The sequence below is a fragment of the Streptomyces sp. NPDC054047 genome (assembly GCF_055585065.1).
Window position 1 is genome coordinate 1,066,502 of the sequence record NZ_JBVJKV010000001.1, and the last position, 57,085, is coordinate 1,123,586.

General features: G+C 71.2%; 47 protein-coding genes and 1 tRNA gene (1 of these 48 only partly in view). 19 read left to right on the plus strand and 29 right to left on the minus strand.

Annotated elements, in window-relative coordinates; translation table 11 throughout:
• On the minus strand, positions 1–160 hold the beginning of the coding sequence (locus ACZ6ZP_RS04835) for a flavin-dependent oxidoreductase (RefSeq protein ID WP_351164505.1). The gene continues 1,088 nt to the left of window position 1, outside the view; only the first 160 of its 1,248 coding nucleotides appear in the window; its start codon is at positions 158–160; its stop codon lies off the left edge, out of view.
• A gap of 227 nt (positions 161–387) precedes the next feature.
• Between ACZ6ZP_RS04835 and pepN the strand changes: the two genes are divergently transcribed.
• Entirely contained in the window at positions 388–2,955 is a 2,568-nt protein-coding gene (pepN, locus tag ACZ6ZP_RS04840) for an aminopeptidase N (RefSeq protein ID WP_351164506.1), read from the plus strand.
• 447 nt (positions 2,956–3,402) lie between these two features.
• Here pepN and ACZ6ZP_RS04845 read toward each other — a convergent pair whose 3' ends face one another.
• From ACZ6ZP_RS04845 to ACZ6ZP_RS04855, 3 genes are all read right to left on the minus strand, one after another.
• Positions 3,403–4,335: a LysR family transcriptional regulator gene (locus ACZ6ZP_RS04845; protein ID WP_469405537.1), complete on the minus strand. Its 933-nt coding sequence runs from the start codon at positions 4,333–4,335 to the stop codon at positions 3,403–3,405.
• A 75-nt stretch (positions 4,336–4,410) separates the two neighbouring features.
• Positions 4,411–5,385: a DMT family transporter gene (locus ACZ6ZP_RS04850; protein ID WP_469405538.1), complete on the minus strand. Its 975-nt coding sequence runs from the start codon at positions 5,383–5,385 to the stop codon at positions 4,411–4,413.
• 182 nt (positions 5,386–5,567) lie between these two features.
• On the minus strand, positions 5,568–7,055 hold the full coding sequence (locus tag ACZ6ZP_RS04855; protein WP_469405540.1) for an FAD-dependent monooxygenase: 1,488 nt from the start codon (positions 7,053–7,055) through the stop codon (positions 5,568–5,570).
• Between the two features lie 99 nt (positions 7,056–7,154).
• Between ACZ6ZP_RS04855 and ACZ6ZP_RS04860 the strand changes: the two genes are divergently transcribed.
• The gene (locus ACZ6ZP_RS04860) at positions 7,155–7,778 is read left to right on the plus strand and encodes a TetR/AcrR family transcriptional regulator (RefSeq protein ID WP_351164509.1); all 624 of its coding nucleotides are present in this window, start codon (positions 7,155–7,157) and stop codon (positions 7,776–7,778) included.
• Positions 7,779–7,884: 106 nt separating this feature from the next.
• Here the strand turns inward: ACZ6ZP_RS04860 and ACZ6ZP_RS04865 are convergent, their stop codons facing one another.
• Genes ACZ6ZP_RS04865 through ACZ6ZP_RS04875 form a run of 3 tightly spaced genes read right to left on the minus strand, consistent with a single transcriptional unit; the run spans position 7,885 to position 10,601 of the window.
• A complete protein-coding gene (locus tag ACZ6ZP_RS04865) occupies positions 7,885–8,124 on the minus strand; it encodes a hypothetical protein (RefSeq protein ID WP_351164510.1) in 240 nt (79 codons plus the stop codon).
• Positions 8,125–8,144: 20 nt separating this feature from the next.
• The gene (gene malQ / locus ACZ6ZP_RS04870) at positions 8,145–10,364 is read right to left on the minus strand and encodes a 4-alpha-glucanotransferase (RefSeq protein WP_469405542.1); all 2,220 of its coding nucleotides are present in this window, start codon (positions 10,362–10,364) and stop codon (positions 8,145–8,147) included.
• A complete protein-coding gene (locus ACZ6ZP_RS04875; RefSeq protein ID WP_351164512.1) occupies positions 10,365–10,601 on the minus strand; it encodes a hypothetical protein in 237 nt (78 codons plus the stop codon). It abuts the gene before it with no gap.
• A gap of 350 nt (positions 10,602–10,951) precedes the next feature.
• Here ACZ6ZP_RS04875 and ACZ6ZP_RS04880 point away from each other — a divergent pair, with 350 nt between their 5' ends.
• Positions 10,952–13,918: a beta-N-acetylglucosaminidase domain-containing protein gene (locus ACZ6ZP_RS04880; protein WP_469405802.1), complete on the plus strand. Its 2,967-nt coding sequence runs from the start codon at positions 10,952–10,954 to the stop codon at positions 13,916–13,918.
• A gap of 46 nt (positions 13,919–13,964) precedes the next feature.
• Here ACZ6ZP_RS04880 and ACZ6ZP_RS04885 read toward each other — a convergent pair whose 3' ends face one another.
• Positions 13,965–14,501, minus strand: coding sequence for an HNH endonuclease (locus ACZ6ZP_RS04885; protein WP_190080400.1), 537 nt, complete (start codon positions 14,499–14,501; stop codon positions 13,965–13,967).
• Between the two features lie 266 nt (positions 14,502–14,767).
• Between ACZ6ZP_RS04885 and ACZ6ZP_RS04890 the strand changes: the two genes are divergently transcribed.
• The 14 genes from ACZ6ZP_RS04890 (at position 14,768) to ACZ6ZP_RS04955 (ending at position 33,708) form a co-directional block, all read left to right on the plus strand.
• Positions 14,768–15,850, plus strand: a complete 1,083-nt coding sequence (locus tag ACZ6ZP_RS04890) for a mechanosensitive ion channel family protein (RefSeq protein ID WP_351164515.1) — start codon at positions 14,768–14,770, stop codon at positions 15,848–15,850.
• A gap of 169 nt (positions 15,851–16,019) precedes the next feature.
• Positions 16,020–17,183 (plus strand): ROK family transcriptional regulator, encoded by a 1,164-nt coding sequence (locus ACZ6ZP_RS04895; RefSeq protein ID WP_351164517.1) that lies wholly within the window; start codon positions 16,020–16,022, stop codon positions 17,181–17,183.
• A gap of 75 nt (positions 17,184–17,258) precedes the next feature.
• Entirely contained in the window at positions 17,259–18,599 is a 1,341-nt protein-coding gene (locus ACZ6ZP_RS04900; protein ID WP_399977325.1) for an ABC transporter substrate-binding protein, read from the plus strand.
• A 15-nt stretch (positions 18,600–18,614) separates the two neighbouring features.
• Positions 18,615–19,550, plus strand: coding sequence for a carbohydrate ABC transporter permease (locus tag ACZ6ZP_RS04905; RefSeq protein ID WP_351164520.1), 936 nt, complete (start codon positions 18,615–18,617; stop codon positions 19,548–19,550).
• 7 nt (positions 19,551–19,557) lie between these two features.
• Positions 19,558–20,466, plus strand: a complete 909-nt coding sequence (locus ACZ6ZP_RS04910) for a carbohydrate ABC transporter permease (RefSeq protein WP_351164521.1) — start codon at positions 19,558–19,560, stop codon at positions 20,464–20,466.
• A 7-nt stretch (positions 20,467–20,473) separates the two neighbouring features.
• The gene (locus tag ACZ6ZP_RS04915) at positions 20,474–21,739 is read left to right on the plus strand and encodes a 6-phospho-beta-glucosidase (RefSeq protein WP_351164523.1); all 1,266 of its coding nucleotides are present in this window, start codon (positions 20,474–20,476) and stop codon (positions 21,737–21,739) included.
• Positions 21,730–22,731, plus strand: coding sequence for an N-acetylglucosamine kinase (locus tag ACZ6ZP_RS04920; RefSeq protein WP_351164524.1), 1,002 nt, complete (start codon positions 21,730–21,732; stop codon positions 22,729–22,731). Before ACZ6ZP_RS04915 ends, ACZ6ZP_RS04920 begins: the two co-directional genes overlap by 10 nt.
• A gap of 269 nt (positions 22,732–23,000) precedes the next feature.
• On the plus strand, positions 23,001–24,467 hold the full coding sequence (locus ACZ6ZP_RS04925; RefSeq protein WP_383826988.1) for a hypothetical protein: 1,467 nt from the start codon (positions 23,001–23,003) through the stop codon (positions 24,465–24,467).
• 17 nt (positions 24,468–24,484) lie between these two features.
• Positions 24,485–25,501 carry a glutamate ABC transporter substrate-binding protein gene (locus tag ACZ6ZP_RS04930; RefSeq protein WP_351164527.1) on the plus strand — a complete coding sequence of 339 codons (1,017 nt, stop codon included), beginning with the start codon at positions 24,485–24,487 and terminating at the stop codon, positions 25,499–25,501.
• A 39-nt stretch (positions 25,502–25,540) separates the two neighbouring features.
• The gene (locus ACZ6ZP_RS04935) at positions 25,541–26,860 is read left to right on the plus strand and encodes a coiled-coil domain-containing protein (RefSeq protein WP_351164528.1); all 1,320 of its coding nucleotides are present in this window, start codon (positions 25,541–25,543) and stop codon (positions 26,858–26,860) included.
• Entirely contained in the window at positions 26,857–29,466 is a 2,610-nt protein-coding gene (locus ACZ6ZP_RS04940) for a serine/threonine-protein kinase (RefSeq protein ID WP_383826942.1), read from the plus strand. Before ACZ6ZP_RS04935 ends, ACZ6ZP_RS04940 begins: the two co-directional genes overlap by 4 nt.
• A gap of 2 nt (positions 29,467–29,468) precedes the next feature.
• The gene (locus ACZ6ZP_RS04945; RefSeq protein WP_351164530.1) at positions 29,469–30,845 is read left to right on the plus strand and encodes a PP2C family protein-serine/threonine phosphatase; all 1,377 of its coding nucleotides are present in this window, start codon (positions 29,469–29,471) and stop codon (positions 30,843–30,845) included.
• A 93-nt stretch (positions 30,846–30,938) separates the two neighbouring features.
• Entirely contained in the window at positions 30,939–32,282 is a 1,344-nt protein-coding gene (locus ACZ6ZP_RS04950; RefSeq protein ID WP_361470157.1) for a VWA domain-containing protein, read from the plus strand.
• 103 nt (positions 32,283–32,385) lie between these two features.
• Positions 32,386–33,708 (plus strand): FHA domain-containing protein, encoded by a 1,323-nt coding sequence (locus ACZ6ZP_RS04955; RefSeq protein WP_468613549.1) that lies wholly within the window; start codon positions 32,386–32,388, stop codon positions 33,706–33,708.
• 33 nt (positions 33,709–33,741) lie between these two features.
• On the opposite strand, the gene ACZ6ZP_RS04960 is transcribed toward ACZ6ZP_RS04955, so the two are convergent.
• Complete coding sequence (locus ACZ6ZP_RS04960; RefSeq protein ID WP_469405548.1) at positions 33,742–34,716, minus strand: methyltransferase domain-containing protein; 975 nt, start codon at positions 34,714–34,716, stop codon at positions 33,742–33,744.
• A gap of 147 nt (positions 34,717–34,863) precedes the next feature.
• Between ACZ6ZP_RS04960 and ACZ6ZP_RS04965 the strand changes: the two genes are divergently transcribed.
• A complete protein-coding gene (locus tag ACZ6ZP_RS04965) occupies positions 34,864–35,277 on the plus strand; it encodes a globin (protein WP_351164534.1) in 414 nt (137 codons plus the stop codon).
• Positions 35,278–35,399: 122 nt separating this feature from the next.
• Here the strand turns inward: ACZ6ZP_RS04965 and ACZ6ZP_RS04970 are convergent, their stop codons facing one another.
• From ACZ6ZP_RS04970 to ACZ6ZP_RS05000, 7 genes are all read right to left on the minus strand, one after another.
• A complete protein-coding gene (locus tag ACZ6ZP_RS04970; protein ID WP_383826933.1) occupies positions 35,400–36,086 on the minus strand; it encodes a DUF8185 domain-containing protein in 687 nt (228 codons plus the stop codon).
• Complete coding sequence (locus ACZ6ZP_RS04975) at positions 36,083–36,529, minus strand: acyl-CoA thioesterase (protein WP_351164536.1); 447 nt, start codon at positions 36,527–36,529, stop codon at positions 36,083–36,085. Before ACZ6ZP_RS04975 ends, ACZ6ZP_RS04970 begins: the two co-directional genes overlap by 4 nt.
• Positions 36,530–36,536: 7 nt before the next feature.
• A complete protein-coding gene (gene ettA / locus ACZ6ZP_RS04980) occupies positions 36,537–38,201 on the minus strand; it encodes an energy-dependent translational throttle protein EttA (RefSeq protein WP_351164537.1) in 1,665 nt (554 codons plus the stop codon).
• Between the two features lie 355 nt (positions 38,202–38,556).
• On the minus strand, positions 38,557–40,011 hold the full coding sequence (locus ACZ6ZP_RS04985; protein WP_469405804.1) for a Cys-Gln thioester bond-forming surface protein: 1,455 nt from the start codon (positions 40,009–40,011) through the stop codon (positions 38,557–38,559).
• A 342-nt stretch (positions 40,012–40,353) separates the two neighbouring features.
• The gene (locus tag ACZ6ZP_RS04990; protein ID WP_351164562.1) at positions 40,354–40,773 is read right to left on the minus strand and encodes a single-stranded DNA-binding protein; all 420 of its coding nucleotides are present in this window, start codon (positions 40,771–40,773) and stop codon (positions 40,354–40,356) included.
• 179 nt (positions 40,774–40,952) lie between these two features.
• Entirely contained in the window at positions 40,953–42,950 is a 1,998-nt protein-coding gene (locus tag ACZ6ZP_RS04995; protein ID WP_469405549.1) for a YfjP family GTPase, read from the minus strand.
• A complete protein-coding gene (locus ACZ6ZP_RS05000; protein WP_383826925.1) occupies positions 42,947–44,653 on the minus strand; it encodes a GTPase domain-containing protein in 1,707 nt (568 codons plus the stop codon). Before ACZ6ZP_RS05000 ends, ACZ6ZP_RS04995 begins: the two co-directional genes overlap by 4 nt.
• A gap of 268 nt (positions 44,654–44,921) precedes the next feature.
• On the opposite strand from ACZ6ZP_RS05000, the gene ACZ6ZP_RS05005 reads away from it, so the two are divergent.
• Positions 44,922–44,997, plus strand: a tRNA-Arg gene (locus ACZ6ZP_RS05005).
• Between the two features lie 207 nt (positions 44,998–45,204).
• Here the strand turns inward: ACZ6ZP_RS05005 and ACZ6ZP_RS05010 are convergent.
• The 13 genes from ACZ6ZP_RS05010 to ACZ6ZP_RS05070 form a co-directional block, all read right to left on the minus strand.
• Positions 45,205–46,584, minus strand: a complete 1,380-nt coding sequence (locus ACZ6ZP_RS05010) for a tyrosine-type recombinase/integrase (RefSeq protein WP_469405550.1) — start codon at positions 46,582–46,584, stop codon at positions 45,205–45,207.
• Positions 46,584–46,784 carry a helix-turn-helix transcriptional regulator gene (locus ACZ6ZP_RS05015; RefSeq protein WP_469405551.1) on the minus strand — a complete coding sequence of 67 codons (201 nt, stop codon included), beginning with the start codon at positions 46,782–46,784 and terminating at the stop codon, positions 46,584–46,586. Before ACZ6ZP_RS05015 ends, ACZ6ZP_RS05010 begins: the two co-directional genes overlap by 1 nt.
• 505 nt (positions 46,785–47,289) lie before the next feature.
• Positions 47,290–48,765 carry an ATP-binding protein gene (locus ACZ6ZP_RS05020; protein WP_469405553.1) on the minus strand — a complete coding sequence of 492 codons (1,476 nt, stop codon included), beginning with the start codon at positions 48,763–48,765 and terminating at the stop codon, positions 47,290–47,292.
• A 2-nt stretch (positions 48,766–48,767) separates the two neighbouring features.
• The gene (locus tag ACZ6ZP_RS05025) at positions 48,768–49,604 is read right to left on the minus strand and encodes a bifunctional DNA primase/polymerase (protein ID WP_469405555.1); all 837 of its coding nucleotides are present in this window, start codon (positions 49,602–49,604) and stop codon (positions 48,768–48,770) included.
• Positions 49,601–50,326: a DNA methylase gene (locus tag ACZ6ZP_RS05030; RefSeq protein ID WP_469405557.1), complete on the minus strand. Its 726-nt coding sequence runs from the start codon at positions 50,324–50,326 to the stop codon at positions 49,601–49,603. The genes ACZ6ZP_RS05025 and ACZ6ZP_RS05030 overlap by 4 nt, the downstream gene beginning before the upstream one ends.
• 579 nt (positions 50,327–50,905) lie before the next feature.
• Positions 50,906–51,370, minus strand: coding sequence for a hypothetical protein (locus ACZ6ZP_RS05035; protein ID WP_469405559.1), 465 nt, complete (start codon positions 51,368–51,370; stop codon positions 50,906–50,908).
• A 170-nt stretch (positions 51,371–51,540) separates the two neighbouring features.
• The gene (traB, locus tag ACZ6ZP_RS05040) at positions 51,541–53,550 is read right to left on the minus strand and encodes a plasmid transfer protein TraB (protein ID WP_469405560.1); all 2,010 of its coding nucleotides are present in this window, start codon (positions 53,548–53,550) and stop codon (positions 51,541–51,543) included.
• Between the two features lie 13 nt (positions 53,551–53,563).
• Positions 53,564–54,106, minus strand: coding sequence for a plasmid transfer protein TraA (gene traA / locus ACZ6ZP_RS05045; RefSeq protein WP_469405561.1), 543 nt, complete (start codon positions 54,104–54,106; stop codon positions 53,564–53,566).
• 18 nt (positions 54,107–54,124) lie between these two features.
• On the minus strand, positions 54,125–54,634 hold the full coding sequence (locus ACZ6ZP_RS05050) for a hypothetical protein (RefSeq protein ID WP_469405562.1): 510 nt from the start codon (positions 54,632–54,634) through the stop codon (positions 54,125–54,127).
• Positions 54,635–54,681: 47 nt separating this feature from the next.
• Positions 54,682–55,020, minus strand: a complete 339-nt coding sequence (locus tag ACZ6ZP_RS05055) for an RRQRL motif-containing zinc-binding protein (protein ID WP_469405563.1) — start codon at positions 55,018–55,020, stop codon at positions 54,682–54,684.
• On the minus strand, positions 55,020–56,027 hold the full coding sequence (locus ACZ6ZP_RS05060) for a DUF2637 domain-containing protein (RefSeq protein WP_469405564.1): 1,008 nt from the start codon (positions 56,025–56,027) through the stop codon (positions 55,020–55,022). Before ACZ6ZP_RS05060 ends, ACZ6ZP_RS05055 begins: the two co-directional genes overlap by 1 nt.
• Positions 56,024–56,554 (minus strand): hypothetical protein, encoded by a 531-nt coding sequence (locus ACZ6ZP_RS05065; protein ID WP_469405565.1) that lies wholly within the window; start codon positions 56,552–56,554, stop codon positions 56,024–56,026. The genes ACZ6ZP_RS05060 and ACZ6ZP_RS05065 overlap by 4 nt, the downstream gene beginning before the upstream one ends.
• Positions 56,551–56,817 (minus strand): DUF6284 family protein, encoded by a 267-nt coding sequence (locus tag ACZ6ZP_RS05070; protein ID WP_469405567.1) that lies wholly within the window; start codon positions 56,815–56,817, stop codon positions 56,551–56,553. The genes ACZ6ZP_RS05065 and ACZ6ZP_RS05070 overlap by 4 nt, the downstream gene beginning before the upstream one ends.
• Positions 56,818–57,085: the final 268 nt, after the last annotated feature.

Consider the following 57,085-nt stretch of genomic DNA (forward strand, 5'->3'; position numbering starts at 1 on the left):
TCAACTCCCGTACCGCGTGCGGCAGAAGGTTGATGCCGACCCCGACGGGCCGCAGCGCGTCCACCGCGTCGATGACCCGCACCCCGATGCCCGCCGCGTGCAGGCTGAGCGCGGCGGTCAGGCCGCCGATGCCCGCTCCCGCGACGAGTACGTCGATCATGCGGCGCACCTCGCGCCACGTAATCGCGGTAATCGCGGTAGTCGCCGTGACCGTCTGAGTCCCATGGACGCTCCCCCCGGGGCGTGTGTCGACGCGCGGATGCTAGCGGCACGGCAGCCCGCGAACAATGCCGCATGACGGTCCTCGGACAATGCCCGGCCCCGTCCGCTGACCCACGTGGAAGGATGGCTGGAAACGCCACAAGTCGTACCTGAGGAGATGAACGCGTGCCCGGCACCAATCTGACCCGCGAAGAGGCGCAGCAGCGGGCGAAGCTGCTCACCGTTGACTCGTACGAGATCGACCTCGACCTCTCCGGCGCGCAAGCGGGCGGCACCTACCGGTCGGTGACCACGGTGCGCTTCGACTCCGCCGAGGCGGGCGCCGAGACGTTCATCGACCTGGTCGCCCCCGCGGTCCACGAGGCCGTCCTGAACGGCCGCTCGCTGGACGTGGCCGCCGTCTTCCGTGACTCGCGCATCGCGCTGAAGCACCTGGAGGCGGGGCCGAACGAGCTGAAGGTCGTCGCCGACTGCGACTACACCAACACGGGCGAGGGCCTGCACCGGTTCGTCGACCCGGTCGACGAGCAGGCCTATCTCTACACGCAGTTCGAGGTCCCGGACGCGCGCCGTGTCTTCGCCTCGTTCGAGCAGCCCGATCTCAAGGCGACGTTCCAGTTCACCGTGAAGGCGCCGTCCGGCTGGACGGTCGTCTCGAATTCGCCGACGCCCGAGCCCAGCGGTGATGTCTGGGTCTTCGAGCCGACGCCGCGGATGTCGACGTACATCACGGCGCTCATCGTCGGTCCGTATCACTCGGTCCACAGCTCGTACGAGGGTCCTGGCGGCCAGTCGGTTCCGCTCGGCATCTACTGCCGTCCCTCGCTCGCCGAGTTCCTCGACTCGGACGCGATCTTCGAGGTGACGCGGCAGGGCTTCGACTGGTTCCAGGAGAAGTTCGACTACGCGTACCCCTTCGCCAAGTACGACCAGCTCTTCGTGCCGGAGTTCAACGCGGGCGCGATGGAGAACGCGGGAGCGGTGACCATCCGCGACCAGTACGTGTTCCGTTCGAAGGTGACGGACGCGGCGTACGAGACGCGCGCGGAGACCATCCTCCACGAGCTGGCCCACATGTGGTTCGGCGACCTGGTGACGATGGAGTGGTGGAACGACCTCTGGCTGAACGAGTCGTTCGCGACGTACACGTCCATCGCCTGCCAGGCGTACGCGGAGAACTCGCGCTGGCCGCACTCGTGGACGACGTTCGCCAACTCCATGAAGACGTGGGCGTACCGCCAGGACCAGCTGCCGTCGACGCACCCGATCATGGCGGACATCCGTGACCTCGACGACGTCCTGGTCAACTTCGACGGCATCACGTACGCCAAGGGCGCGAGCGTCCTGAAGCAACTGGTGGCGTACGTCGGCATGGACGAGTTCTTCCGGGGCGTGCAGGCGTACTTCAAGGCGCACGCGTTCGGGAACACGCGCCTGTCCGATCTGCTCGGCGCGCTCGAGGAGACCAGCGGGCGCGACCTGAAGACGTGGTCGAAGAAGTGGCTGGAGACGGCGGGCATCAACATCCTGCGTCCGGTGGTGGACGTGGACACGACGGGCAAGATCACGTCGTTCGCGGTGAAACAGGAGGCCCCGGCGCTGCCCGCCGGCGCGAAGGGCGAACCGACACTGCGCCCGCACCGGATCGCGATCGGCCTGTACGACCTCGACGAGGAGAGCGGCAAGCTGCTGCGCACGGACCGCGTGGAGCTGGACGTGGACGGCGAACTGACGGCGGTGGACGCGCTGGTGGGCCGTGAGCGCCCGGACGTGATCCTCCTGAACGACGACGACCTCTCGTACGCGAAGGTGCGCATGGACGCGGAGTCCCTCGCCTTCGTGACGGAGCACATCGGTGACTTCGAGGCGTCGCTGCCGCGTGCGCTGTCGTGGGCGTCGGCGTGGGACATGACGCGGGACGCGGAGCTGCCCACGCGCGACTACCTCTCGCTCGTCCTCTCCGGCATCGCCAAGGAGTCGGACATCGGGGTCGTGCAGTCCCTGCACCGCCAGGTGAAGCTGGCGCTCGACCTGTACGCGGCGCCGGCCGGGCGTGCCGAGGCGCTGGCCCGCTGGACCGAGGCCACGCTCTCGCACCTCCGCTCGGCGGAGCCGGGCAGCGACCACCAGCTGGCGTGGGCGCGGGCGTTCGCGGCGACGGCACGCACGGAGGAGCAGCTGACGCTCCTGGAGGACCTCGTCTCGGGCAAGCAGTCGATCGAGGGCCTCGCGGTGGACACGGAGCTGCGCTGGGCCCTCGTGCACCGGCTCGCGTCGACGGGCCGGCTCGACGAGGCCGGGATCACGGCGGAGCTGGACCGCGACAAGACGGCCGCGGGCGAGCGGCACGCCGCCGCGGCGCGGGCGGCGCGGCCCACGCCGGAGGCGAAGGCGGAGGCATGGGCCTCGGTCGTGGAGTCCGACAAGCTCCCGAACGCGATCCAGGAGTCCGTGATCGGCGGCTTCGTCCAGACGGACCAGCGCGAACTCCTCGCTCCGTACGCGGAGAAGTTCTTCGCGGCGGTCAAGGGAGCGTGGGACTCGCGCTCGCACGAGATGGCGCAGCAGATCGCGGTGGGCCTCTACCCCTCGCTCCAGGTGTCCCGGTCCACGCTGGACGCGACGGACGCGTGGCTGGCATCCGCCGACCCTTCGGCCGCCCTCCGCCGCCTGATCACGGAGTCCCGAGCAGGCATCGAACGAGCCCTGCGGGCGCAGGCGGCGGACGTGTAGTCCGGGCTGCGCGTTGCGCCGGCGGCGGGCTGCGGCACATGTGGTCTGCCGCAGCCCCCGCAGCCGCGGGACGGCTGCCCCTTTCCCTTCCCGCGCTCCGCGCGGACCTTTCCCACCCACCCACCCGAGCACCCCGCAGCAACGGGGCCCGCGCGAAAAGGGCAATCGGGCGGGCGGGAGAGATCCGCGCGCAGCGCGGGAAGACCGGTGGCGGCCCGCAGACAAACACCCGGCCACCATGCGACCGCCGGGCAATCGGGCGGGCGGGCGGGAGAGACCCGCGCGCAGCGCGGCAAGGCCGGACACGACCCGCAGACGAAGACCCGGCCACCATGCGGCTGTGGGGCGCGGGGGAGACATCCGCGCGCAGCGCGGGAAGGCCGGCGGCTCGCAGGCGAAGACCCGGCCACCGAAGCCGCGGCGCGCCCCCGGCGCAGAGGGGAGCCCCTATTCCGCCCCCGCCCCCGCCCCCGCCCCCCGCGAGGGAACCGCCGCCCGAAGCGCCGACAAGACCCTGCTGACCCCCGCACCCCCGGCGGCCCCCCGCCGCACCGCCGCCACCACATGGCGGCGGGGCCGGTCGGCGGAGAGTTCTCGCATCACCACGCCGTCACGGCGGACCGCCGCCATCCGCGGGACCAGGGCCACCCCCATCCCCGCCTCCACCATCGCCAGGATCGCCGTCCAGCCGGAGGCGGAATGCGCCTGCTCCGGCGTGAAGCCGGCCCCCTCGCACGCCGCCCGCGTGATCTCCGACCAGGGACCGCTGCCCCCGAAGATCCACGGCTCCCCGGCCAGGTCGGAGAGGCGGAGCCCCTCGGCCTCCGCCAGCGCGTGATCCCCCGGGAGCGCCACGTCCAGCGGGTCCGCAAGCAGTGACTCCCGCGTGAAGCGCGTGTCCGCGTCCGCAGCCGCGGGCGCCGTCACCGCCAGCGAAAGGGCCACGTCCACCTCCCCCGCGGCCAGCAACTCGTACGCCTCCGCCGCCTCCACCTCACGCACCCGCACCGAGATCCCCGGCGCCGCCGCCCGCAGCTCCCGCACCGCGGGGACGACGAGCGCGGGCACCGCGGTGGAGAAGGCCCCGACGCGTACCTCCCCCGCCTCGCCCTGCGCGTACGCAGCCAACTCCGCGTCGGCCAGCTCCAGTTGGGCGAAGACCGCCTCCGCGTGCCGGAGCACGAGATGCGCCGCGTCCGTCAGGCGCACCCGGCGGCCGTGCGCCTCAAGGAGCGGCACCCCCAGCTGCTTCGCGAGGTTGGACAGCTGCTGTGACACCGCCGACGGCGTCATCTGCAGCGTCCGCGCCGTCGCCGTGACCGTGCCCCGCTCGCTCAACGTACGCAGGATCTGCAGCTTCTTGATGTCCCACTCGCTCATGGAGTCAACGTACCGACTGGTCAGGAGAGGTTTTCCCACCGGCCGCACCAGACCCACGGGCCGCACCGGACGCCCCTACTTCTTCGCACGCGCCGCGCCCAGCACGACCCCGCCCAGGATCAGCCCCATGCACATCACCTGGAGCCACCCCATCGCCTCGCCGAGCACCGCGAAGGAGAGCAGGGCGACGCACACCGGCTGGAGGTAGTAGATGACCCCGGCGCGGGCGGCGCCGATGATCGAGATCGCCTTGTTCCAGGCGAAGAAGGCGATCGCGGACGAGACGACACCGACGTACAGGAGCGGGGAGACCGTCCCGACGGTCGGCGTGAAGCCGCCCTGCAGCACGAAGCTGGCCACGAACACCGGAAGCAGCATCAGCGCGCCGAGCGTGAACGTCGCGAAGAGGAACGGCAGTCCGCCGATCTCGGCGGGCTTGCGCTTGAGCAGGGCGCTGTACGAGCCGAAGGAGACGGCCCCCGCGATCACCCACAGGTCGCCCACCGCGAAGTCCATGGAGAGCGATCCCCCGGAGACGAGGACCAGGACGCCCGCGCAGGCGATCAGCATGCCCGTCACCCGGCGCGCCCCGAGCCTCGCGCCGCCGAGGCGTTCGTACACCGCCATCAGGACCGGCGACGCCGCCATGATCATGCCCATGTTGCCCGCGGTGGTGGTCACGCCCGCCTGGTTCACCAGGGTGTTGTAGACGGTGACGCCGAGGAGGGAGGCCAGGAGCAGGAAGCCGATGTGCTTGCGGAGCAGGGCCCGCTGCCGCCACGTCTGGCGCGCCGCGAACGGCGCCACCGCCACGATCGCGATGATCCACCGCCAGAACGCGTGCTGAATGGGCGGCACGCTGTCGGCCAGCGCACGCGAGGTGACGAAGCTGCCCGACCAGACGACGGTGGCGAGCGCCGCCAGGGCGAGGCCGAGGCCGATGGGGCCCGCGGCCCGCTGCCTCTTGCTCGCCGCCGCCGTCGGCACCGCCGTCGGCACCGACGGCACCGCCGCGGTGTGGATGGGGGTCGTCCGGTCCAGGACAGTCACTGATATCCCTTTTCTCTCTCCCGATCGGCCCGGGAAAACACGAGCCCCGCCGAGGTGGGCACCACCGGCGGGGATCTCTTGGCTGATCTCTTGGTTGGTTGCGGGACTACCGTCGCACCCCCACACCCATCAGGTCCATCGAATCTTTTCGAGGATTCTTTGAAGTTCTTCTGAACGATTACTTATCGAACGATCCTCGCGAGGGCCGCCCGGACCTCCCCCGCGTCCGCCTCGTCGGCCGCCCACGCCACGTATCCGTCGGGGCGGACGAGGACGGTCGTACGCCGGCCACTCGCCCAGCGCGTCACGACCGCACGCCCCGCGTCGTACTCCGCGCCCACCGGAGCGATCAGCACGAACTTGCCCGCGCGCAGAGCCTCGTAGAGCCGCCCCTCCTTGAGCGCGACGTCCGGGGCGCGGTGCCCGGTCAGGCGGTGGGCCCCCTTCGGGGCGGGATAGGTGTAGCCGATGCCGGTGATCTGGCCGATCGCCTTGTCGCGGATCGGGGTCACGGCGCCGATGAAGGACGCGAGCACGGCGCGGGCCGCGATCGACCACGGGCGCTTGGCCATCGCCAGCCGCACGATCCCGCCGCTGCTGCGCAGGACCGCCTTGCCGATGGGGTGCCGCTCGGACTGGTAGGTGTCCAACAGGCCTTCAGGGGCCCGGCCCTCGACCGCCGCCACCAGCTTCCAGCTCAGGTTCACGGCGTCCTGCAGGCCGGTGTTCATGCCCTGGGCGCCCGCCGGGGTGTGCACGTGCGCGGCGTCCCCGGCGAGGAAGACCCGGCCGACCCGGTAGGCGGGCGCCTGCCGCTCGTCGCTGTGGAAGCGGGACATCCAGCGGGCGTCGTGCATGCCGTAGTCACGGCCGAGCGCGAGGCGGGTGATCTCCTTGACCTCTTCGAGGTCGAGGGGCTCGCTGTCGGGGACGTTGTGGGCGCGGTTCCAGCCGATGACGCGGTAATAGCCGTCGGCGAAGGGCGCGATGAAGGCGAAGGCGTCACCGGCGGCGTTCACGGTGAGGACCGAGGCGGGCTTCTCGGCGAGCTTCACGTCGGCGAGGACGAGCGATCGGATGACGGACTTCCCGGGGAAGGGCAGGCCGATCGCCTTGCGGACCGGGCTGTGCAGTCCGTCGGCGCCGACCGCGTACGCGGCCCGCAGTGTGCTAGACCCGCCGCCGGGACCCCGGACTTCGAGGCTCACGCCGTCCGCGTCCTGGGTGAGCCCGGCGACCTCGCTCTCGTACCGGAAGTCGACGCCGGCCGCGATCGCCCGCCGTTCGAGGACCCGCTCCACCTCGTACTGCGGCAGGACCAGGAGGTGGTTGTAGCGCGAGGGCAGCTTGTCCAGGCCCACCTCCAGGCGGCCGAAGAGGCGCAGGCGGTCCAGCGCCTTGCCCTTGACCTCCAGTTCGTCGGCGAGGCCGCGCGCGTCGAACTGTTCGAGGGTGCGGGCGTGCAGCACCAGGGCGCGCGAGAGGTTGCTGATCCCGTGCGGCCGCTTCTCCAGCAGGGTGACCCGGATGCCCGCGGCCGCCAGGTCCCCGGCGAGCAGCAGTCCGGTGGGGCCGGAGCCGACGACGATCACTGCGGGGCCCTCGGCGCCGGTCGGGTCCTGGGTAGCACCCTGAGTCGTGCCCTTAGTCGTGCCCTGGGTTCCGTTCATGGCGGCCTCCTAGTGCCAACAACTGTTGGTCAACGCTTGTTGGCTAACGTAGGGCCGCCGTCATGGACTGTCAACACATGTTGGCCTACGCTTGTTGGCATGACTGAAAGCGCACCCGATCCAGCGAACGAACCGGCGAACGAACCGGCGAACGAACCTGCCGCCGCGCCACCCCGCCGCTCCGACGCGACCCGCGGCGCGATCCTCGCCGCCGCCCGCGAGCGGTTCGCCGCCGACGGCTACGAGCGCGCCACCATCCGCGCCATCGCCAAGGACGCGCGGATCGATCCGTCGATGGTGATGCGCTATTACGGCAACAAGGAGGGCCTGTTCGCCGCGGCCGTCTCCATCGATCTGCGGCTGCCCGATCTCACCGCGGTGGCGCGCGAGGACATCGGGCGCGCCCTGGTGACGCACTTCCTCGACGTCTGGGAGAACGACGGGGTGCTGACCGCGATGCTGCGCGTCGGCATCACGAACACGGCGGGCGCCGAGCGCATGCAGGGGATCTTCAGGGACCAGCTGCTGCCGGTCGCGCGCCGCGTCTGCCCCGATCCCGCCGACGCCCCCGCGCGGGCCGGGCTCTGCGCCTCACAGATCCTCGGCATGGCGCTGACCCGCTATGTGCTGCGGTTCCCGCCCGCGGTCGCGCTGTCCGGCGCGGAGCTGGCGGACTGGGTCGGGCCGACGGTCCAGCGCTACCTCACGGCCGAGCGACCGTGAGGGCATGCCGCCACCCGACGTACGCGCAGGGGGCCCTCCGTCGGCACGCACGCATGCGTACGTCGACGAAGAGCCCCCTACGGAGAACTCTTGAAGCGGAGTGGCGTCAGCCCTTCTTCTCCTGCTTGCGGGTCTTGTCACCGACCATGACGAGGCCCGCGATCACCAGGAACAGCACGATGGGCGCCGCGACATAGAGGCCGAGCGTGTCGATCACGCTCAGGCCGGGACCCGGGTCGTCACCGTCGTCGCGCGTGAGCGCGAGCGCGGGGGACGACATGAGCAGCATCATCAGCGTCGTACCGGAAGCCAGGGCGCCGGCGCGCAGGGCGTTCTTCTTGTCCACGGTGCCAACGTAGCGAACTGCTAAACGGGCCGCGCGCCCGGGGGTGCCGTACGGGGTCTCCCGCGGGTGCGGAACACGTCCATGAACGCGTGCAGGCGCGGTGAGGCGGCCAGTTCCTCCAGGGTGACGGGGCGCCCCTCGGCGTCGGCGATGGGCAGCCGCCAGTTGGGGTACTGGTCCCAGGTGCCGGGGAGGTTCTGCGGGCGGCGGTCACCGACCGCGTCCGGCAGCCAGACGCCGACCATGCGGGCCGGGGTGGCGAGCAGGAAGCGGTGGACGGCGCGGATCTCCTCCTGCTCGTGTCCACCGCCGCCGGGCAGCATCCCGAGGCGGGAGAGCAGCGCGAGCCACTCCGACACGTCGGCCGCGGCCTCGGCCTGCTCGACGGCCACGGGGCGGGTCAACAGGCCGAGCCGGTCGCGGAGTTGGACGTGCTCGCCGGTGATGCGGGCCGCGGTGGACGGCAGGTCGTGGGTGGTGGCGGTGGCCAGGCAGTCAGCGCGCCACCGCTCGGGCGGCAGCGGGCGCCCCGTGCCGGTCCAGTCCCGCTCGAACCAGAGCACGGAGGTGCCCAGCACGCCGTGCCGCTGGAGGGTCTCCCGGACGCCGGGCTCCACGGTGCCGAGGTCCTCGCCGATGACGAGGGCGCCCGCGCGGTGCGCCTCCAGGGCGAGGATCGCGAGCATCGCGTCGGCGTCGTACCGGACATACGTTCCCTCGGTGGGCGCGCGGCCTTCGGGTACCCACCAGAGCCGGAAGAGCCCCATCACGTGGTCGATGCGGATCGCGCCCGCGTGCCGGAGCAGTCCGCGCAGGAGGGCGCGGTAGGGGGCGTACCCGGACTCGGCGAGGCGGTCGGGGCGCCAGGGCGGAAGGCCCCAGTCCTGGCCGCGCGCGTTGAACGCGTCCGGCGGGGCGCCCGCCGACATGCCCGCCGCGAAGTGCCGCTGCTGCGCCCAGGCGTCGGCTCCTGCCGGGTGCACGCCCACCGCGAGGTCGTGCACGAGGCCGATGTCCATGCCCGCGTCGCGTGCGGAGCGCTGCGCGGCGCCGAGTTGGGCGTCGGTGAGCCAGGCGAGACGGCAGTGGAAGTCCACCCGGTCCATCAACTCGCGGCGGGCGCGGGAGGTCTGGGGTGATGCGGGGTCGCGCAGGGGTTCGGGCCAGGTGTGCCAGTCGGGGCCGTGCCGCTCGGCCAGCGCGTACCACGTGGCGTGGTCCTCGAGGGCTTCGCCGTGCTCGGCGAGGAAGTCGTTGTAGGCGGCGCGGCGTCCGGGGCCGAGCGGGACCTCGCGGATCAGCTCCAGGGCCTTGAGCTTGAGCGTCCAGACCGCGTCACGGTCGATCAACTGGCCCTGCTGGAGTACGGATTCGCGCAGCGCGGCGGCTCGGCGCGTGAGGTGGGCGGCCAGGTCGCGGGCCTCGCCGTCCAGGTGGGCGTACTCGGGAACGTCCTCGACGCGGAGGTAGACGGGGTCGGGGAAGCGGCGCGACGAAGGGCGGTACGGAGAGGGGTCGGACGACCCGTCCAGCGGCTTCGGAACCGCCGCGTGCAGGGGATTGACCTGTACGAATCCCGCACGCAGGGCCCGCCCGGACCAGGCGGCGAGCTCGGCCAGGTCCCCGAGGTCGCCCATGCCCCAGGAGCGGCGGGAGAGGAGGGAGTAGAGCTGGACGAGCACTCCGTACGTCTTCTCGCGCGGGGGCGGCAGGCGGTACGGGGCGACGATCAAGTGGGCGGTGGCCGCGCGGGCTTCGGGGCCCGGCGTCGTGGCCCGCAGCGTGTGCACGCCCAGGGGCAGCGCGCCGTCCGGGGAATCCGCGCCCGGCGGGACCTCGTCCGGCCCGGGCGACTCCCACTCCAGCCGCTCCCCCCACTCCGTCTCCACGCACACCCGCGTGCCCGGCGGCAGCCCTGACCACGGCGGGGGCGCCGGAGGGCCGCCCTGCCACACCACCACCGTCGGTGGCAGCAGCCGGGCGCTCAGCTCCGTCTCACGGGCCGTGAGGGCGCGCCGCACCGCCTCGGGGGTGCTCGCGTCCACGTCGAGGGCGGCCAGGGCCGCGATCACCGCGGCGTCGGTGGCCGGAACCGTTCGGTCCGGGGACGGGGAGTAAGAGGTCGCCACGCCGTGCAGGGCCGCGAGGCGGGAAAGTCCGGTGGGGCCGGTGGGGCCGGTGGGGCCGGTGGTGGTTCCGGTGGGTCCGGTGGTGGGTCCGGTCGCTCCGGGTGGGGCCATTTAGACCCCCATGTAGGCCAGGCCCGACGCGGTGCCGGTGGAGGTCGGCTCGCTGGTCAGCGGGGCGGCGTCGGCGAGCGGAGGCTCGCTGGTCAGGGGTGCGGCGTCGGCCAGCGGGGGCTCGCTGGTCAGGGGCGGCTCGAGGCAGCCGCAGGCGCAGGATCCGTCGAGACCGGAGTCAGGACCGGAGACCTGTTTGGAGAGAGCGGAGAGGAGGAGGTTCGCGGAAGCGGGCACGTAAGGCTCCAATGTCAGGGGGCAGGTCTTCGGCAGCCCTACCCAATGCGCGGGATCGCAGACATATCCGTTGTATGAACGTGCGCGCACTCACATTCGTTTCCCTGGGTGGGGGTCCGGACGCAAGATCTTCCTTTCCCCCGGGTCTGCGTCCCTTCCCGCATCCGGGGAGTTCATTCCAGCCCCGTCGGCGCCGGAGGGCGAATCCGCCAATGTCACAGGGAAGAAAACCCCCACAACACCCACGCCCGTTGACACCCCCGCCACGCGAGTGGTGGGCTCAGTGACACCCTGAGACAACCAGCGCACCACACGTGATCACCAGGACGAGGGACAACGAGGAGAGGGCCGTGCAACTGCGGCGCAGGAAAGGCGCGGCGGCCATCGCCGTCGCCGTCATCGCAGGCGCCCTCGGTGGCGCCCCCGGCGCCGTCGCCGCCCCCGGCCTCCCCGGAAAGCCCGGCACCCCCGCCACGTCCCCGGACGACGACCGGGAGAGCGACGGCACCCTCCCCCCGGTCTGGCCCCGCCCCCAGTCGATGACCGCGGCCGGTGCTTCGGTCACCGTCACGGACGAGGTCGTCCTTGCCACCGGCCAGGACCCGGACCCGTACGCCATGGACGCCCTGCGCACGCTCCTGCGCGACGCGGGCGCCCGCAGGATCACGGAGGTGAAGGACGCCGATCAGCTCCCCGCGGGGAGCGGGCGCCTCGTCGTCCGCGCCGACGGCGTGCGCGCCGACCAGGCACTGCGCACCCTCGGCGCCCGTGCACGGGGCGACCTCCCGTCCGGCGGCTACCGCCTGGCGGTGGGCCGGATCGGCGGCCAGGACACCGTCGCCCTCGCGGGCGCGGGTGATGACGGCCTCTTCCACGGCGTGCAGACCCTGCGCCAGCTGATCACCAAGAGCGCAGGCGGCAGGAGCACCGTCCCCGGAGTCCAGATCCGCGACTGGCCCGGCACGGCGGTGCGCGGCATGACGGAGGGCTTCTACGGCACTCCGTGGACCCGCGAGCAGCGCCTGGACCAGCTGGACTTCATGGGCCGCACGAAGCAGAACCGCTACCTGTACGCGCCCGGCGACGACCTCTACCGCCAGGCGCGCTGGCGCGAGCCCTACCCCGCCGACCAGCGCGCCGACTTCCGCGCCCTCGCCGAGCGGGCCGAGCGCAACCACGTGACGCTCGCCTGGGCCGTCGCCCCCGGCCAGGCCATGTGCATGTCGTCCGACAAGGACATCAAGGCCCTGAACCGCAAGATCGACGCGATGTGGGCCCTTGGCGTGCGCGCCTTCCAGCTTCAGTTCCAGGACGTCAGCTACAGCGAGTGGCACTGCGAGGCGGACGCCGAGGCCTTCGGTTCGGGGCCCGACGCCGCGGCGAAGGCGCAGTCCCGCGTCGCCAACGCCGTCTCCGCGCACCTGGCCGAGCGCCACCCCGGCGCGAAGCCGCTCTCGCTGATGCCCACGGAGTACTACCAGGACGGCTCCACCGAGTACCGCGACGCGATCGCGGACCGGCTCGACCACCGCGTCGAGGTGGCGTGGACCGGCGTCGGCGTGGTCCCCAAGACCATCACCGGGCGTGAACTGGCGGGCGCCCGCAAGGCGTTCGGCTCGCATCCGCTCGTGACGATGGACAACTACCCCGTCAACGACTTCGCGCAGGACCGTATCTTCCTGGGCCCCTACACCGGCCGTGAGCCCGCCGTGGCCACCGGCTCGGCCGCGCTGCTCGGCAACGCCATGGAGCAGCCCTCCGCGTCCCGCATCCCGCTGTTCACCGCCGCCGACTACGCCTGGAATCCCCGCGCCTACCGTCCCCACGAGTCCTGGCTCGCCGCGATCGACGACCTCTCGGGCGGCGACGCGAAGGCGCGGGGCGCCCTGCGGGCCCTCGCGGGCAATGACGCCTCCTCCGTGCTCGGCGCCGACGAATCGGCGTATCTGCGCCCGCTCATGGACGACTTCTGGCGCGCGCGCACGACGACGGACACCGCCCGCATCGGAAAGTCCGGGCAGGCCCTGCGGGACGCCTTCACCATCATGAAGGAGGCGCCGCGGCGGCTCGCCGGCAGCGATCTCGACACCGAGGTACGGCCCTGGGTCGAGCAGCTGGCGCGCTACGGGGAAGCCGGCGAGACGGCGGTCGACATGCTGCGCGCGCAGTCCACCGGAGACGGCGCGGCAGCCTGGCGCGCCTCGCGCACCCTGGCCGGGCTCCAGAAGGACCTGAGGGCCGGCCGGGTGACCGTCGGCAAGGGCGTCCTCGCCCCCTTCCTGACGCGGTCGCAGAAGGCGTACGAGACGTGGGCGGGGCTCGACAGCGAGCAGGCGTCGGACCGCGCGACGGTCCGCATCCCGCGCGCCCGCCCCCTCACGGCGGTGACCGCGCTGACCGACCCCGGCACCAAGGGCAGCATCGAGGCCCACGTCCCGGGCGAGGGCTGGCGCCGCATCGGCGCCCTGTCCGCCAGCGGCTTCACCGAGGCCGAGCCCGCGAAGCCCGCCGGACGGAAGGACTCCGCCCCCCGCGCCGACGCCGTGCGCGTCACGGTCACCGAGGGCACGGTCCGCCACGTCGTCCCCTGGTACGCCGACGCCCCCGAGGCCCGCTTCTCGCTGGCCCGCACCGAGGCGGACGTGGAGATCGGCGGCGGCCCGCAGCGGGTCACGGCGAAGCTGCTCTCCCTGCGCCCCGGCGACGTACAGGGCAAGGTCACGGCGGAGGCGCCCAAGGGCGTCGAGGTGCGCACCCCGGAGAAGTCGACGCTGCCGCGCGGCGCGCAGGTGGACGTCCCGCTCGACGTCACCGTCCCCGCGGGCACGCGTTCGGGGACGTACGAGATCCCGGTCACCTTCGAGGGCCAGACCAGGACGGTCTCGATCCGCGCCTACCCGCGCACCGGCGGGCGCGACCTGGCGCGCGGCGCGAAGGCGTCCTCGTCGGGCGACGAGACGAAGGACTTCCCGGCGTCCGGCGCCAACGACGGCGACCCGGCGACCCGCTGGTCCTCGCCGGTGGAGGACGGCGCCTGGTGGCAGCTGGAGCTCGACGAGCCGGTCAGGCTCGGCCAGGTCGTCCTGCGCTGGCAGGACGCGTACGCGGCGGGCTACCGCGTGCAGACCTCCGCCGACGGGAAGACCTGGCGCACGGCGGCGACCGTGAAGGACGGCAAGGGCGGCCGCGAGGCGGTCCGCATGGACGCCCGTGACACCCGCTACATCCGGGTGCAGGGCGACAAGAGGGCCACGCGCTTCGGCTACTCGCTCTGGTCGGTGGAGGCCTACGCGGTCGCCACGGCCGCCGACGAGTGACGGAGGCCGTGGCGCGTCTCACGTACAACAGAGCCCGGATCGATTCCTAGGCGGAAATGCCATCGATCCGGGCCATCGCGTCGTCCGCGCCGAACGGCTGCAAGTACGGCAGCCAGCGCGGATCCCTGTGCCCGGTCCCGATGATGCGCCACGCGAGCCCCGAGGGCGGCGCGGGCTTGTGACGCAGGCGCCACCCCAGCTCCAGGAGATGGCGGTCCGCCTTGGTGTGGTTGCAGCGGCGGCAGGACGCCACCACGTTCTCCCAGGCGTGCTGACCGCCACGGCTCTTCGGAATGACGTGGTCGACGCTGGTTGCGACGCCACCGCAGTACATGCACCGACCGCCGTCGCGGGCGAAGAGCGCCCGCCTGGTCAGAGGAACGGGCCCCCTGTAAGGGACCCGGACGAACCGCTTGAGGCGGACCACGCTGGGTGCGGGGACGGTGCGCGTTGCGCTGTGCATGAAGGCGCCGGATTCCTCGAGGCAGAGAGCCTTGTTCTCCAGGACGAGGACGAGCGCGCGGCGGAGCGGTACGACACCCAATGGCTCGTACGACGCATTGAGGACCAGGACGTGCGGCACGGATGCCTCCTATTACGCCGGCGGCGCGTGGCTCGCGCCGGGACGATCTGTAGCCAGTCTCCCCTCATGCCTGGTCCAAGCGCCACCATGTGCCGGTAACGGGCTCGGAGTGTTTTCGACCACACCTGTGCGACACCCTCATCTTCCCCAGGTGAGCACTGTCTCTCCCTCGAACATGACAACGATCCACACACAATGCCCCGTTAGTGTGGTGACTCTGCCCGGTGCATCTCCTGGGCAGGCCGCTATGCCTGGAGGTACCTGCCGTGTTCCTGTCCGTCCTGTCAGCAGCCGGAACGGACCCGGACGACAAGACGACGCCGAAGTCCCCGACCTTGGAAGACGCCCAGGAGAGCGCGACGAACGCCGCCAGCTGGGTCGAGCAGAACTGGTCGGCGTGGCTGGGCATCGGGCTCCGCATCCTGCTGATCGTCGCGGTCGCCGTCGTCCTTCGCGTGGTCATCCGGCGTTCCATCACCAAGCTCATAGATCGCATGAACCGCACGGCGCAGTCCGTGAACGGCACGGCGCTCGGCGGGCTCCTCGTGAACGTGGAGCGCCGCCGCCAGCGCTCCCAGGCCATCGGCTCGGTGCTGCGCTCGGTGGCGTCGTTCCTGATCCTGGGCACGGCCGCCCTGATGATCCTGGGCACGTTCCAGATCAACCTCGCCCCGCTGCTCGCCTCGGCGGGTGTCGCGGGTGTGGCGATCGGTTTCGGCGCCCGCAACCTGGTCACGGACTTCCTCTCCGGCGTCTTCATGATCCTGGAGGACCAGTACGGCGTGGGTGACTCGATCGACGCGGGCGTGGCGTCCGGCGAGGTGATCGAGGTCGGCCTGCGCGTGACCAAGCTGCGCGGCGACAACGGCGAGATCTGGTACGTCCGCAACGGCGAGGTCAAGCGCATCGGCAACCTCAGCCAGGGCTGGTCCACGGCGGGCGTGGACGTCACGGTCCGCCCGGACGAGGACCTGGAGAAGGTGCAGGCGAAGCTGATCGAGGTCGGCGAGGCCATGGCCAAGGACGAGCCGTGGAACGAGCGCCTCTGGGGCCCGGTCGAGGTGCTCGGCCTGGACAGCGTGCTGCTCGACTCGATGGTCGTCAGGGTGTCGGCGAAGACCATGCCGGGCAACGCCCTGGGTGTGGAGCGCGAGCTGCGCTGGCGCATCAAGCGGGCCTTCGACGAGGCGGGCATCCGCATCGTGGGCGGCCTCCCGCTGCAGGCGACGGAGGAGGCCGCGGCCGATCCGTCGGCGGGCGTCGCGGCGCCCTCGGCGTACGCGTCGGCGACCTCGCCGCAGTCCCTTGCGGCCTCGCCGATAGCCCCGCCGCCGAACCTGTCGAAGTAGGACCGCCCGGCCCCAGCCGCACCCCGTGCAACGCCACGCCCCCGCAGGTAACGACTTGGTTGCCGCGGGGGCGTTCGCTATTGACGCCTCATTCACGCCAGCCGTACGGTCCTCACGAATTGGAAAGTTTCCTAACAGTTAACCGGGCAGCCGAAGGACAGGGGTCGTCATGGCAGCAGCAGGCAGCACTCCTGGGACCCCGGGCACGCCGAGCGTCCTGCGCGCGATGAACGACCGGGCAGTGCTCGACCTCCTCGTCGCGCACGGCCCCCTCACCCGCACCCGCATCGGTGAGCTGACCGGGCTCTCCAAGCCCACCACCTCGCAGCTCCTGGGACGCCTGGAGAGCGCGGGCCTCGTGCACACCACCGGCAGCCTCAGCGGACGCCCAGGCCCCAACGCCCTGCTGTACGAGATCGACCCGGGCGCCGGACACGTCGCCGCGCTCTCCGCCGACCCCACCGGGATCACCGCGCTCGTCGCCGACATCACCGGCACCGTCCTGGGCCAGGCGCGCGTCGAGGCGGACGCCGTGGCCGAGGACGTGCGCCACCGCACCGCGCAGCTGGTCACCGAGGCCGTCGACGAGGCGCTGCGCCAGGCGGGCCTGGGCCACGACGACCTGCGGGCGGCGGTGATCGGCACCCCCGGCGCCATCGACCCGCAGACGGGTGAACTGCGGTACGCCCCGCACCTGCCCGGCTGGCACTCGCGGACGCTGCGCGACGATCTCGCCGCCGTCCTCGGCACGCCCGTGGTCATCGAGAACGACGTGAACCTGGCGGCCGTCGCCGAGCAGTACGAGGGCGCCGCCCAGGACAACGACAACTACGTCCTGACCTGGCTCGACGAGGGCGTCGGCGCCGCCATCGTGCTCGGCGGCACCCTGCTGCGCGGCGCGACCGGCGGCGCGGGCGAGATCGGCTACATGCCGCTGCCGGGCGCGCCGCTGGTGCGCGGCGGCGCGCAGAGCGGCGACGGCGGCTTCGAGAGCCTCGTCTCCGCCTACGTCGTGCGTGAACTCACCGGCGGCGGCGCGACGTTGGACGAGGTCATGGCCGACGACACCGCGCTCGACGAGGTCGCGCGGCGCATCGCCACCGGCATCGCCGCGGTCGTCGCCGTCGTCGACCCCGAACTCGTCGTGCTCTCCGGCTCGGTGGCCCAGGCGGGCGGCGACAAGCTGCGCGTCAGGGTCGAGGAGGAGCTGACCGGGCTCGCGCTGCCCCGGCCGCAGATCCGCATCAGCGAACTCGACGGCGACCCCATCCTGACCGGCGCCCTGCGCTCGGCCCTCACCCAGGCCCGCGACCAGGTCTTCGACACGGCCTGAGCACGTCCCGCACTCCCGCAGTCCTCCCCAGTCCTCCCGCACCTCAACTCCCCTCCCCCGTAAAGGAAGTCCGCCATGCCGCGATGGCGCATGCCCACCTGCGCGTCCGCGGCGCTCGCCGCAGCCGGTCTCTTGCTCTCCGGCTGCGCCAACCCGAGCGTCGGCAGCGCGAACGACGACCCGACCAAGCCGGTCACCCTGAAGTTCTGGCACGGCTGGTCGACGCCCGGCGAGGTCAAGGCCGTCAACGACAGCATCGACCGCTTCGAGAAGCTGCACCCGAACATCAAGGTGAAGGCCACCGGGAACGTCTCCGACGAGACCGTCAACCAGGCCCTGCGGGCGGGCGGCGACAAGGCCCCTGACGTGGTGTCGTCCTTCACCACCAACAACGTGGGCCAGTACTGCGAATCCGGGATGTGGGCGGACCTCGATCCGTTCATGAGGAAGACCGGCCTCGACAAGCACAAGGTCTTCCCCAAGACCCTGCTCGACTACACGAGTTACCGGGGCACGCAGTGCGCCCTGCCGCTGCTCGCGGACGCCTTCGGGATGTACTACAACAAGGACGCCTACAAGGAGGCGGGCATCGAGCGCCCGCCGCGCACGATGTCCGAGTTCGAGAAGGTCGCGAAGAAGCTGACCGTGCGCAGCGGCAGGAACGGGTACAAGCGCGTCGGGTTCATGCCCAGCTTCCGCTTCTACCAGAACAGTCCGGACCGCCTCTTCGCACAGTGGGGCCCCGCGTACTTCGACGCCGAGGGCAAGTCGCGCCTGGCGAAAGAGCCCTCGACGTACAAGTTCTTCAAGACGACCGGCCGACTCGCCGCCGCGCAGGGCGGGTTCAACGATCTCGAGAAGTTCCGGATGACCTTCGGCGACGAGATGTCCAGCCAGAACGCCTTCCTGACCGGCAAGGTGGCCATGCTCCTGGACGGTGAGTGGCGCGGTCTGATGCTGGACGAGGCGAAGGCGGACTTCGACTGGGGCGTGGCGCCGCTGCCCGTCCCCGACGACCAGGCCGACACCTACGGGCGCGGCTTCATCACCGGCACCGTCGCCGGGATCGCGCACAGCAGCAAGCACCAGAACGCCGCGTGGGAGCTGGTGAGGTTCCTGACCGCGGACACCGACCAGGTCGTGAACTTCGCGAACGCCATCCACAACGTGCCCTCCACGTTCGCGGCGCTCAAGTCGCCGCGCCTGGACGCCGATCCGGCCTTCCGGGCCTTCTTCGACATCCTGGAGAACAAGCACAGCAAGGCCCTGCCGCCCTCCGTGAACGGCGGCGCCTACGTCGTCTCGCTCGGGGACTTCTCGTACGCCGTCGAGGCCGGCCGCGTGGGTGATCTGCGAGGGCGCCTGAAGAAGCTCGACGAGCAGATAGACGCCGACAACCTCCAGTCGAAGAGCTGAGCTGAGGACCCCGCCATGGCACTTTCCCTCTCCAACCCGGCGCGCCGCAGACTGCGCACGATCGGCTTCCTCTCCCCCTGGCTCGTCGGCTTCAGCGTCTTCTTCGCCTACCCGCTGATCGCCACCGTCTACTTCTCGTTCATGCACTACAACCAGATCAAGGAGCCCACCTTCGTGGGCCTGCGGAACTGGACGTACGTGTTCGAGCAGATGCCCCTGTTCGGCCCGGCCCTGTGGAACACCCTCTGGCTGGTGGTGGTCATGGTGGCCGTGCGGGTGGTCTTCGGACTCTCGCTCGGACTGCTCGTCACGAAGATCAAGACGGGCGCCGGCTTCTTCCGCACCGCCTTCTACATCCCGTACCTCGCCCCGCCGGTGGCCGCCACCGTCGCCTTCGTCTTCCTGCTCAACCCGGGCACGGGCCCGGTGAACGAGATCCTCGGCTCGATCGGGATCTCCGGGCCCAACTGGTTCAACGACCCGGACACCGCCAAGCCCTCGCTCGTGCTGCTCTCCCTGTGGGGCATCGGCGACCTGATGGTGATCTTCATGGCGTCGCTGCTCGACGTGCCGAAGGAGCAGTACGAGGCCGCGGACCTGGACGGCGCGGGGTCCTGGTCCAAGTTCCGCTACGTGACCTGGCCCGCGATCACGCCGATCGTGATGTTCGCGGTGGTCACGGGCGTCGTGCAGACCATGCAGTACTACACGCAGGCCCTGGTCGCGGGGAAGGTCGCCTCCGGCGTCAACATCGGCCCCGGCTCGGTGATCCAGCCCGGCTACCCGGACCACTCGACCCTCACGGTCCCCCAGCTCGTCTACTCGATGGGCTTCCAGAACTTCAACACCGGTGCCGCGTGCGTGCTCTCGCTCGTGCTCTTCGCCATCGCCATGGCCGTCACGCTGCTCCTGATGCGCAAGCGCTCCGGACTGCTCGCGGCGGAGGACTGAGGATTCCATGACCACCACGACACTCAGCGCGCCCAAGACGGCGCCCGAACGCACCGCCCCGCTCCGGGGCCCCGCCGCCGCCCGCGCCCGCCGCAAGCGCGTCCTGCACTGGATCGCCGTGCACAGCGTGGCGATAGCCGTCGCACTGCTCTTCGTCCTGCCGTTCGTCTTCGTCTTCCTGACGTCGGTGATGAGCGACTCGCAGGCCATGAGCGGCGACCTGTGGCCCGACTCCTGGCACTGGGAGAACTACAAGACCGTGTTCGAGACGCCGGGCTTCCTGGACTGGTGGCGCAACTCGCTCATGTACGCGGGCCTGGGCACCCTCTTCACCGTCTGCTCGGCGATCCCCGTGGCGTACGCGCTGGCCAAGTTCCGCTTCCGCGGCCGGCGCGCCGCGATGCTCCTGGTCATCTCGACGATGATGCTGCCGCCGCAGGTCATCGTGATCCCCATGTACCTGGTGTGGGCGCAGCAGTTCCACCTGTCGGGCACGCTGTGGCCGCTGATCATCCCGATGGCGTTCGGCGACGCGTACTCGATCTTCCTGCTCCGCCAGTTCCTCCTGACGATCCCCAAGGAGTACATCGAGTCGGCGAAGGTCGACGGGTGCGGCGAGTTCCGCACCATGGTCAAGATCGTCGTGCCGATGGCCAAGCCCGGCATCGCCGCCATCGCGCTCTTCCAGTTCTTCTACTGCTGGAACGACTACTTCGGGCCGCAGATCTACGCGGCCCAGAACCCCGGCGCCTGGACGCTGAGCTACGGCCTCGAGTCGTTCAAGAGCGCCCACGCCGTCAACTGGAACATGACGATGGCCGCGACGCTGCTCGTGATGGCGCCGGTCATCCTCGTCTTCTTCTTCGCACAGAAGGCCTTCGTCGAAGGCGTCACCCTCACCGGAGTAAAGGGCTAGCACCGATATGAAGCTCGCAGTGGTCGGCGGAGGGTCGACCTACACACCCGAACTCATCGACGGATTCGCACGGTTGAGGGACACCCTGCCGATCGAGGAGCTCGTCCTCGTCGACCCCGCGGCCGACCGTCTCGAACTCGTCGGCGGGCTCGCCCGCCGCATCTTCGCCAAGCAGGGGCACCCCGGCCGCATCGTCACCACCTCCGACGTGGACGCGGGCGTCGCGGACGCCGACGCGGTCCTGCTCCAGCTGCGCGTCGGCGGCCAGGCGGCCCGCAACCAGGACGAGACGTGGCCCCTGGAGTGCGGCTGCGTCGGCCAGGAGACCACCGGAGCGGGCGGCCTCGCCAAGGCCCTGCGCACCGTGCCGGTCGTCCTGGACATCGCCGAGCGCGTACGGCGCACGAACCCGAACGCCTGGATCATCGACTTCACCAACCCGGTCGGCATCGTCACGCGCGCGCTGCTCCAGGCCGGTCACAAGGCCGTGGGCCTGTGCAACGTGGCGATCGGCTTCCAGCGCAAGTTCGCCAGGCTGCTCGACGTCGCGCCGGGCGAGGTGCACCTCGACCACGTGGGGCTCAACCACCTGACGTGGGAGACGGGCGTACGGCTCGGGGGCCCGGACGGCGCCGACATCCTGCCCAAGCTCCTGGCCGAGCACGGCGCCGCGGTCGCCGAGGACCTGCACATGCCGCGCGAGATCGTCGACCGGCTCGGCGTCGTGCCCTCGTACTACCTGCGCTACTTCTACCAGCACGACGCGGTGGTCGAGGAGATGCGGACCAAGCCCTCGCGCGCCTCGCAAGTGGCCGCGATGGAACGCGAGTTGCTGGAGATGTACGGCGACCCGACGCTCGACGAGAAGCCGGAGCTGCTCGCCAAGCGCGGCGGCGCCTTCTACTCGGAGGCGGCCGTGGACCTGGCGGCCTCGCTGCTGGGCAACGGCGGCAGCCCCTACCAGGTGGTGAACACCGTCAACAACGGCACGCTGCCGTTCCTGCCGGACGACGCCGTCATCGAGGTGCAGGCCACGGTCGACGGCAAGGGCGCCAAGCCGCTCGCCGTGCCGAAGCTGGACCCGCTGTTCGCCGGGCTCGTCGCCAACGTCACCGGCTACGAGGACCTGGCCCTCCAGGCCGCGCTGCACGGCGGCCGCGACCGCGTCTTCAAGGCACTGCTGGCTCACCCGCTGGTCGGCCAGTACGCGTACGCCGAGCAGCTCACCGACCGGCTCATCGCGCACAACCGGGAGCACCTGGCGTGGGCGTGAGCACGAGCGTGCTCGCGATCGACGCGGGCAACAGCAAGACCGACGTCGCGGTGGTCGCGGCCGACGGCAGGGTCGTCGGCGCGGCACGCGGCGGCGGGTTCCAGCCGCCCCTGGTCGGCGTCGAGGCCGCGGTGGACATCCTCCAGGAGGCGGTGACGCGGGCCCTGGCCGAGGCGGGCCTCGACTCCGTGGGGCACGTGTCCGCCTGCCTGGCCAACGCCGACCTGCCCGTCGAGGAACGGGAGTTGGCCCAGGCCCTGCGCAGGCGCGCGTGGGGCCCCTCGGTCGACGTGCGCAACGACACCTTCGCCATCCTGCGGGCCGGTCTCCTGGAGGACGCCGAGCCGCGGGGCGTGGCCGTGGTGTGCGGCGCGGGCATCAACTGCGTGGGCATGCTGCCCGACGGGCGCACCGCGCGCTTCCCCGCCATCGGCCGGATCTCCGGCGACTGGGGCGGCGGGGGCGGCCTGGCCGAGGAGGCGCTCTGGTTCGCGGCGCGGGCCGAGGACGGCCGCGGTGACGCGACCGCGCTGCGCGAGACGCTGCCCGCGCACTTCGGGCTGCCCTCCATGTACGCGCTGATCGAGGCGCTGCACCTGGGCGCCATCGCCCCGATCCGCAGGCACGAGCTGACGCCGGTGCTCTTCGCCACGGCGGCGGCGGGCGACGCGGTGGCACGCTCGCTGGTGGACCGGATGGCCGACGAGGTCGTCGCCATGTCGACCGTGGCCCTGGACCGCCTCGGCCTGCTCGGCGAGGTGGCCCCGGTGCTGCTCGGCGGCAGCGTCCTGGCCGCCCGCCACCCGCAACTGGACGACCGCGTCCGTACGTTGCTGGCCGAGCGGGCACCCAAGGCGGTGGCCCGGGTGGTCGTCGCCCGTCCCGTGCTGGGCGCCGCGCTGCTCGGTCTCGACCAGGTGGGAGCGCCCACCGAGGTGCACGCGCGCGTGCGGGGACACTACGAGGGGGACGTGGGAGTCTTGGGCGGCTGAGTCCTCGGCGCGCGGTTCATCGGCCCGGGAGGGAACCGAACCGTACTGAATCGCGTATTCAAGGGCAGGGGCGGTGTGCGATCTTCGCGGGATCCGGACAGGGGAGTCCAGACACGGTGATCCAGACACGATGATCCGAACAAGATCCAGTCAATGCCTGTGCGGATGTCCGTCCCTGCGGCGATACTTGCGGCCGTGCACTTCTTCCCGCGCCGCGCACGCCGGGCGGAAGTGAACGTCCGATGACCAAGGGGGAGGTCGAGGTCGAGGTGACATACCCGCCGAACGGCAGCGCCGCGCCGCCGGGACAGGCCGCGCCGACGATGCCCACCGTCCCGCCTCAGGCGGGTCCGGGCTCCGCGGCACCCGTGCCGGCACCGAACGCGGCGCCCCGGCGCCCCGCGTGGATCGAGGGACGCGACCGGCTGCGCGCGGCGGCGACGACGGAACCGGGCAAGCTGCGGATCATCGGCGCCGTCCTCGCGCTGCTCGTCGTGGCGTTCGGCGCCGTCACCACCTGGCAGATGACCGACCGCTCGGACGCCGCGAGCAGCGTCCTGAACCGCAGCCAGCCGCTGAGCGACGACGCGGCGGCCATCTACCGCTCCCTCGCGGACGCCAACACCGCCGCCTCCAGCGGCTTCCTGGCGGGCGGTCAGGAACCGGCCGACGTGCGCAAGCGGTACACCGACGACATCGAGCGCGCCTCCGAGAAGCTGGCGAACGCCGCGTCGAACGCGGGCGCGGGCTCGTCGGCCGCCGACTCGGTGAGCAAGCTGAACAAGCTCCTCCCGGAGTACACCGGCCTGATCGAGCGGGCCCGCGCGAGCAACCGCCAGGGCCTCCCCCTGGGCGGCGCCTATCTGCGGTACGCGAACGACAAGATGCAGACCGAGATGCTCCCGGCCGCCGAGCAGCTCTACACCGTGGAGAAGGAGCGGCTGAACGCGGACTACGACGACGCGAAGCCCTATCCGTGGCTCGCCATCGCCCTCGGTCTGCTCGCGCTCGGCGCCCTGTTCTGGGCCCAGCGCCGCAACTACCGCAGGACGAACCGTGTGTTGAACCACGGCCTGGTCGCCGCGACCGCCGCGTCCACGATCGTCCTGCTCTGGCTCGTCGCCGGGCACACCTTCGCGCGCTCGGGGCTCAACGACTCGTACGACCACGGCGTGAAGTCCCTGAACGTCCTGAACGACGCCCGCATCAGCTCGCTCAAGGCCCGCAGCAACGAGAACCTCACGCTGGTCAGCCGCGGCGCGGAGACCGTCGAGGTCGGCCCCGCGGACAAGAAAGAGATCAAGGACAAGTTCGACGTCGACTACCAGGCGCAGATGAAGCAGCTCGGCAGCGCCGACAGCGGGCTGCTCGGCAAGGCCGTGGACATCGCCGACAACGAGGCGGGCAAGAACCCGGTCAAGGCCGCCGCGGACAACGTGTCGGTCTGGAAGGACCGGCACAAGACCGCGCGCGACAGCGACGACGCGGGTGACTACAAGGGAGCGCTCGCCAAGGTCGTCGGCGACAAGAGCGACGAGCCCACCGGTGAGTGCTTCGACAATGTCGACAAGGCACTCGAGAGGGCGCTGGGGCATGAGCGGGCCGAGTTCGAGCAGGCGGCGAAGGACGGCAAGGGAGCGATGAGCGGGCTCCCGGTGGGCGCCGCCGTGCTCGCGGTGCTCGCCGCGGCGGGCGCGGTGCTCGGCATCGGGCGCAGGCTGTCGGAGTACAGGTGAGAGGGGGCGAGCGGACGATGCGTACGCGAGGACTGGCGAGGCTGCGCGGCTGGGGCGGAGCTGCCGCCATGGCGGTGGCCTGCGCACTCACGGGCTCCCTCGTGCTTGCGCTGCCGGAGGCGGGCAGCGCGGTCAAGTCCGACGGCGAAGGCAAGGGCCGGTCCGCCCAGGGCTCCGCCGCGGCCGCTCCCGCGCGCGCCGAGGAGTGCGAGAGCCCCGAGGCGAGCCTGTCGCCCGACGACAAGGACGGCCCGACGATCGAGGCCATCCGCGACCGCAAGGTCAAGAAGCTCATCGTCGGCGTCGACCAGAACAGCTACCGCTGGGGCTATCGCGACCCGAACAAGAAGACGGCGACGCTCGAAGGCTTCGACATCGACCTCGCGCACAAGATCGCCGAGGAGATCCTCGGCGACCGCGACGCCGTGCTGTTCCGCGCCATCCCCACCAACCAGCGGGTCAAGGCCATACAGACCGGCCAGGTCGACATGGTCGTGCGGACGATGACCATCACCTGCGAGCGCGAGAAGGACGTCACGTTCTCCACCGCCTACTTCAAGACGGGTCAGCAGGTCCTCGCCCCCAAGTCCTCGGACATCACCGGGTTCGACGACACACTGGACGGCAAGAAGGTCTGCTCGGCGAAGGGTTCCACGGCGCTCACGAAGCTGGGGGAGCTCAAGAAGAAGAAGACCATCGACGCCGACATCGCGACCACGGTCCCGAACCAGCTCGACTGTCTGGTGCGGCTCCAGCTCGGCGAGGTGGACGCCGTGGTGACCGACAGCGCCCTCGCCGCGAGCCAGGCGGCACAGGACCCGACGATCGAACTCAAGGGCGACGCACCGCTGAACACCGAGTACTACGGCGTGGCGATGAAGAAGCCGGAGAAGGGCGAGGACGACCTGGTGCGCCGGGTCAACCAAGTCTTGGAGGACTACCGCGAGAGCGGCTGGCAGAAGTCGTACGACAACTGGCTCAAGCCGGCCCTCGGCGAATCGGCGGGACCGCCCGCACCGAAGTACAGCGACTGAGCCGGACGTGCACAGCAACGCAGAGCGGAGAGGTGATCGATGAGCGTCGCGGGACCCCCCGGTCCTGTGATGGACCGGGACGAGGTGGACCGTGCGCTGGCGCGGCTCGACGCAGAGCACGAGGCGATCGAGACCTCGCTCCTCGCCCTTCAGGATCACGCGGGCCGCCGGCTCCTCGAAGGTGCCGGTCTCACCGGCACCACCCAGGAGCGCTGGCAGTCCACCGAGCAGCAGATCACCCTCCTGTGGGCGTACTTCGACGCGTACGCGGCCGCGCTGCGCGCCGCGCACGAGGTGCGGGCCCGCAGACGCTGGCCCAACAGGGACGACCTGGTGGAGCTGACCGAACTCCTTCGCGGTGAGAGCGTCACCGTCGCCGGCGGCGCCGCCCCCGCGCCGTCGGCCTCGATCACCGGCCCGGCCAAGCTCACCGAACGCTTCACGCTCATCGAGCTCGTCGCGCGGATGAACGACCTGTACGCGCACTCGCTCGACATGGTCGTCGCCGCCGACGCGGTCTGGTCCGCGCTGCCCGCCCGGATAGACCTCCTGGCCGCCGAGCTGCACCGCACCCGCCAGCTGGCCCACTCCGTGGGAGTGCGTCCCGGCGAGCACCCGGCGGGCGACGACCTGGAGCGGATCACGGCGGAGCTGACCCTCCTGCGCGAGCAGGTGATCTCCGACCCGCTGGCCTTCTGGCAGCCCGCGCAGGGCAGTTCGGCCCCGGGCGGCGGCCGGCCGCACACCGAGCGGTACGACCGCGAGGCCCGCGCCCTGGAGGACGTGCGCCGCGAGATCGACGCGGTGCTCACCGTCCGGCAGGACGCGGAGCTGCGCCTGGGCAGGCTGCGGGACGTGCTCTCGCGCGCGGACCGCACGCTGGCCGAGGCACGCTCCGCGCGCGGCGAGGTCCTCGCCAAGATCGCCGCGTCCGAGGTGCCCGCCGTCAGCGGCCCCTCGACCGCGCTCCAGGAGCAGCTGGCCATGGCGTCCGACTACCGCAGGCACGCCCAGTGGCACCGGCTCTCCCCGCTCCTTGAGTCCCTGGAGGAGAAGGCCGAGGACGAACTGATGCGCGCCCGCGAGTCGTTGACCGCCGTCACGCAGCCCCTGGCGGTCCGCGCGGAGCTGCGCGGCCGCCTGGACGCGTACAAGGCGAAGGTCGCCCGGCTCGGCCACGCGGAGGACCCGCTCCTGGTCGAGCGGTACGACGCGGCGCGCCGGATGCTGTGGAGCGCGCCCTGCGATCTGCGCGTCGCCGAACAGGCGGTGCTTCGTTATCAGCAGGCGGCCGCCGAAGTCCTTGCACCGAGGGTGCCGCAACAGGGCGGTCCCACCGACCGGAGGGGGGAAGCATGAGTGAGCAGCGGAAGTGCCAGCGACCCGGATGCACAGGGTCGTACGAGGACGTGGGCGGCGGCGAGCTGTACTGCGACACCTGCGGCCTGGCCCCGGTCGTCTCGCCGACCGGCATGGTGTCCTCTCCCCCGACCGGCATCACCGGCGGCGCCAAGAGCGCGGGCAGCAGCAGCTCCCGGTCCAGTTCGCGCGCCTCGTCGCGTTCCTCACGGTCCCAGTCCTCGCGCCGTTCGGTGTCGGGGCGGCTCTCGCGCTCGCTGTCGGGCAGCTCGACGTCCCGCTCGGTCTCGGTGCGCAGCTCGGGCTCGGGTGCGGGTACATCGGCCCGCAGCAGGCTGGGCGTGGGCCTGGTGCTCGTACCCGAGGTGCCGCGCCCCGATCCGCGCCAGGCGGTGCAGGAGAACCCCGAGGTCCCCGAGCGCAAGCGATTCTGCTCACGCTCCGACTGCGGGGCGCCGGTGGGCCGCGCGCGCGGGGACCGGCCCGGCCGCACCGAGGGGTTCTGCACCAAGTGCGGCCACCCGTACTCGTTCGTGCCGAAGCTGACCGCGGGCGACATCGTGCACGGTCAGTACGAGGTCGTGGGCTGTCTGGCGCACGGCGGCCTCGGCTGGGTCTATCTCGCCGTCGACCGCGCGGTCTCCGACCGCTGGGTGGTCCTCAAGGGCCTGCTCGACACGGGCGACCAGGACGCGATGGCCGCCGCGATCTCCGAGCGCCGCTTCCTCGCCGAGATCGAGCACAGCAACATCGTGCGGATCTACAACTTCGTCGAGCACCTCGACCAGCGCACGGGCTCCATGGACGGCTACATCGTCATGGAGTACGTCGGCGGCAAGTCCCTCAAGGAGATCGCCAACGAACGCCGCACGGCGCAGGGCAAGCGCGACCCGCTGCCCGTCGAGCAGGCCTGCGCGTTCGGCATCGAGGCCCTGGAGGCCCTGGGCCATCTGCACAGCCGCAATCTCCTGTACTGCGACTTCAAGGTCGACAACGCCATCCAGACCGAGGACCAGCTCAAGCTGATCGACATGGGCGCGGTCCGCCGCATGGACGACGACGAGTCGGCGATCTACGGAACGGTCGGCTATCAAGGCCCCGAAGTCGCCGAGCTTGGCCCGTCGGTGGCCTCCGACCTGTACACGGTGGCGCGCACCCTTGCCGTGCTCACCTTCGACTTCCAGGGCTACACGAACGTCTTCGTGGACTCCCTGCCGGACCCCGACAACATCGAGGTCTTCCGTACGTACGAGTCGTTCTACCGCCTCCTCGTGCGCGCCACCGACCCGGACCCGGCCCGCAGGTTCGCCTCCGCCCAGGAGATGGCGGAGCAGCTCACGGGCGTCCTGCGGGAGGTCGTGGCCCTCCAGACGGGCAAGCCGCGGCCCGCGCTCTCGACGCTGTTCGGGCCCGAGGTGAAGGTCACGGACACGGAGCTGTTCGCCGAACTGACCGGTGACGTCTCGCAGTTCGGCGTACGGGTGCTGCCCACCGGCCGGCGCGGGGCCCGCGCCGAGCTGACGGCGGGCGAGGGCAACGGCACCGGCACCGGTACCGGCACCCCGGCGATCACCGCACCGCCCGTGCCGCCCGCCGCCGCGCCGGCCCGGATCGTCCGCTCTCTCGACGCCGCCGCGACGGCGCTCGCCCTGCCGGTGCCGCGCGTGGACCCGAACGACCCGAACGCCGGGTTCCTAGCGGGCCTGCTGGCGTCCGCTCCCGCCGAGCTGATCACCGCGCTGCGGGCCGCGCCCACCGACTCCGTGGAGCTGCGGCTGCGCGGGCTCCGTGCCCGCCTGGCCATGGGTGAACCGGACTCCGCGGCGCAGGCGTTGACGGAGCTGGAAATACAGCATCCGGACGACTGGCGGGTGGTCTGGTACCGCGGCGTGGCCTCGCTGGCGACCGGTGACCACGAGAACGCGGCGCTGTCCTTCGACGCCGTGTACGACGCGTTCCCCGGCGAGCCCGCGCCCAAGCTGGCCCTCGGCGTCTGCGCGGAGGTCCTGGAGCAGCTGGACAACGCGGCCGAGTACTACCGCCTCGTATGGACCACCGACCCGAGCTATGTCAGCGCGGCGTTCGGCCTGGCCCGGGTGCAGCTCGCGGCGGACGACCGGCGCGGTGCCGTGCAGACCCTGGAGTCGGTGCCCGAGGCCTCGATCCACTACACGGCGGCGCGTGTCGCCGCGGTGCGGGCCAGACTGCGGCACCGTATGACATCGGCCACCGCGCCGTCGGCCGGCGGCTCCTTCGTCGGCTTCCTCGACGATCTGACGGCGGCGGCGGGCCAGGTGGAGGCCCTCGCGGGCTTCGGCCTGGACGCCGTACGCCGTGAGCGACTCTCCACCGAGGTCCTCGGTACCGCGTTGGACTGGGTACTCTCCGGTAGGCACCCTGGTCACGCCTCCGCTCCACCGGCAGCACCCGCTGCACCGGCGGGCGGCTCGCGGACCGTGCTGCTCGGCAGCGACCTGGACGAGCGCGGCCTCAGGTTCGGCCTGGAGCGCTCGTACCGAACGCTTGCCCGGCTCGCACAGGGTGGCGAGGAAAGGATCGAACTGGTGGAGCGGGCCAACCGTTTCCGCCCTCGGACGTGGGTGTGAAGATGTCGCAGATGCACCAGCAGACTGCCGGGGCGAGTTCCACGTGCCCCGGCTGCGCAGAACCGCTGGAATCGGGTGACCTGTTCTGCGGCGCGTGCGGGTACGACCTGTCGGCGCAGCCGGTGGGGTCGGACGACCACCCCACCGTCGTGATGAACGGCTCGTCGTCCGCGCCACCGCCGGACGCGTCGTCGCAGTGGCCCATCGCACCGGACGTGGACAGCTCCGACATGCCGGTGCCCGCGCACCTGCCCACCGACCTGCCGGTCACGGAGTCGTCGGGCGGCGAGCTCTCCCCGAACGCGGGCACCACGCGGGGCTCGGGAGACGTACGCACCGACGCACCCGTCCCGCCGCCCGCCGAGCCGGACGAGTACCCGCTGCCCGCTCCCGGCGCTCCCGGCGCCCCGCCGGAGCCCGCCGACCCCCGTGCGGTCCTGGCCGACCCGACGCCGCCCGCGGGCACCAAGCTCTGCGTGGCGTGCCGTTCGGGCCGCGTCGACCCGGACGGCTACTGCGAGAACTGCGGGCACGCCCAGCCGCGCGAGCGCGACCACATGGAGCAGGAGCTCGACGCGGTGGCCGCGGTCAGCGACCGGGGCCTGCGCCACCACCGCAACGAGGACGCGTTCGCGATCTCCTCGGCGGCGCTGCCGGACGGTTCCCCCGCCGTCGTCGCGATCGTCTGCGACGGCGTCTCGTCCGCGACCCGCCCCGACGAGGCCTCGCTCGCCGCGTCCCGCGCCGCCAACGAGTCGCTGCTCGCCGCCCTGCCGCGCGGCACGCACCCGCAGCAGGCCATGCACGACGCGATCCTGGCGGCGGCCGACGCCGTCAACGCCCTTGCCGCGGAGCCCACTCAGGCCAGGGAGCACTCACCGCACCAGAACGCGCCCGCGTGCACGCTCGTCGGCTCGATCATCGCCGGAGGCCTCCTGGTCGTCGGCTGGGTCGGCGACAGCCGTGCCTACTGGGTCCCCGACGACCGCAGCGGCCCGACCGTCCGGCTCACCGAGGACGACTCGTGGGCCGCGCAGATGGTCGCCGCGGGCCTGATGAACGAGGCGGAGGCGTACGCCGACGAGCGCGCGCACGCCATCACGGGCTGGCTCGGCGCCGACGCGTACGAACTGGAGCCGCACACCGCTTCCTTCAAGCCGGACCGTGCGGGTGTAGTGGTGGTGTGCACCGACGGGCTCTGGAACTACGCGGAAGCGGTGGAGGACATGGCACGGGCCGTCCCCGTCGATTCCGCCCTGCGCCCGCTGCACAGCGCCCAGGTCCTGGTCGGGCACGCACTGGACGGCGGGGGCCACGACAACGTAACAGTGGCGATTCTGCCGTTCCGTGTGGTGCCGCAAGGGGCAGGATCGGCCTAGCGGAGGCCCCCGGCAACGGGGGGCCGGCCACGCGCACTTGTCACCCACCGGCTTGGGGAAGCCGGTGGGAACGTCTAGGGGGAGCAGAGATCCATGGCCAACTTCTCGAAGTCGAACGTGCCGCAGTTCTCGGTCGACGTCTATCAGAACGAGTACATGGCGGAGGGCGCCCGCGAGGTCAACGCGATCGCCACGGTCACCTCGACCGGCGGCGGCACGGTGGGGGCCGCGGTGAGCGCCCCGCACCTCTACTCGGCGGGGCAGACCCCGGACGCGGCCGTGGCGATCATGGTCGACTGTTCCGGCTCGATGGACTACCCGCCGACGAAGATGCGCGGCGCGCGCGACGCCACGTCCGCCGCGATCGACGCCGTACGTGACGGAGTCCACTTCGCGGTGATCGGCGGCACCCATGTCGCCAAGGAGGTCTACCCGGGAGGCGGCCGTCTGGCGGTCGCCGACGCGCGGACCCGGGAGCAGGCCAGGCAGGCCCTGCGCAAGCTCAGCGCGGGCGGCGGCACGGCGATCGGCACCTGGCTGCGCCTGGCCGACCGGCTGCTGTCCTCGGCCGACGTCTCGATACGGCACGGCATCGTGCTGACGGACGGCCGCAATGAACACGAGTCACCCGAGGACCTGCAGGCCTCCCTGGACGCGTGCGCGGGCCGCTTCACCTGCGACGCCCGCGGTGTCGGCACCGACTGGGAGGTCAAGGAGGTCACCGGCATCGCCTCCGCGCTGCTCGGCACCGCCGACATCGTCGCCGACCCCGCGGGCCTGTCCGCCGACTTCACGCAGATGATGGAGGCGGCCATGGGCAAGGAGGTCGCCGACGTCAGCCTGCGGGTGTGGACGCCGATGGGCGCGGAGATCAAGTTCGTCAAGCAAGTGGCACCCACGGTCGAGGAGTTGACCGACCGGCGCACGCAGGCGGGACCGCGCGCCGGCGACTATCCCACCGGGTCCTGGGGCGACGAGTCCCGCGACTACCACATCTGTGTCGAGGTGCCGAACGCCGAACTCGGCCAGGAGATGCTCGCGGCCCGCGTCTCACTGATCGTGCCGCAGCCGGACGGCAGCGCCCAGACGCTCTCGCAGGGCCTGGTGCGGGCCGTGTGGACGGACGACATGGCCGCCTCCACGTCGATCAATCCGCAGGTGGCGCACTACACCGGCCAGGCGGAACTGGCCCAGGTGATCCAGCAAGGGCTCGATGCGCGCAAGTCGGGCGATATGGACGGAGCAACGGCCAAACTGGGGCGTGCCGTTCAGCTCGCCAGCGCCTCGGGCAACGAGGACACCGCGAAGCTGCTTTCGAAGGTGGTCGACGTGGTCGACGCCGTGGCAGGTACTGTTCGATTGAAGGCGAGGGTCGCCGAGGCCGACGAGATGACTCTCGAGACGCGGTCCACGAAGACTGTTCGCGTGAAGAAGTAGCACCACAAGCAGCACCAGAAGTAGCACCACCCATACTCGTTAGTAGCCCCACCAGCAGCACGTACGGCCCTTGGGCCGGAGAAGGAGAGGGGGAAGCGCCGACATGCCGACCTGCCCGAACGGACACCAGTCGGGTTCCGACGACTGGTGCGAGGTCTGCGGTCACCGCATGGCCGGTGCCGTACCGCCGCCTCCGCCGCCGCCCCCGGCCGCTCCCGGCTACGGCTACCCGCCGCCGGGCCCCGGCCAGGACCCCGGATACCCCCAGCCCGGCCCCGGCCAGGACGGCGGGTACGGATACCCCCAGCAGGCCCCCGGCCGACCGCACCTGTCGGCCGTACCGGAGCAGGCCGCCGAGGCCGAGCTCTGCCCGCAGTGCCGCACGCCCCGCGAGGCGAACGCGCCGTTCTGCGAGGAGTGCCGCTGGAACTTCCTGACGAACACGGCGACCTCGTACACCCCGGCCGCCCCGCACCCGCCCGCGCCGAACCCGGCGCAGCAGTTCCAGCAGCCGCCCGGCCAGCAGTCCCCCGGCACCCGGCCGGGCCAGGACCCGTTCGGGTACCAGGGCTCGCGGCCCTCGCAGATGAACCGGCCCGCCGAGCCGATCCCGCCGTTCGGCAACGGAAACGGCGACGGCAACCCGTCCGGTCAGGTGCCCCCGCCGTACAGCGGCGGCGAGGCGCCCCTGCCGCCCTACAACGGTGGCGACCAGTCGGGGCGGCCCCCGCAGGCGTTCCAGCAGCAGGGTCCGCCGGCGCCGCCCGCGTTCCCGCAGGAGACGGGGACTCCGCCGCCTCCGCAGCAGCCCGGTCCCGGCGGTCCCTTCGGTGCCGGTGACGACTGGGTGCTCCCGCCGCCCTCGTCGTCCACGCCGGGCCCCGGTGCTCCGCAGGCTCCCGAGCAGGGCGACTGGGGCCAGCAGCCCGGCCAGCAGCAGCCTGGCCAGCAGCCGCAGCAGACGCAGGCGCCGCAGGGTCCTCCCGGCTATCAGGCGGTGCCCGGTCCCAGCACCGGCACGGTCTCCTGGTCGGCGACGATCGGTCCGGACCGCGAGTACTTCATGGCGATGATGCACCGCAGCGGTCCCGAGGCGTCGGGCCTGAACCTGCCCGCGTACTCGCCCGAGCAGCAGCGCCCGCTGGCCGGCAACCAGATCACCATCGGCCGCCGCAGGCACTCCACCGGAGACACCCCGGACATCGACCTGTCGGTGCCGCCGGAGGACCCGGGCGTATCGCACCAGCACGCGGTCCTGGTCCAGCAGCCCGACGGCAGCTGGGCGGTCGTCGACCAGAACTCGACCAACGGCACCACGGTCAACAACGGCGAGGAGCCCATCCAGCCGTTCGTCCCGGTGCCGCTCCAGGACGGCGACCGGGTGCACGTGGGCGCCTGGACGACGATCACCATCCGGCACAGCTGAGGATGAGGGCCGGGTCACACCGGCCCCGGGGGCTCAAACCAGTGGCCAGGCGTACGGCCCTTCGGGGTCGTCAAGCCAGGCCCACTCGTGCGGCCCCCGGACGGTGACCCCGAACCGCTCGCGCACCGGCCGGTCCTCGCGCTGCCACAGGGCGAGGGCCTCGTAGGGGTCGAGGCTCCCGGCCGTCAGCTCCAGCAAGAAGCGGAAGAGCTCGTTCTGCAGGGCCTTGCGCGGCAGCCCCCCGAGGTGCTGCTCGCGCGAGGCCCTTCCGCTGTCCCCGCGCAGCGGCACGAAGTACGCGGGGGTGTGCAGGAAGCGGCCTTCGGCGTGCTCGGCGTCCACCACCGTCAGCGCGATCAGGCCGGTGGCCAGCGGGGCCAGGATGCGGGCGCCTGGGCGGCACTGGGCCAGCCAGGGGCGCGGCACGGAGGCCAGGGTGCAGGTCGCGATGATCCGGTCGTACGGTGCGCGCTCGGGGCACCCCGCGGTCCCGTCACCCGTGACGACGGCCGGGTGGTAGCCGGCGGCCGTGAGGTGCCGCCGCGCGGACTCGGTGATCTCCGGGTCCAGGTCGACGGTGGTGACGTGCTCGTCGCCGAGCCGGTGGGCCAGCAGGGCCGCGTTGTAGCCGGTGCCCGCGCCGATCTCCAGGACGTCGCAGTCCCCCTCGCGCAGATCCAGCTCGTCCAGCATCTTGGCCATCAGGGAGGGCTGGCTGCTGGACGAGAGCAGCTCTCCGTCGCGTACGCGGGTGGCGAGCGGGGCGTCCGCGTAGGCGCCGCGCAGCCAGCGTGCCCGGCGTGCGGGGTCGGCGTCCTCGCCCCAGAGCCGTTCGTGGCCGCCGCCCGACGAGGCCACGTAGTAGTACGGCACGAACAGGTGGCGCGGGACCTGCTCGAACGCCGCACGCAGCTCGGGGTCCCGCGTCCAGGCGCCGCTGGCCTCGATCTCGCGGACCAGGGCGGCTCCGGCCTCCGCGGCGAGAAGGGGGTCGACGGTGGGTCCCATACAGCCACTGTGCTGCGCCATCGCCCGCGATGCGAGCGGCAGAACGTACCGATCGGGAGGAGATCGGTCCCTAAGTGGAGGAGATCAGTCCCGGTCCGGAGGAGATCAGTCCTAAGTCTTCCGTCCTCGGCCGCACCGTCTGAGACCATGGACGGTGTGAAAGAGATCCCGCGCGGCACGCTTCAGGAGCAGACCTTCTACGAACAGGTCGGCGGCGAGGAGACCTTCAGGCGCCTGGTGCACTTCTTCTACCAGGGGGTCGCGGAGGACCCGCTGCTGCGACCGATGTACCCGGAGGAGGATCTGGGCCCTGCCGAGGAGCGCCTCGCGCTGTTCCTGATGCAGTACTGGGGCGGCCCCCGCACCTACAGCGACAACCGCGGCCACCCCCGGCTGCGGATGCGCCATGCCCCGTTCACCGTCGACAGGGCCGCGCACGACGCGTGGCTGAAGCACATGCGGACCGCCGTCGACGAGCTGAAGCTCTCCGAGGAGCACGAGCGGACGCTGTGGAACTACCTGACGTACGCGGCCGCCTCCATGGTCAACTCCGAGGGCTGACGGCTCTCCCCGCTCCCCGGACGTCCGCGCCTGCGGCCTGGGCACGCCTCGCGCGCGCCACGGGTCGCGGGCGGCCCCGGACCTGCGGACGGGGCGGACGGTCGTGTGGGGGACGCGGACCGTTAGGCCGGCGTCACCGAGAGCCCGCCGACCCCGGCCCGACGCACGGCGATCGACCCGTAGCTCGTGCGTAGCCGCAGCCACGGCCCGGACGACAGCAGGTCGAGCGAGTCACCCCGCAGAAAACCCAGGGCCTGGGCGGCGTGCGCGGCCCGCACGGGCAGGCCCGTGTCCCCGATGGTGCGGGACCAGATCTCGCGGCCCAGCTGGTCGAGCTCCGCCCGGACCCGCCGCTCCTGCGGCAACTCCTCGACGCGGGACTTGAATTCGGCGACCGCGGCCGCCACGAGACGCCGCACCTCGTCCGCCGACGGAAGCCCCAGCTCCGGCTGCCAGCCGCCCCGCGACGGCAGGATTCCGGCCCACGGCGGCCCGGTGACGGCCTGCGGCACGTCGACCACACCCGCCGCGGCGACGGAGTCCGCCGACTCCCCCACGGATTCGAGGAGTTCACCGGCGGAGACGGTGACATCGAGCGAGGCGTCGAGCCCGTGCTCGTACGGCTTCGCGAGCCGGGCCGTACGGATGGCGAGCACTTCGAACGACGGCGGCCTGCCGAACACGGCGAGCGTGTCGCCCGCCGCCTGCAACCGGACCGCGGCAGCCTTGTCGTAGTGGATGAGCCGGGCCAGGAAGGCGGCGAGATCTCCCGCCTCCCCGGCATCGGCGAAGTGCAGCTGCGCCGTCATGCGACGAGCGCCTCCGAGCCTCCGGCGACATCGCCGTCGTCGTCCATGTAGGTCAGGAGCATGGCCTTCTCCTCGGCGGTGATCCGCCGCGGCCGCTGCGCCTCCAGGTTGAACGGGACGACGATCGTCGTGGCCCGCACGTACACCTGCTCGGGGTCCTTGACCTCGTACGAGATGGAGAGCGAGGCAGCGCCTATCTTCGTCACCCACGACTCGATGGTCACCGGCGCGTGCCGGTGGACCAACGGCCGTACGTAGTCGATCTCGTGGCGGGCCACGACGGACCCGCCCGAGAACGACGGGCTGCCGTCCCCCGGTGCGAGGCGGAACATGAAGTCGATCCGCGCCTCTTCCAAGTACCGCAGGAAGACGACGTTGTTGACGTGCCCGAAGGCGTCCATGTCCGACCATCGGAGGGGGCAGCTGTAGATATGCCGACTCATGTCAGTCTCAGCCTCGGGTGAGCTTCTTGTAGGTGGCGCGGTGCGGACGGGCCGCGTCGGCGCCAAGACGCTCGATCTTGTTCTTCTCGTACGACTCGAAGTTGCCCTCGAACCAGTACCAGGAGGAGTCACCCTCGTAGGCGAGGATGTGCGTGGCGACCCTGTCGAGGAACCACCGGTCGTGGGAGATCACGACAGCGGCGCCCGGGAACTCCAGGAGCGCGTTCTCCAGGGAGGACAGGGTCTCGACGTCCAGGTCGTTCGTCGGTTCGTCGAGGAGGAGCAGGTTGCCGCCCTCCTTGAGGGTCAGCGCCAGGTTGAGGCGGTTGCGCTCACCACCGGAGAGCACCCCGGCCGGCTTCTGCTGGTCCGGACCCTTGAAACCGAACGCGGAGACGTACGCCCGCGAGGGCACCTCGACCTGACCGACGTTGATGTAGTCCAGCTCGTCGGAGACGACGGCCCACAGCGTCTTCTTCGGGTCGATGTTGGCGCGGCTCTGGTCGACGTAACTGATCTTGACCGTGTCGCCGACCTTGATCTTGCCGGAGTCCGGCGTCTCCAGGCCCTGGATCATCTTGAACAGCGTGGTCTTGCCCGCGCCGTTCGGACCGATGATGCCGACGATGCCGTTGCGCGGCAGCGTGAAGCTCAGGTCGTCGATGAGCACCTTGTCGCCGAAGGCCTTCGAGAGGTTCTCGACCTCGACGACGATGGAACCGAGCCGCGGGCCCGGCGGAATCTGGATCTCCTCGAAGTCCAGCTTCCGCATCTTGTCCGCCTCGGCGGCCATCTCCTCGTAGCGCGCAAGACGCGCCTTGGACTTGGCCTGACGCCCCTTGGCGTTGGACCGCACCCACTCCAGCTCTTCCTTCAAGCGCTTCGCGCGCTTGGCGTCCTTCTGCCCCTCGACCTTGAGGCGGGACTGCTTCTTCTCCAGGTAGGTGGAGTAGTTGCCCTCGTAGGCGATGGCGCGACCACGGTCGAGCTCGAGGATCCACTGCGCGACGTTGTCGAGGAAGTACCGGTCGTGGGTCACGGCGATGACGCAACCCGCGTACTTCGCGAGGTGCTGCTCCAGCCAGTTGACCGACTCGGCGTCGAGGTGGTTGGTGGGCTCGTCGAGGAGCAGCAGGTCGGGCGCCTCGATGAGGAGCTTGCAGAGCGCGACGCGGCGCTTCTCACCACCGGACAGGTTCACGACGGGCCAGTCGCCGGGCGGGCAGCCGAGCGCGTCCATGGCCTGCTCGAGCTGGGCGTCCAGGTCCCACGCGTTGGCGTGGTCCAGGTCCTCCTGCAGCTTGCCCATCTCGTCCATGAGCGCGTCGGAGTAGTCGGTCGCCATGAGCTCGGCGACCTCGTTGAAGCGCTTGAGCTTGCCCATGATCTCGGCGGCGCCGTCCTGGACGTTCTCCAGAACGGTCTTCGTCTCGTCGAGCTTCGGCTCCTGCATCAAGATGCCGACGCTGAAGCCGGGCGAGAGGAACGCGTCACCGTTGGACGGCTGCTCGAGCCCGGCCATGATCTTCAGCACCGTGGACTTACCGGCGCCGTTGGGGCCCACGACACCGATCTTGGCGCCAGGCAGGAAGCTCAGGGTGACGTCATCAAGAATCACCTTGTCGCCGTGCGCCTTGCGCGTCTTGCGCATGGTGTAGATGTACTCAGCCAAGAGAAACCGTCCGGCAATCAGTGAGTGGGCAGATACACCCCATCTTGCCTGACGGCCACCTCCCGGAGGAAACCAGTATGGCCGGGGAGCCATGAGCTGGACGTTCCTGGGCCACGACGGTGATCGACCCGTCACTGGCTGTTGTCGCCGGGCCCTCGAGCCACAGCGATCCGGGGTGCACGCTCGGTTGCGCACGCGTCCCATGCAGGCCCAGGACGGCCCGAGCTGCCTGGAAGCCGCCCGGCTCGGCCCCCTTTCGGATGGGCCTTGGGAGAGGCCGAACCTCCCGCACGGTAGGTGTGCGACTACCGTGCGGTCGCGGTCCGGTTCCGATTCTCGACGCGTGCCTGGCGGCTCAGTCCTCGGGCGGTGTCTCCGCGCCCGCGGGGTCCTTCTTCTTGCGGAGGAAGAACATCGCCGCCGCACCCAGGACCACCATGAGGACCGCTATCGCGGCGATCATCGGGGTGGCGCTGGAGCCGCCCGTTTCCGCGAGGTCGCCGGTGTTCGTGCCGGTGCCGCCTGCTGACGCGGGGCTCGGGTCGGCCACCGGTTCCGTCTTGTTGCCGATCGTGCTGCCCTCGGTCTGGCAGTCGAGTACGCCCTTGAAGCGCTTCTCGACGCCGTTCGGGCCCTTGATCGTGAAGTCGTAGGGCTGGTCTTCCTGGAGCGGGATCGTCACCGTCCGGGTCGTACCGGCCTCGATGGTGTGCTTGAGGCCCATGAGGCGGAACGTGAACGGCTGGTCGCCCGGGTTGCTCGCCGTGATGTCCACGCCGCTCTTGGCGCAGTTCTTCTCCGCGGACAGCGCCGGAATCGCGCCCTCCTTGGCCCAGGTGGCGCTCGCCGTCGCGGAGACCGTGGACTCGCTGGAGCCCGCGAGGATCTGCGTCTGGCTCCGGGTCTCGGAGGCGAAGGCCCTGCCGACCGGCACCGTGGTCGACGCCTGCACGGCGAGTGCCGCCGAGCCGTCCGCGGTCTCCTTGGGTACGTCGAAGAACAGCCGGCTGCCGTTGACCGCCGAGGTGACGGGCTTGCCGTCCTTGCCGACGATCTTCACTCCGCTGGCCACGGAGTCCGCGGGCGGGGTGACGGACACGGCGTCCGCGTCCGTCCGCACGGTGACCGGACCGAGCCGCTCCCCCGCGCGGCCGGAGACCGCGGGCGGGTCGAGGGTCAGCGACGCCCTGGGCTCCGCCGAACCGCGGGCGCTCTTGTAGAGGTAGTCCGCGAGCTTCTCGGCCTGCGGGTCGAGGGCCTCGACGTCGGCGCCGTCCGAGTAGCGCCAGATCGCCACCTGCGTGCCGGCCGCGGCCGACTGCTCGGTCAGGGCCCGCGCGCCCGCCTTGTGGGCCAGCGCGGCGAGGTCGTTCACCTGCGGGTAGGAGTTCTGCAGGATCCAGCGGATTCTGCCCGCGTCCTTGTTGCCGTTCAGCGAAGTGCCGCTCCAGGGGGTCTCCTGGTACTTCGCGTCCTTCTGCGTGGGGTTCTGGATGTCGATGCAGTACGTCTGGAGCGTGCCGCCGCCGTCCACGGACATCTCGAAGAGCCCGGCGGGCACCTCCTGGCTCGCTCCGTTGTCACGGATGACGGCCTGGTCGTACGTCTGGAGCCCGCCCAGCGTCGCGACGGCTCCGCCCCGGTGCTGCGGAGCCTCTTCCGCCGCGGCCGGAACCGCGGTGGCTATCGCCCCCGCCGCGACGGCCCCGGTCGCCAGCGTCACCGCGGCGAGGCGCGCGGCACCCCGTCTCCGCCGGGTCGGCGCAGAGCAGGCGCGGCCCCCGGACAGAGCGGAGAACGCTTCGAACACAGAACGCGCAAAAGACACAGAATTCCCCTCCGGACGGGACCCGTTCACTTCGAGGGGGGTGATCCCGCCAGCAGATTGAAAGGGGCAGAATCACCTGCCACCTGCGTGGCATCCACTACCAACTGCCCCGCTAGCTACCTTCGGCATCCTAGGGACGAGGCAGACCACGGTCCCCGGTACTGCCGTTCGATAACCGATCCGACTCGGAATCGTTATCGCCAACAACGTTTTTGAGCTGGGCTTATCGACAAATCAACGGCACCCATTCGCCGATAAGCCGCACATCGGTCGTCCTCCTGCCGACGGGGCCGCCACCTCCCTGACGGTCCATCACCCGGCCCATCAACCCACCGGCTCGGGCTCCGGCTCGCGCGCCGGCGGCGGTTCCGTCAGTGCCGCGTTCGCCTTGAGCACGCGCCGGAAGGCCGCCGTCCCGCGCGAGAGATCGTGGCCGACGGTGATCGCGTCGATGTCCGCCGACGTCCAGTGCTGGCCACCCCGCTCCTCGTCGCGGACCTTCAACTTCCCCTGCACGATGACGGGTTCACCGATCGTCAGGGAGCCCTGCACATTCGAGCCGAGCGTCCGCCTCGCCCACACCGTGAAGAAGTTGGTGTGTCCGTCCGCCCAGACGTTCTGCACCGCGTCGTAGTACCGCGCCGTCACCGCGAGCCGGAACCGCGCCACCGGCCCGGAGGGCAACTCCCGGAACACCGGCGTCGTCGCGACGTTCCCCACCACCGTCACCAAGGTCTCGTTCATGCCGAACCCCTCCCTCGTCCACTCTCGTCCACTCCGCTTCCGCCGCCGCGGCGGTCGGTCCCGCGGCGTCGATCTCAGAGTGGACCGGGCGAGCTGATCCCGCTGAACCCTGTGGTCTACCGGGCAGTTGTGGAAAACCCCCTCACCCGAATGGGGCCTTCAGCCCACCGCATGGGCCATCAGCCCACCGCCGCCCCCGTCACCCGCACGTACTGCTCCCGCACCTCCAGGTACCGCAGCAGCTCCGCCGCCACCGGATCGAGGACCCGCGCCCGCCCGCACCCGGCCGCCGCCTCCCGCAGTCTGCGTTCCGCGTCCAGGCCGTAGCGCCGCGCGGGACCCCGTGCCGCCATCCGGCTCCCCCACTCCACGCAGGGACCGCCCACGATGCCGGCCAGCATGAGCAGCACCGGCACGCCCAGGTTCGGCACCGCGACCCCGATGATCTGCGCCACCAGCCAGAGCCCGCCCACCACTTGGAGCAGCGTCATCGCCGCCTGGGCCAGGACCGCGACCGGCCACCATCCGGGCCGCGGCGGCCTCCCCTCCGGCACCCCGACCGTCACCGTCAGCTGGTCGAGCGCCTCGGGCAACCCCTCCGCGCCGCGCACCGCCGCCTCCCGCACGGCCTGCCCCCAGGGCTGCGGCAGCCCGGAAGCGGCCTCGTCGCCCACCGTGCGCACCGCGTGCTCCACGCGCTGGCGAGCCGTGGCCTCCTCGTCCGCCAGGGCCTGCGCCACGGGCCAGCCGAAGTTCTGCGGCGCGCGCTGGGCCTCGTACCAACGCCACAGCCGCAGCCAGGGCGTGCCGCACGCCTTGCCCGCGTGGCGGCGCCAGGCCCGTTCCGCGGCCTGTCCTGCCGCCGCCGCGCCCACCGCGTCCGCGAGCCGGTCGGCGAACTCCTCGCGCGCCTCTTCGCTGAGCCCGATCCGCGTACCGCCCCGGCTCCCGTGCGACCCGGACCCGGCCGCGTACACGGGCCACAGCCGGTCGGCCGCGGCGTCCAGGTCGGCCGAGATCCGCCGGGCCGCGGCGCCCCGCTCCTTGGTGAACTGGCCCAGGGAGTCGCGGAGTTCACCGACTCCTTCGCCGGTCAGCGCGGAGAGGGAGAGCACGGTGGCACCGGGTTCGCCGTGCTCGCCGAGGGCGATGCCGTCCTCGTCGAGCAGCCGCCGCAGATCGTCGAGCACCTGGTCGGCGGCGTCGCCCGGGAGCCGGTCCACCTGGTTGAGCACGACGAAGGTGACCTCGGCGTGCCCCGCCATGGGCCGCAGGTAGCGCTCGTGCAGCATCGCGTCGGCGTACTTCTCGGGGTCGACGACCCAGATGACCGCGTCGACGAGCGCGAGGATGCGGTCCACGTGCGCGCGGTGCTCCCCGACCGCCGAGTCGTGGTCGGGCAGGTCGATCAGGACCAGCCCCTCCAGGGTGCTCGTGTCGGGGCCCTGGAGCGGGCGCCTGCGCAGCCGTCCGGGGATGCCGAGCCGGTCCAGGAGCCCGGCGGCGCCGTCGGTCCAGCTGCAGCCGATGGGGGCCGCCGTGGTCGGTCTGCGAACGCCCGTCTCCGAGATCGTCACCCCGGCCAGGGCGTTGAACAGCGTCGACTTGCCGCTCCCGGTGGCGCCCGCGATGGCGACGACGGTGTGCCTGCCGGACAGCCTGCGCCGGGTCGCGGCCTCGTCGAGGACCCGGCCCGCCTCGGCGAGCGTGGCGCTGTCGAGGCGGGTACGGGAGAGCCCGACGAGTTCACGCAGGGCGTCGAGCCGGGCGCGCAAGGGCCCTTCGTACGCGGTCGAAACACCGGATGACGTACTGGATGACGTACTGGATGACGGACCGGATGACGTACTGGACGGCGAACCGAAGGAAGTGCCGGACGAACTACCGGAAAGATCACCGGATGGCGTACTGGAGGGCCCGGACGAGGTCTCCGCCGGGGCATACGCCTCACCGCCGATCCCCCCGCCCTGCGCCGCGCCACCGCGCGCGGAACCGCCGCGCCGCGCGATCAGCCCGTCGTCCCAGACGCCTTCGGAGCCGCCACGGGCGTCCCCGGAGGCGCGCCCGTGATCACTCTCACGCCTGTGATCGCGCTCACTCTCACGCCCGTGGTCGCGCTCACGCTCGTGCTCGTGCTCATGCTCGGTGTGATCAGTGACGGCAGTCACCGCGGTCACCTCTCCTTCTGCAGTACGGACAGCGCGGCGATCAGGTCGGCCTGGGGTTCGGGGTTCACGTCGAGGGCGTCCAGGGGTGCGAGGCGTCGCTCGCGTTCGGCGTCCAGGACGTTGTCCAGGTAGGTGGAAAGCAGGCGTCCGCCGCGGTCCCGCAGCCGGAGCGCTCCGTGGGCGCCGATCCGTTCGGCGAGCGTCTCGCCCGCCGAGCGTCCGCGGTCGCCGCCGAGCAGGGCCGTGGCGAGCAGGGCGGCCACCATCTCGGGGTCGGGGACGAAGTTCTTCTCGATCCTCTCGAGGCCGCGGACCTCGTCCTCGGCGTACTCCTCCAGGACGCGCCGCCAGCGCCGTACGGCCATCCCGATGCGGTGCTCGGCGCTCTCCGCGTCCCGGTCGCGGTCGCCGAGCCCGGGGGCAGCGGCGGCGGGCTCGCGCCGCCACGCCTCGTCGATGCGCTCGTCGGCGGCCGTCACGGCACACAGCAGCAGCGCCTCCAGGCTCTCCGCCACGGCGTCCAGGAGCTCGCCCGCGCCGCAGTCCAGCGGGTAGCTGCGCCACCGCTTCAGCGCGTCTCCCGCGAGGACGGCCCCGGTCTGCAGACGATCCCGCACGCGCGCGTGCTCGTGCCCGTACGCCTCGTCGACGGCGTTCGTGAGCCGCAGTGCGGCCGCGTACTGGGTGGCGACGGCGCCCGCGAGCTCCGGCACGCGCACGTTGAGGGACTGGATGACGCCGAGTGCCGTCCGTGCGATGGCCTGCGCGCGGGCCGTGGGCTCCTGCGAGCGGTGGGTGAGCCAGGCCCGCAGCGGCGCGACGGCGGTGGACGGCAGCAGGCCGCCGCCGCCCGCGGACTCGGGCAGCTCGGGCACCGTGAAGCGCGGCACATCGCCCAGGCCCGCCTTGGCCAGCAGCGCTCCGTACTGCCGCGACACCTCGGCCACCAGCTGGTGCGGGACCCGGTCGAGGACGGTGACGAGGGTGGCGTCGTGCTCCTTGGCGGTACGCAGCAGATGCCAGGGCACGGCGTCCGCGTACCGGGACGCCGTGGTCACCATGACCCAGACATCGGCCGCGGAGATCAGCTCGGCGGCGAGGATGCGGTTGTCGGAGACGAGCGAGTCGACGTCGGGGGCGTCCAGGAGGGCGAGCCCCTGCGGCAGGGTCTGCGCGGTCTCGATGCGCAGCGCGCGCTCGCCGCCGGGCCCGATCGGCAGCAGGTCGTCGCCCCCGTCGTCGTCCCGGCCGTCCCGGTCGTCCCGGCCGCCTTCGTCGTCCGACGGGTCCGGGCGGGGCACCCATACGCGCATGAGGTCGGGCAGTACGCGCATCCCGGCGAACCAGTGATGATCCTCCGGATGGCACACAAGGACCGGCGTCCGGGTCGTGGGCCGCAACACCCCCGCCTCGCTGACCTGCCGCCCGACGAGGGAGTTCACCAGGGTGGACTTGCCCGCCCCGGTGGATCCCCCGATCACGGCGAGCAGCGGCGCTTCGGGGGCCCGCAGGCGGGGCACCAAGTAGTCGTCGAGCTGGGCAAGGAGCTCGTCCCGGTTGGCACGCGCGCGTGGCGCCCCCGCCAGGGGGAGCGGAAAGCGTGCGGCGGCGACACGCTCGCGCAGGGCGGAGAGTGCGTCGAGCAGTTGAGGCCGTACGTCCAAGGTCACCACATGCGAAGAATGCCCAATTTTGACGGCTTTCTGAAGCATATGGGCACCCCTGCGCGCCGATCGGACACACGGGACGGAAGGGGCGACTGGGGCGCAGGCATAACGAGTGCACAACACCCGAGGCGTGAGACGCCAAAAGCGATGCGGGATTCGTACCTGCCTGCGATTATCAGGACCGCTTCACTGAACCTCCACATAGCGCCTCGGAGGCGAAGCACCAGGGACAAGGACCCGGGAGCCCTATCCTTGTCCCCGGCAAGGTCACGGCTCGTCCCCACCCGGGCTCCAGGCCACCGGCCACCATCCGGCCCCCGTAGCTCAGTGGATAGAGCAGGCGCCTTCTAAGCGCTTGGCCGCAGGTTCGAGTCCTGCCGGGGGCGCCACAGTCCATCCTTGTTCGGCCCTCCACCCCGGAGGGCCTTTTTGCTGGTCAGGGCAACGTAGCGAGCGGCGCGTAGCGGACGCGTAAGCGCCGGACCAGCCCCAGGTCAGGGTGGGGAGGGGTCCGGCGCTGTCCGGCTGTCACCGGGTTTCTGCGGGTGGCCACGGTGAATACGCGGGGAAGTTCTCCGAGCGCTCCGCAAGCCTCCCTAGGGGATCTCCGGAAGGTCCCCCCGCGCTTCGATCCGCTTCTTGAGGTCCGTGAGCTGACCCGACACGCATCGGGTGTAGATGGCGAGCAGCACAGGCACGCTGTTGCCCGCCCACTCCGCGACCTGCGCGGCTGGCACACCGTCGTTGAGCCAGTTCGTGAGGCAGGTGTGTCGCAGGTCGTACATCCGCCTCCCGAGCGGTGAGGCGAACTCCTCAGGCGTGAGCACCTTCACTCGCGCGGTTCGCCAGGCACGGCGAATGACGGAACCGGCGAGCATCTCGCCCTTCTCCCCTGGGAACAGCAGATCCCCCGGCTTCAGCTTCTGGGCCTTGATGTGCTCACGAAGAATCTTCGTGAGCGACGGATGCCCCGGAACGATCCGGGTGTCGTCCGCGGCCCGCCCCTTCAGCCCTCGTTTCTCGTGGATCGCCCCGGTGTCGGTCCAGTTCTTGCCGACCTCCGGCTGAGCAGTGTGGAACACGAGTTCGCTCCACTGATCTTCGGCGTCCTCGCCAGGTAGATGGACGTCCACCACCCGCATCGCTACGACCTCCTCCGGGCGCGGCCCGGCGTAGTACATCGTGGCGAAGAAGGCGTGCAGCCGCGCGCCGCCGCGAGGTCGGCGCCGGATCCAGCCCAGAAGGCGGGCCGCTTGCAGGGCGTTGAGCAGAGACCGTTTGTCGACCGCGGACGATGTCTTGGGGGCGGTCCCTCGCCCCTTGGGGAGCGGATTCGAGCGAAGAACCCGGTGCGTGACGGCGTACTCCATGGCCACGTTCAGGATGCGCCGCGTGCGCTTGATGGAGCTAGCCGCGGCCGGAGCTCCATCGAGCCTGATGGACAGCTCGCGGAGTACCTCATCGACCTTGCCGGGGTCCTCCCACGCGGCCATCGTCAGGGTGTTGCGCTCGATCCATTTGAGGATCATCGCGACGTCCGGCGGCGCCTGCTCGCGCCGCCTCGTGTTGAACGCGAACTCCCGCAACGCGGTCCGGACGTCGACTGCCTTGAAGGGGCTGGCCGGCGTACGCAACAGCGCGATGGTCGTTGCCATCAGGGCTTTGGACACGTTCTTTCGGCTGTTCCCGGAGGTCCTGCGCCACTGGGCATCGCAGAACTGCACCGCGAAGTCGTACCAGTTCACCCCGCTCGCGCCCGTCTGGTGCGAAACAGGGCGCCCCGTGGCGAGGCTAAACGCCTCGCCACGGCGGGTAGCACTGACGAGTTCGGAGCGGAAAGCATCCGCGAGGGCCCGCGTCCCGAACGGGGCCCGCCGCTCCGTTCCCTCCAGCGCCCAACGGACGGTGTACGTCGTCCCTCTCGCACCCTTGTACACCGAGATCTTCCAGACCTTGACGTTGTAAGTGGTCTCCATCAGGCAGCGTCCTCAAGGTCGTTCAGCCAGTGATCCAGGTCATTCCGGCGTACGCGAAGGTCGCCGTTCGGGAGCTTGATACAGCGGGGCGCACGGCCCTTCTGGCGCCAGTCGTAGAAGGTTGAGCGCGAGATGTTCAGTTCCTCGCAGACCTCGGGGACCGTGAGCATCTTGCGAGCGGTGCCGCGAATCGCGGACATGGGCGGACCTCCGTCGGGTGGGAGTAACTCGCCTTGGGTTCTGGGGGATCAAGGGCCTGCGTGTGTCCGAGGTACGGATTTCTGCGTCACCGCGTCACCTGCGTCACTGTCTGGCCCTGACCTGCGTCTTTGTGGTGACGCAGGCGTTCGGGAGCCCGTCACCGGTGACGCAGGAGCTTCTGTCGCCGGTGACGAGGGTGACGCGGGTGACGAACGGTGACGCAGGATTCGGCGGTCTGCGTCACCGCTGTTACGGCAGGTCAGGGGCCGTTTTCCGTCCCGTTGTGACGCAGGTGACGCAGCGTCTCTCTACTTAGGAAAAAGAGAGAGGGTGTCTGTTGGTAGTGCGCGGCTCGAACGAGCGCAGGGCGAAATGCGAAGGGCGAAGAAGGAGCCGCTTCGCGGCACGACCTTCGGGCGGCGGCGAGCCGCCGAACTGCAAGAGGAGCACTACCGGCGCGGCGTGCTCTTCTTGCTCGTGAAGGCCGGCCGCTGCTGCCGCAGGTCAGAACACCTGCCCCTGCGCGAGCATGAGCGATGCCGGCGGACGGCTCAGCTCGATGTAGCGGGCGGTCTTGGTGCGGCCCCAGTCCACGAACAGGCCGCGGGCGGCGAGGGTGGGCTGAAGCCGCTTGAGGCGGTCGGAGAGCACCTTGCCGGTGGTGGGCCAGCCCTTGGGCAGGGGACGGCAGTCCTCCCCGACGTACAACCGGGTGAAGAGGTACAGCCACTCAGCCGACGTCATCCGCTGCTCGGTGCCCGGCTCTGTGCCAGCGGCGTGCTGCAGGACGGTCTGCGCGAGCAGGTCGCCCTCGATCACGTCGTCGTTAAGGTCGTCCAGGCTGGCCCGGTAGGCCCGCAGAGTTCCGAACCCGGTGGCCGCATCGAGCTGCGCGCACAGGTGCGCGAAGTCCGCCATGCGCAGGTCGGTGGGGATCTCCGCGTCGGCCGCGCGGACCTTGACGGTGAGGTCGAGCAGCGAGCCCAGCACGACGGGCAGGATCTCCTCGTACTCCGCCCACAGCTCCGCCTCGGTCCTGCGCACCTTGGGCCGCTCCAGGCGGAGCGGCAGGAGCCGTTCGGCGAGATCGGGGCGGATGACTCCGACGTCGATGCCGGTCATCAGCAGGGGGCGCCGGTAGCCGGTGCGGAAGACGTCCCCGTCGGTGAACAGGGCGCGCTTGACGTCCTCGGCGCCGGTCACGATGCAGCACATCGCGTCCGCCAGGTCCGGCGTCAGGTGGGAAAGGTTGTCCAGCGCGGTGACCCACCCGGCCGCCACGGCCGCGATCAGATTCGCCTCGTCCTTGGGGGCGCGGCGCAGGTCACCGCTCATGCCCTCGATGATCCGCACCAACATGCGTCCCCCGGTGGACTTGCCCGCCCCCTGCGGCCCGGTGAGGAACGGCGCCGGCACGGGCACGGACGGTCCAAGGCAGCCGATCAGCCAGGCCAGGGCCAGGCACTCGGTCTCCGAGCCGGCGAAGTTGCACAGCCGCAGAAGCAGATCGATGCCCTTGCCGTCGGTGTCCTTGACGGGCAGGGGCAGTTCGCCGGTGAGTTGGGTTCGCCGCCAGCACACTTCGCGCGGGTCGGGAACGGTGATGTCCCAGCCGGTGGCGTGGATGCGGACCGACTGCCCGTCGTCGCGTCCCAGGTCCAGCCACGTGGACCCGTCGAAGCCGGGCGCGACGCGGATGTGCACGGCCTGCGTTGTCTCGGTGAGTGCGAGGGCCTCGATCAGGTCCAACGCCTCTTTGAGTGCGGTGCCGTTGAAGACGCCGATCCCGTCCTTGAACAGTCCGACCATGAGTTCCTGGCGGTGGCTGCCGGTGGTGCCCTGCGAGCGGATGGGGCGGGCGACGGGGTGGCCCTTCTTCTGTGCGTAGACGGTGCCGTCGGCGGTGCGGAAGTAGCGGAAGTGCTCTTGCGCGTAGTCGGCGATGATCTCGCGGGCTGGGGTCTTGTCGTCGTCGGACATGGTCACAGTCCCAACTTGGTGCGGGCGTTGGTCCACGCCTCAGTGCAGTGCCGTGTCGTCTCGCCCTTGGCTTGCGCGGCGGTGAACAGCCGGGCGATGTGGTCCTCGTTGAGGCAGCCGCACCGGCCGTGCGTGGAAAGCACGGCCAGGAACGTGCGGTAGACGGTGGCGTGCACGCCGCTTTGGGCGTCGGTGATGCGCTGCTCGGCCATGGCGATACCGCGCTCCAGGAAGGCGGGCGTGCGGTGCCGGCACTGCCCGCCCGTGTTGGCGGGCGTGGTGACGGCCGGTGGCGCGGGCCGGGTGGTTGCGCGGGTCTTCACGACCAGTGCGCGCACGGCATCGGGCAGGGGCGTCATGTCGCCGGTGCCGGTGCCGAGCCAGCGGGCGTAGGACATTGTGGACTTGATGTCCACGCCGGGCCGTACCGCGTTGGCCGACTGCATGCGCCCCAGGTAGAGCCAGTGCTCGCCGCGCGTCGTGAGCACGGTGCAGGTGGTGGGCAGGGTCTCGCGCGCCCACGTCAGGGCGTCGGCGTCGTCGAGGTCGACGACGGTGAGCCCGGCCCCGCCGGGGTGGTAGGCGACCGCAGCAGCCATCCCCCACGTGCGCCGCCAGACCCCGGAGGCGATGACGTCCGGGTCGGTGGTCGCGCCGGCCCATGCGTGGCAGGGGCCGGGGCAGGCGCACGGACCGGGGACCTTCATGTTCGGCCGTCCGCCGCACACGTTGCCGGTGCAGCGGGGGCAGTTGCCGAACGGCACCTTCCCCGCCCGCAGCGGCAGCGCCGGGAGGCCGGATGCAGCGAGATCAAGCGCGGTCCTCAGAAGCTCGTTCACGCGGCCACCCCCACCATGCGGGAGGTGAGGAAGGCGCGGCCGATGTGCTCGCTGTAGGCGGGCGGGATGGCCTCGGTCAGCTCCTCGCGCATGCTCGTCCACGTGATGCCGAGCGCGGCCTGAAGCTCCGCAACGGTGGGCTTGCCGCCGCCGTTGCCGTAGGCGGCCACGTAGGGGCCGTCGTAGAACTTGCCGTGCCGGTAGCCGCGCACCCGCCCGCGGTGCGGGACGTGCGCCGGCTGCTCGATGCTCCAGCCGCCCAGCTCGAAGTTGCGGTGGCGGATGACCCCAAGTCCGAACATCTCGCCGCACAGGGTGAGGTCTTTGCGGATGGCCGCGCGCCCGTTGGGCTGCTCGATGACATAGGGCAGGCCCGTGCGCTCCAGCAGCTCACGCGTGGGCGCCACCAGGTCCTGGTGGCTGCCTCCCCAGCCCTGGGACCGGTTGGTACCCACGGTCAGCGCGCATCCTGCCTGGCACGGGCAAGAGGCGTGCACGAACGCGTACCGCCCGATCTCACCCGTCGTGATGAGGTGCGCGAGGTACGCGAGCGCGTCCCCTCGGTGGTAGGGGAAGGGGTAGTTGGGCCGATCGGCGATGTCGCAGCCGTGGACGCGGAAGCCGGCGCGCGCGTAGCCCATGGCGGCGCCGCCGGCGCAGGAGAACAGGTCCAGCAGTAACGGCTGCTCGCCGTCTCGCCGGATGTCGGTGGGTTGCGTCATGCTGGAGACCTCCAACAGGTCTGTTGAGGACGTTGGAAAAGGGGCGGCCCGGTCTTTGGCGAGAGGGGCCGCCCCGCGTGTTTCGCTGGTTGATGAGCTGGTGTAGCCCCCAGGGGGACGGGTGGAATGGACTGCGCTGATCAGCACTGTTGCGGGTGGCGCTATCGCCACGCTGTCGGCTGGGGCGCTTGAGTTCTGGCGTTGGAAGCGGCAGCGCGTCGACCAGAACATCGAGAACAGGCGCGTTCTGTACGGCTCGTACCTGGCGGTGCTGTCCAGCACGCGGCATACGTGCAGTTGGCTGGCACGGGCGACCGAGTTGGCGCCGGCGGAGCGTGCGAAGGCGGCTTGGGACGCCTATGAGCACTGCCTGAGCCCTAGATACGAGATACAGATCATGGCGCCGCTGAGAGTGGTGGAGGCGGCGGACACTACCCACCACGCCGTTCGAGACATGTGCATAGCGGTGGAAGTAGGCGTGACGAGTGACAGTGAGGAGTACACGTGTCTACGTCAGGCGTACAAGGACGCTCACACGTCCCTGCGAAGCGCGATGAGATCTGATCTCGGCTCTGAGCCCTAGCCGTGGAAGTGGCTGCGCTTGATGACGGCCTTGCGGATGTTGACCGTGGTCCCGCTGCCGTGGGAGCCAGGGCGGAAGACCTGTACGGCGATGTAGCCACCAAAGATGACCGCGGCCAGGATGATGAGCTGCTGGACGAATGCCGCAAGTGCGGCGATGAACCCGGTGAGCAGGACCAGGCCGCCGCACACCGCGGCGAACCCGACCCCTCCGAGCGCGACATTCACGGCCGTACGGCTCACCGCAGGCTGGGCGGCTAGGGCGGGCGCGGGTGCCGGGATGGTAGGCGCGGTGGTGAGGGTGTAGCCGGTGACGACCCGGCCGTCGGGCAGGACGATGCTCTGTACCGCGGGCCCGCTGCCCGGCTGAACGAGGGCGGGCGGCGCCGCGTAGGGGGTGGTGGGTGTGATCGGTATGGGGTGGTGGACTTCGACGGCGGTGGGCTGCTCGGGGTGAGTCATGGGGCGCTCCGGTGGGTAAGGGCAGCGGGCCCGCGTCAGGGTGTGACGCGGGCCCGCTGCGGGTGTGACGGAGAGCTGTGATGCGGTGTGACGGGCTGCTGTGATGGGGCGTCACACCCGTGCCTACCTAGGGGTTTGGGTGTGATGCGGCCCGTCACATGTGACGGGTGTCAGGCGGCTGTGAGGGCGGGGACGATCCGCCACCGGCCGCTCTGGTTGGTCGGCTCCAATCGGCCGTCCAGGGCGGCGTCCTTGAGCCGCTTGGACACCCAGGAGCGGGACAGGCCGTGCTGGTCGCACCAGTCGGTGAAGTCCTTCGGGCCCACGACCATGCGCCCCGCCTCCTCGAACTCCGCGAGCGCTGCATCGAGCAGCCGCCGGGCCTCCTCCGGGGAGGGCTTGTGGCCCTGCTCCTGCCCGAACACCGGGGTCTCGTCGCCGGGCTGGTTGGCGGGGAGTTCCTCTTCGGGGTCGATGTGCTCGTCCTCGGGGTCGACGCCGGGGCGCTGCTCGTCGTCCATGTCGTCTTCCTCCGGGGCGTGTGTCGGGTCTTGCGGGCGGGTGCGGTCGGTGTAGGCGCGTCCGGCGACGCCGGCCGCCGCACGGGCGGTCACGTCGTCGATGTCCATGCGGACGTCGGCGAACTCGCGGTCGACCCATTCGAGGGTCACGGGGTCGTTGCGGAAGGTGCGGCCCGGATTGGCGTACAGCTCTTCCTCGATGCCTGCGGCCACCAGGTAGCAGTAGCCGGGCTTGCGGTTCTTCCACGCGCCGGGGTTGGCGCCCGCATCGAGCACGTCCTCCGGGAGCGCGAAGGAGGCGTCGCGTTCGTCCACGCCGAAGCACAGACTGGCGGGCAGGCTGGCGCGGGTGTCGGTGCTGATCTGGTAGCCGCTGGCCCGCTGCATGGAGATGATCAGCGAGATACCGGCCGAGCGGGCTTCCTGGGCGATGGTGGTGAACACGTCGTCGTCCAGCCGCGCCAGGGTGTTGGCGGCCTCCTCGAACCACGAGATCAGGTAGGCCATGCCGGGGCAGCCACACGCCCGCCCATCCTTGCGGCAGGAGTGCGCCGGGTCGTTCTGAGTCTCGGCCGCTTCCGGGCACCACGAGCGGTAGCCGTGCGAGCCGAGCCACGCCGTGCGGGCCGGGATGGCCGCCTTCACAGCCTCGATCATGATTTCGGTGTCCTGCGGGGAGAGGGCCACCCAGTCGCAGGCCGGGAAGATCTCCCCCAGGTCCTGGCCCTTCTTGACGTGGTCGGACAGCCACACGGCCACGTCGCGGCGGGTCATGACCTCGGTGAGGATGTCCAGGGCGCCTTCGGTCTTGCCCGCGCCGGTCTGGCCCATGATGAGCAGGTGGATGGCCTGCGGCAGCGTGAGCAGGAGGAGCGAGCCGTCGTCGTAGACGCCGATGACCAGCGGTTCGGCGATCGACCCGCCCGGCTTGGACGGGCCGGGGTACCAGGTGACCTGCCTGAGCATGTCCTGGGGCACGATGACCAGTTCGCCGCGGCGCGCGGATTCGGGGTCGGGCCGGTAGCGGACCGCGTTGGGCGGCACATCCAGGGCGCCGGCCAGCTTGGGCAGCGCCTTGGCCATGTCCTCGTTGGTCGCCTCCCCCGCGGGCAGCGCATATGGGGCGGTGACCCGGTTGGGCTCCACCTTCGCCGCCCCCAGCTTCGTGCCCGCCAGGCCGACCTTCTCCAACAGGCCCGCGTCCGCGCCCTCGCCCGAGCCGTCGGGGTTGTGGCGCATCAACATGCGCACGTTCCAGGACAGGGCGACCGCCGGGCCGCCCATCAGGTAGAGGTCATCGAGCGGACCGGCGGCGGGTCCGGCCAGGCACGCGGCGGTCAGCCACGCCGAGCCGAGCCCCGTGGTGAGCGCGGTGTGGAAGCGGCGCTGCTTGCTGGTGGTCTTGCCGATCAGCCAAGCGCCGCCGGACAGCGCCACGGAGGTGAGGGTGAGGCCGACCGCGGCCGGGGTGCTCTCCTCCCACCGCAGATGCCCCAGCAGACCGGCCAGGCCGACGCCGCCCACCCCCAGCCAGGGCGGGAGGTGCGGCTTGGCGCGGTGCAGCAGGTAGGCGCCCACGCCCCCGCCGTCCGCGTTGCCGCGCTGGGCCTCCATCAGTTGCAGGAGCTGGGCTTGGTCGTTGTCTTGGCGCTTCATCATGGCCGTACCTCCCTTACTGCTGGGCCCAGTTCATGACGGGCTGCCGGGGCTTGCGGGCGCGGTGGCGGACCCGATTGATCTCTTCCTCGTACTGCTGCTGGAAGGTGGAATACGCGGCAGCGGCATTCTTGGCCGCGGACTTCAGGTCGTCGGAGGCCTTGTTGAGCTTGCGGGCCACCTTCGCCGCCCGGATGCGCGAGCCGAACGCCCGTCCCTCCGGGTCGGGCACCGCGGCCAACACGCCCTTGAGGATTTCGGCGCCCATGGCCACCTCGATGGCCAGCGTCACCCCCGCGGCCCGCAGGGTGTTGCAGTAGTTGCGCACCTGCGCCGGCGAGGTGAACTCCGGGGACGGCAGCAGGGAGTCGGAGCGGCCAGCACTGTTGGCGCGGGCCGCACTCTTGTTGTTGTTCACCGTGACGTTGATCGGCGGGACGAAGCTGCCGCCCATCGCGCCGACGAAGCCGCCCGCGGCGGCCCCGGCGTTGGCGAACTTGCCGGTCTTGGGGTCATTCACCGGCCGCGCCGGGCCCTGGCCGTTGGTGTTGCGTGCCATCAGGCAATCTCCTCAGGGTCAGTGCGAACGGCGGACGACGAGCCAGGCGCTCTGCGCGGCGATCAGGGTGAGCAGCCAGATCAACTCCAGCGGGCCCGCCAGCGGCCCGAACGCCGCAGCGAGCGCCACCCACCCGGCTGCGGCGGTGGCGAGCAGGGTGAGGCCGATCCGCCAGCCCCACACGGTGCGGTCGGCGGCGGGGCGGCGGCGCTGGGTGACCAGCAGCCAGGCAAGCGGCCCCGCGGCGAGCGGGGCGAGCAGCAGCCCGGACCACCAGGCCAGCGCATGCAGAACGGCGGTGAGCGGGAAGACGGTCAGGGCGATGGCGAGCGGGGCGAGCGAGCGGCGGTGGTCCCACAGCAGCTCACCCAAGAAGCCCACCAACCGGCCAGTCAGGGTGGGGCGTTCGGGCACGACCACGATGAACGGCTGAGGGGTGCGGCGCCCGCGCTGGCGGGGGATACGGACGGTGGTGGCCCCGCCCGGCACCTTCGCGGTGCGCGTGCGGGAGCGGGTACGGCTGGACACAGCGAATCTCCTCGCGGTGAGGGAAAGGGTTTGGGGTGCTGTGCGGGTCAGGCGGCGCACTGTTCGTCGGGGGCGGCGCAGGGGCCGCACATGCCCAGCGAGGTGGGGATGACGTAGCCGGCATCGCGCCCGCACTGCGGGCAGAGGCGGCGGGCGGCGTTGGCCTTGGCCAGCGCCGCCCACCGCGCCGGCGTCATCGGCCGCACCGGCCGGGCACGGTCGATGCGGTACAGGTAGGCCACCAGCGGACCCCGCCGACGCCGGGGCCGTTCGAGCTGCGCGGCGACGTCCTGCCCGCCGGGCCGCAGCCCCAGCGCGCGCAGTTGCCGCACGGTGGCGTAACCGTCCGGAGCCAGCCGCCAGCGGTAGACGGGAAGGGAGGCCATCAGTTGCTCGCGATGGCGAGTTCAGCCCCGCTGCTGCTGGGGTCGCGGTGATCGGCGTAGCGGGAGGACACCCAGCCCACCGACCAGCCGCACAGCTCCGCAGCCGACCGCACCGACAACCCCGCGCCGAACGCGGCCGCGACAATCCGCCGGGCCTCATCCTCGGGCAGCTTGCCCTGCGCGGGCCCGCGCTTCAGCAGCGCGTCGCGTTCACGGGCCAACCGCTCACGCTGCTCGCGCTGTTCACGGGCCGCTATCTCCGCGCGCTCGCGCTGCTCGGCCGCCACCTGCTCACGGGCCTGGCGTTCAAGCCGTGCGCGTTCGTGTTCACGGTGTTCACGCTCGCGTTCACGGCGTTCACGGATCTCCCGCTCAGCAGCCGCCGCCCGCTCCCGCTCCTCCCGCTCCTCGCGGCGCCGGGCGGCATCCCGTTCGGACTGTTCGCGGGCGAGGCAGGCTTCGTGCTCGCGCTGTTCACGGGCCACCTGCGCGGCGTGCTCGCGCTCCTCGCGTGCCTCCTGACGGATTCGTTCGGCCCGCTCGCGGGCCGCCTGCTCGCGCTGCGCGCGCTCGGCTTTCGCCCTGGCCTCCAGTACGGCCACGGCGGTGGCGATGGCCCGGCGGTAGGCGAGGCTGGTCTCCGCTGTGACGATCAGTAGAAGCGGGGCCACTGCGTGGACGGCCACGCCGACCAGGTCCTTCTTCAGGGCGGAGTCGGCGGTGTTCAGGGCGAGCGTCATGAGGCCGGTCATCCAGCGCAGCACGATGGGCCAGCGTCCGCCGTGCCCGCCCAGGCGGGCCAGCACGTCATCGAGCTTGACCACGATCACCACCGCGGCATCGACGACGAGCGGCAGGATCGGGGCCGTCCAGTCCCAGCGGTCGGCCGTGTGAGCGGCCATCAGCGGCGTGACGGTGAGGATGGAGTAGAGCATCGCCCCGCACACGATCAACCACGTACCGCCGGACAGGGCCTTCTCTGCTGAACGGGTCTGAACACTGTTCATGCCGCGCCTCCGACCGGCTCCGGGGCGGGCGCGAACGCCCGGCGGAACCCGTGCGAGGTGGCGTCGTAGATGAACGCCTCAACCCGCCACTCGCACTCGGAGGCACGGCGTTCATCGCAGGGCACCCAGTGGTCTGCGGTCAGCCCGTGCGTGGCGGTGTCGCCCTTGGCTTCCTCGCGCGAGCGGTAGATGGTGTGCGGCTCGCCGTAGTGGAGCAGCACCGTGAGTGTCTGCCCTTCCAGCGGCTCGCCGTCCAGCTCTTCCCGCAGGCAGCGGATCTCGATGTCCCGCAGGAGGAGTTCCTCCTGCGCGGCGGCCAGCTCGTCCAGCGTGTGGACCAGGAGCTCGCTTACCTCGGCCGTGGCGCTCTCGGCCCGCTCCGCGCGGTCGGTGACGGCGTACAGCTCCCGGACATGCCGGCCGAAGGCCTCGTTCGCCGCTGCGGTGACCTGGCGGGCGCGTTCGTCCGCCGCAGCCTCGCCCCTCACAAGCTGCTCGATGCGGGTCTGGGTGACGATGCGGATCATGCGGCATCACCCTCAGGGACGGCGGTGCCGCGGTTGGCGACGTCCACCCGAATTGCCAGCACCCTGTTCGCCGCACGGCGCAACCGGCGCTCATCCAGCGGCGTGGCCGGCCGGTCCAACAGGGCGATCTGCACGTCCAGCAACTCCAGCTCCGCGGCGATCAGCGGCGCCTCATCCTCGATGGCGTCCAGCTCCGCGGCCGTGGGCTCCAAGAACGGAGCGAACGCAGTAACGGCGTCCTGAACAGTCACGATGTGCTTCATGGGTCGTGTCTCCCTGGTAGTAGGCAACGGCCCGAACAGCGCCCCGGAGTAGCCGCTCCGGGGCGCCCGCCGTTGGAAGGAAAGCCGCCGTCACGGCGGCACGGCCGTCATCGCGACGGCCACAGAGCCCCGACCGGGAGTCGAACCCGGCCAGGGCGATGAGCAGTTGCGGTGCGGCTTCACTGCGCTCCGTTGCCGCGGAGAGCGGTTCCGAGCCGCGAGGGTCGGGCGCGTCATCGTCACTGCTCTGACGCCAGCAGGGCGGCGC

Excerpts from the sequence above, each read along its gene's own strand:
- ACZ6ZP_RS04845 (WP_469405537.1), bottom strand. The coding sequence starts at position 4,335 with ATGAGCGAGTGGGACATCAAGAAGCTGCAGATCCTGCGTACGTTGAGC.
- ACZ6ZP_RS04855 (WP_469405540.1), bottom strand. The coding sequence starts at position 7,055 with ATGAACGGAACCCAGGGCACGACTAAGGGCACGACTCAGGGTGCTACC.
- ACZ6ZP_RS04860 (WP_351164509.1), top strand. The coding sequence starts at position 7,155 with ATGACTGAAAGCGCACCCGATCCAGCGAACGAACCGGCGAACGAACCG.
- malQ (WP_469405542.1), bottom strand. The coding sequence starts at position 10,364 with ATGGCCCCACCCGGAGCGACCGGACCCACCACCGGACCCACCGGAACC.
- ACZ6ZP_RS04895 (WP_351164517.1), top strand. The coding sequence starts at position 16,020 with ATGGCAGCAGCAGGCAGCACTCCTGGGACCCCGGGCACGCCGAGCGTC.
- ACZ6ZP_RS04900 (WP_399977325.1), top strand. The coding sequence starts at position 17,259 with ATGCCGCGATGGCGCATGCCCACCTGCGCGTCCGCGGCGCTCGCCGCA.
- ACZ6ZP_RS04905 (WP_351164520.1), top strand. The coding sequence starts at position 18,615 with ATGGCACTTTCCCTCTCCAACCCGGCGCGCCGCAGACTGCGCACGATC.
- ACZ6ZP_RS04910 (WP_351164521.1), top strand. The coding sequence starts at position 19,558 with ATGACCACCACGACACTCAGCGCGCCCAAGACGGCGCCCGAACGCACC.
- ACZ6ZP_RS04915 (WP_351164523.1), top strand. The coding sequence starts at position 20,474 with ATGAAGCTCGCAGTGGTCGGCGGAGGGTCGACCTACACACCCGAACTC.
- ACZ6ZP_RS04930 (WP_351164527.1), top strand. The coding sequence starts at position 24,485 with ATGCGTACGCGAGGACTGGCGAGGCTGCGCGGCTGGGGCGGAGCTGCC.
- ACZ6ZP_RS04935 (WP_351164528.1), top strand. The coding sequence starts at position 25,541 with ATGAGCGTCGCGGGACCCCCCGGTCCTGTGATGGACCGGGACGAGGTG.
- ACZ6ZP_RS04940 (WP_383826942.1), top strand. The coding sequence starts at position 26,857 with ATGAGTGAGCAGCGGAAGTGCCAGCGACCCGGATGCACAGGGTCGTAC.
- ACZ6ZP_RS04945 (WP_351164530.1), top strand. The coding sequence starts at position 29,469 with ATGTCGCAGATGCACCAGCAGACTGCCGGGGCGAGTTCCACGTGCCCC.
- ACZ6ZP_RS04950 (WP_361470157.1), top strand. The coding sequence starts at position 30,939 with ATGGCCAACTTCTCGAAGTCGAACGTGCCGCAGTTCTCGGTCGACGTC.
- ACZ6ZP_RS04955 (WP_468613549.1), top strand. The coding sequence starts at position 32,386 with ATGCCGACCTGCCCGAACGGACACCAGTCGGGTTCCGACGACTGGTGC.
- ACZ6ZP_RS04960 (WP_469405548.1), bottom strand. The coding sequence starts at position 34,716 with ATGGGACCCACCGTCGACCCCCTTCTCGCCGCGGAGGCCGGAGCCGCC.
- ACZ6ZP_RS04965 (WP_351164534.1), top strand. The coding sequence starts at position 34,864 with ATGGACGGTGTGAAAGAGATCCCGCGCGGCACGCTTCAGGAGCAGACC.
- ACZ6ZP_RS04970 (WP_383826933.1), bottom strand. The coding sequence starts at position 36,086 with ATGACGGCGCAGCTGCACTTCGCCGATGCCGGGGAGGCGGGAGATCTC.
- ACZ6ZP_RS04975 (WP_351164536.1), bottom strand. The coding sequence starts at position 36,529 with ATGAGTCGGCATATCTACAGCTGCCCCCTCCGATGGTCGGACATGGAC.
- ACZ6ZP_RS04990 (WP_351164562.1), bottom strand. The coding sequence starts at position 40,773 with ATGAACGAGACCTTGGTGACGGTGGTGGGGAACGTCGCGACGACGCCG.
- ACZ6ZP_RS05000 (WP_383826925.1), bottom strand. The coding sequence starts at position 44,653 with ATGCTTCAGAAAGCCGTCAAAATTGGGCATTCTTCGCATGTGGTGACC.
- ACZ6ZP_RS05010 (WP_469405550.1), bottom strand. The coding sequence starts at position 46,584 with ATGGAGACCACTTACAACGTCAAGGTCTGGAAGATCTCGGTGTACAAG.
- ACZ6ZP_RS05015 (WP_469405551.1), bottom strand. The coding sequence starts at position 46,784 with ATGTCCGCGATTCGCGGCACCGCTCGCAAGATGCTCACGGTCCCCGAG.
- ACZ6ZP_RS05020 (WP_469405553.1), bottom strand. The coding sequence starts at position 48,765 with ATGTCCGACGACGACAAGACCCCAGCCCGCGAGATCATCGCCGACTAC.
- ACZ6ZP_RS05030 (WP_469405557.1), bottom strand. The coding sequence starts at position 50,326 with ATGACGCAACCCACCGACATCCGGCGAGACGGCGAGCAGCCGTTACTG.
- ACZ6ZP_RS05035 (WP_469405559.1), bottom strand. The coding sequence starts at position 51,370 with ATGACTCACCCCGAGCAGCCCACCGCCGTCGAAGTCCACCACCCCATA.
- traB (WP_469405560.1), bottom strand. The coding sequence starts at position 53,550 with ATGATGAAGCGCCAAGACAACGACCAAGCCCAGCTCCTGCAACTGATG.
- traA (WP_469405561.1), bottom strand. The coding sequence starts at position 54,106 with ATGGCACGCAACACCAACGGCCAGGGCCCGGCGCGGCCGGTGAATGAC.
- ACZ6ZP_RS05055 (WP_469405563.1), bottom strand. The coding sequence starts at position 55,020 with ATGGCCTCCCTTCCCGTCTACCGCTGGCGGCTGGCTCCGGACGGTTAC.
- ACZ6ZP_RS05060 (WP_469405564.1), bottom strand. The coding sequence starts at position 56,027 with ATGAACAGTGTTCAGACCCGTTCAGCAGAGAAGGCCCTGTCCGGCGGT.
- ACZ6ZP_RS05065 (WP_469405565.1), bottom strand. The coding sequence starts at position 56,554 with ATGATCCGCATCGTCACCCAGACCCGCATCGAGCAGCTTGTGAGGGGC.
- ACZ6ZP_RS05070 (WP_469405567.1), bottom strand. The coding sequence starts at position 56,817 with ATGAAGCACATCGTGACTGTTCAGGACGCCGTTACTGCGTTCGCTCCG.